Source organism: Microcoleus sp. B5-D4, assembly GCF_036705145.1.
GTDB lineage: Bacteria > Cyanobacteriota > Cyanobacteriia > Cyanobacteriales > Microcoleaceae > Microcoleus.
Genome location: NZ_JAUBTV010000007.1, coordinates 115,304 through 157,946, shown reverse-complemented (window position 1 = coordinate 157,946; position 42,643 = coordinate 115,304). Strand labels below are relative to the sequence as shown.

The window sequence follows — 42,643 nt, the reverse complement described above, 5'->3', positions numbered from 1 at the left end:
GGCCGGGGGGGGTCAATTCTCCCCCCCTTAGCAAGGGGGGGCCGGGGGGGGTCAATTCTCCCCCCCTTAGCAAGGGGGGGCCGGGGGGGGTTAAATCCCCAATTGCAATCGCCGGAATGGACAGCAGCGACGGTTTAGCTGATGCGATTATTCAAATTTGTCGGGCTAGCGGTGTTGGCGCAAAAGTCGATCGCACAAAAATACCAATTCCCGATATTTTCAGCGAAATAGTATCAACCGAAAAAGCTTTAGATTGGGCATTATACGGCGGCGAAGACTTCGAGTTAGTGCTGTTTTTGCCAATAACAAGCGCTCACTTATTGGTAGAAAAAATAGGAAATGGAGCCTCGATTGTGGGAATCACTACCGAGAGCACCGATATCTGGTTAACTGATAGCAGCGGTATTTATTCTGATATTGTATTAAAGCTCGATCGAGGATTTCAACACTTTTGAATTATCTCGCTTGTCCGCATAGGTGGACTTGGTTTGTGTAGAGGCGGTTTCAACCGCCTGGTTTTTGCCGTTACACATTTTCCGCCCGCGAACCGTTGACTCTTTTATTGTAGGCAGTAGCCAGATTATTTTGGGTTTGCGTCCATTGTTCACTACCGGGTTCGCGATTATTTAAAACTATTTGATAACCAGTAATCGCAATTTCAATATTATTCGCTCTATTTCCACTGGGAAAATCACTAATATGAATACTCAAATTTTCAATAAGACCGATAATTGAGCTAATTGTTTCTGAGTTTTCCCCAGTAATTAACTTCTGCGCCACTTGCTGTAAAGTCTCTGCAAAAGTGGCATTAAGGAGATGTTGTCGCTCTTCCAGCATGGGGTAAATTACTGCTATATCCCCGTTGCTATCTTGTTCTGCTTGCAATAATTCTAGGAAAAAATTTGCATACTCTTGGAATTTTTCACTATTCGAGTTATTGCTATCTCCGTCATCGTTCATATCGATGAGTTGCGCTAGGTAACTAGCTAGATGTCGAAGGAATTTAGCGCCATTTTCCCCTCCTTGTTCTGCTAAGGTTGATGCTACTAACTCGCAAGTTTCCAGAAATCCGCGATCGAGTAATTCTGAGTTATCCTGTAATATTTGCGGTTCGTCTCCTTTGGGGGCATTCAGCAGAGTGTGAATTAATTGCAAATAGGCTTGGGCGCGGGTTTCGTCCATTGTGGGGAGTTGTGAATAACACCGGGATTTATTTTACCATGATTTTACGATATTTTGTAGGGGGGTTCGCCAATTATATATAACAATTAGCAACCATCTATATAAGCCCTGCCACCACCTATAACCCACGTCAACCTAAAATTTGCCTCGCATCGCCAAAATGTAAATGATGATTGTTGGTTGGGTGGGGGCGGGTTTTTGAGATTGTTGATTTCAGACAATTATGGTTGGTGAACCCGCCCCTACAGGATGTATGAAAGATTATTTTGATTGTGCGCGGGTGGCCAGAAACCGGGTTTTTGGGAGATACTTCATTACAGTCGATAAAAATCGTAAACACCCGGTTAATTTGGAATTTTAACCGCAGATTTTCATGCTAACGTCTAGATAATGCTACCTTGGGCATTAATCTATCCAAAATTTGCTCGATCGCAATTACTGTCCAATCAATATCCGCTTCTGTGGTTTCCCGTCCCAAACTCAAGCGAATGCCGCCAACAGCCATAGTTTTACTATATCCCATTGCCAATAATATCGGACTCGGAGTTAGTTTGCCGCTGTTACAAGCAGAACCAGAACTAATGCCAATTCCGGCTAAGTTTAGCTGTCGCACTAAAGTCTTGCCTGTCACTTTCCCTGTGTCGCCGTCGGGAGAAACAATGCAAAAACTGACGTGGTGCGGCAGACGATAATATCGATCGCCAGTTGGTACTAAACTAGGTACGTGGGATAATCGGTCAAAAAGCCGATCGCGCAATGCAATTAACCTCGGCGTTTCCACATCTATTTCCTGCAATGCTAACTCCGCCGCCACCCCAAAACCGACGATTGCCGGCAGCGCTTGTGTCCCCGAACGCAGTTTCAATTCTTGGCCACCACCGCCCAACATTGGCACTAATTCTACTCCCGGACGCACGTAAAGCGCCCCTGCACCTTGTGGCCCGTAAAGTTTGTGACTGGAAACCGAAAGCAAGTCTACGGGAAGTTTCTGCACGTCAACTTGCAGCTTGCCGGCAACTTGAACTGCATCGGTATGAAACATGATATTGCGATCGCGCGCAATTTGTCCTAATGCCTCAATTGGTTGCAGCGTGCCAACTTCGCTTTGTCCGTAAATGATCGAAATTAACACTGTATTCGATCGCAGCGACTCTTGCAAATCCAAAGGGTGAATGCGCCCGAATTTATCCACCGGTAGCCGCGTCACTTCCCATCCCAACTGTTCGAGTTGTCGCGCCGGTTCTGCTACTGCGGAGTGCTCTACGCTGGAGATAATAATATGCTGCGGCTTTGTATAAAGACGGGCAATTCCCATTATTGCCAAATTGTCCGCTTCAGTGCCGCCGGAAGTAAAAATCATCGATTCCGGTAGCGCGTTAATCAAGCTAGCAACCTGCATTCTTGCTAATTCTAAAGCTGTGGCAGCCCTTTGTCCCCACTCGTGCAAACTGGAAGGATTTCCCCACTGCTGAGTCAGGGCTTTTTGCATGGCTTGAATCGCTTCTGGGCGTGCGGGTGTTGTGGCGCTATAGTCGAGGTAAATTTGCATGATTTTAAATAACTAATGACTAAGGACTAAGGACTAATGACTAATGACTAATGACTAATGACTGATAACTAACTTCCTGGTTTGCAGACGTTGTAGTCTTCGTGCGACAAAACTTTTTGGGGAGTTAAGAAAGTGCCGCAATCTTCACAAAGCATTCTGTAGTTGCGAGTTACAGGAATACTGATTATTAAACGGTTGTGACGCAGGCGTTTGCCGCCGAAATCTCTGTAATTCTTATTTTCGCCCAAAGCTGCTATAATTGCCCGGGCTTTAGTGACTACGTGGTCGGGCAGACCTCTGAGATCGATGATATCTCTAGCAAATGATGCTTCCCTCTCTTGTTTTTTGGTTTGTTTTTGTGTCAGCACTTCAACGTACTGCTGCTGCGCCACCAACTCTTGCGTGCAGCGATGGCACGCTTTACCATATCCTTTGTGACCGCACGGAAAAATTCTTTTTCTTTTAGCCATAAAGCAGCGGTATCGGGTTTGACCCACGCCCCTGAATGCTGCTACCCTACCAGTGATGCTTCCGGCATCGAGGCAGTTCTACAAGACGTAAAATCTATTCCCTTGCATAAATTGAATAGGTTGTAACTTTACTTGATCCAATAGCTTTGAACTCTGGGAAGGCTAATAACCTCTATATTTTTTAAAATTTTGTGACTGTATTGTATTATCATTTACTCGGTTTCTGTTGTGCTGGGCTGGTGGCGCTCAATCTGGCGGGCTGCGGACAAACAAAGCAAGACGTGCAGAATTTACCTCTCAGTCTGGCTCCATTGCCTCAAGACCCCTTGTTGCAAGTATACTTCAATCAGTCGATCGCTTCGAGTTATACAGAGCCTTACCGCCAGCAAACTAGACCTGGAGATGATTTAGAAAACTCGATCGCAGTGGCGATCGCTAGTGCTGGATCGACGGTAGATGTTGCGGTTCAGGAGTTTCGCTTGCCCGGTATTGCGAGGGTTTTGGCCGATCGACAGCGATCGGGAATTAAAGTGAGATTAATTGTCGAACATATGTATAGTCGCCCTTGGAGCGATTTTACAGCCCAGGAGTTGGCGAAATTACCGGAAAGAGAGCGCGATCGTTATAGCGAATTTGTGCAACTTGCCGATCGCAATAAAGACGGTAAATTAAGCGCCGAGGAAATCAAGCAAAATGATGCTTTGGTAATTGTCAAAGATGCGGGTATTCCTGTAATTGACGATACTGCTGACGGCAGTAAAGGCAGCGGTTTGATGCACCACAAATTTGTGGTAATTGATGGCAAAACCGTAATCGTCACTTCTGCTAATTTTACCACAAGCGATATACATGGCGATTTCAAGACAGCCGCAAGTCGCGGCAATGCGAACAATTTGCTGAAAATTGAAAATGCTCAATTAGCGCAACTGTTTACTCAAGAATTTAACATCATGTGGGGCGACGGGCCCAAAGGCAAACCGGACAGCAAGTTTGGCATCAAAAAGCCGTTTCGTCAAGTACAAAAAGTAAGAGTAGGGAATTCGACAGTTGCAGTGCAATTTTCACCGACTTCCCAGACTTTGCCTTGGGAAAAAAGCGTTAACAGTTTGATAAATGGAAATTTGGGTAGTGCGAAAAAGTCGGTTGATTTGGCATTGTTTGTATTTTCGGCTCAGCGGTTGTCAAATACTTTGGAAATGGAAGCTAGCCGGGGAGTTGCGGTGCGCGCTTTAATTGACTCTAATTTTATTTATCGCTCTTATAGTGAAGGGTTGGATATGATGGGGGCGACTTTGATGCAGGATTGCGGGTTAGAAACTGACAATCGCCCTTGGAGAAAGCCGCTGACTACGGTGGGAGTGCCGCTGTTACCAATGGGCGATCGCCTGCACCACAAATTCGGCGTTGTGGACGGCAAAACGGTGCTTACAGGTTCTCACAACTGGAGTGAGGCGGCAAATCACGGGAATGACGAGACGCTGCTGGCGATCGAGAGTCCCACAGTTGCGGCCCATTTTGAGCGGGAGTTCGATCGGCTTTACAAAGGTGCAACCTTGGGAATTCCCGCCCGCATCAAACAGAGAATTGATGCTAAGAAAAAAGAGTGCGATTCACTACAAGCAGCATCAAAATCTGCGAGTGCTAAACCTCAAATTGCTGCGGGAAAAAAGTTAGTTAATTTGAATGCCGCGACTCAGGAAGAATTAGAAACTTTGCCAGGGGTTGGCCCGAAGTTAGCCGAGAGAATTATTGCAGCGCGGCAACAGCAACCTTTTACCTCTTTGGAGGATGTGGCACGGGTACAGGGAGTTGGGGACAAGATTTTAGAGAGATGGCGCGATCGAGTAACTTGGTAGTTAAGTTCGTACTCCTGAAATGTTGCACCATTCTCAAGAACAGGCAAGATGCCTGTTCCACAAGAAAATTCACTCTTTGTGGAACGGGCCGGAGAGCCCGTTCATAAAAGGCTTATTGACAATAGTGCAACATCTCAGTAATGAGGGCTTCATTCCTGACTCTAAAAAGTTCACAGTCATAACTTCCGCCCTTCCTTTGGAAACTCAGCATCAAAGACTCAAGTTCTCACTATAAACCTATTCGATATACTTTGACAACACCTCACCTCTCAAGTTAAAATAACGCCTAAACAAAATGCTATCTATTCACCTGAGAGGTAGAGAGAGATGGAACAGGCCAGATTTGTTACGGGGAGGCCACAAATCAAATTTCTAGCTATTTTTCTGGGGGCAATTTTTTTGACGCTAGCAGCTTTCACAGTTAGCGCCCAGCAGAGTAGCGAAGCACAATTTAGGGTCAAAAACGAAAACGCTTTTAATATTAATTTAATTCAATTTAAGCGCACTGAATATGTAGGGCCGTGTGCCGGTACTGTCTTCTCCCCTGATTCGCAAAGCGCTCGATTTGTCTCCAGCAAAACTCCTCCCGGCCCTAACAGAAGGGTAATGATTAAAAATGTGACTGATGGCATGGAAACTAACCCCTATCCTTACACAGACCGAGGTTACAATAAAGGTGAGTTCTCCGAGGATTTTGGATTTAAGTTGGGTAACAGTCACAAAACAAGAACTTTTTCGGTTTTAGAGGGAGAAAATAAGTTTCTCTATGAAATTAAAGAAAATGACCAAGTTATAGAACAGGGTTCGCTGACGGCTGAAGTTTCTATACAAAACTTAGGTACTTTTCCCCGTCAGCAAATTTGTCAAGATCAGGTAGAATGTCGGGATACTTCTGATTGTCGCGACCGTAAAGGCAGAAAAAGAAGTTGCAGACGAGAGTGTTTTCCTGTTCAACAGTGTCGCTGTCCGTAATTACTTTCTCTCCTAAAATTATTTTCTTAATTAACGGCAGAAGACAAAGAGGAATAACCAACCAGAAACAAGATAAGTTATTACTCGTTACCAGGCAGAGCCTGGTAACGCAGATCCGGAGGCTCTGCCTCCAATTTTCCTGAAAAAAAACGAGGCAGAGCCTCGCTTACATCGGTTCCCAGGCACAGCCTAGGAACCAGTTAAGAAAATTGAGTTTTTGTGGAACAGGCATCTTGCCTGTCCCACGAGAAATCAAGTAATCGGGTGAAAGTAAAATGCGGCTCCTAAAACGGTGTATGTTGCTAAAAGCAGCACTCCTTCGAGCCAATTCGATCGCCCGTCAAGACTAATTAGATTAGCAATTGTCACGGCAATGGCAACTGCAACTACTTCAAACGGATTGAAGTTTAAATCCATCGGCTGATGAATTATTAATCCGATAATTACTAACACCGGCGCTACCAGCAAAGCAACTAGCAAACTCGAACCCATTGCGACAGAAACTGACAAATCCATATTGTTTTTCATGGCAACTCCCACCGCAGTTACATACTCGGCCGCGCCGCCAACAATCGGCAACAGAATTACCCCTGTAAACAGTGGCGTCAATCCCAATCCTTTGGTAGTTTCTTCGACAACACCCACGAAAATTTCTGATTCAAAAGCAACGGCAACAGTTGAGGCAACTAGCACTCCTATCCACAGCCACAAATTCGGTTTGTGCGTAGTAGATTCCTCTTTGGTATTTTGAGAATTTTCTGACTCTAGTTCTAGTAAGCCGACTTCGTAAAGATAGCTGTGAGTTTTTAAGGAAAATAGCAGAGTTAGAGCGTAAACTGCAATTAGGACGATCGCAGTTATTAAGGAAAGATTCTGAATGGCTGCGGGTTCGACTCCATTGGAGGTGTAAATTACCATTGTCGGCAGCAGGATGGCAATCACTGCTAGAGTCATTGTGGAACCGTTCACCCGCGCGATTATTGGCTTAAATTCCTGTTCTTTGTAGCGGATTCCTCCTAACAGCATGGAAAATCCCATTACTAAGAGCAAGTTGCTGATAATTGTACCGGTTATGCTGGCTTTCACAATGTCAATTAAGCCAGCTTTCAGGGCAACTATGGCAATAATTAATTCCGTAGCATTGCCAAAGACTGCATTTAATAAGCCGCCTATGGAGGGGCCTGTAACGATCGCCACTTCTTCTGTTGCTGTGCTCAACCAAATCGCCAGAGGTATAATGCCTAAAGCGGATGTGATGAAAACTGCGAGGGAGCCCCAGTGCAAATACTCAGCGGCGATGGAAATGGGGATAAAAATTAACAGAGCTATGGAAAGAATCTTTTTGATTGACATAGGAACTCGGATGGTGTAAGGAAGGGTGAGGTCGAGTTGTCGGGGCGATCGCAAAGTTGATTTTACACTATTCAACTATTCTCTGACAATTCTGCTGGCGAGTGCGATCGATAAATTGGGAATATTTAACCGCAAATGCACCCAGATCGAGGCAGATTGAATATAATAGAATTATATCGACATCGGTGAAAAGATATGTCTCAATCTGTAGTGCCAGTTGTTGAATCAAAGCAAATTGATACTTCACCCACCTTGACCTTTGAAGAATACCGATTTTATCAAACTGATTCCGATCTACAATATGAACTGTACAAAGGCAAATTAATTCCGATGCCAACCGCAACAGTTTTACATATCAAAATTTGCGAATACTTAGTTTACAAATTGCAGCGTTACCTAGCTGAACACAATCTTGACTTAGTAGCAAAAACAGGTCTGGGAGTAAGAACAGAAGAAGATACCTCTCGGATTCCTGATGTAGTTGTTTGCACTCAAAGTCTTTTGGAACAAGCTGCTGCTAGACCAGGTTCTGGTATCCTCGATTTTGAGGAAAAGCCCCTGTTAGTCATAGAAGTAGTGAGTCAAAATCGGCGCGCCGATTATGTGATTAAACGAGCTGAGTACGAACTAGCTAACGTACCTGAATATGTAATTGTTGACCCTACACCTAACAAAGAACTGGTGCGAGTTTTAGCTTTTCCTGAAGGTGAAGACATCTATACACAAACCGATTTTGTGCCGGGGCAACAAATGGTATCTGTAGTATTTCCCAATCTGACATTATCAGTGAATGAAATACTGTCTCCGCCATTAGTTGAAGGGTTGATTAAAGCAGAACAAGCTCGGTTCCAGGAACTTGAGCAGCAAGCTGCGGTGGAGCGCCAACGGGCTGATGAGCAGGGCCAACGGGCGGAAAGATTGGCGGCCAGGTTGCGAGAATTAGGAGTAGATGCCGATCGCATTTAGGAGCTTTCTGTCTGGAGCATCTCAATGAAAGCAGCCAATCTAGAAATTGGAAGGAGCCAGGAGTCAGGAGTCAGGAAGAAAGAGGAAGAAGGAAGCAGGAAGAAGAAGTGTTTTTACAAATATGAGATGCTCCCTTTCTGTCAGATCCCCGAATTCTTAAAAAAGTCGGAGATCAGGGTATTCTGTTGTTTGAGGTGGGCTTGGTACTGTGCAACTATTCAACCCAACGCACCCGCACAAAATGAGCTTCGCGTCCCCAGAAGTCGTGACTTACAGTAATATCAACAACACTCAAATTAAACGGAATAGCAGTTGTGACGTACCGCTGAGCTAGAGATCCTACATCTGGAGCTAATTGAGCCGCCGCCGCCGCCGCTGCACCCAAACCTAAAAGTTGCAGAATGGGCCCGCGAGGCAGGGCTAAATTAATGCCAACAGCAAGTCCAGCAGTCAGCAGCATTGCCACCGACAAATTCGTGCCACAGCGGGGATGTACAGCTAAATCCCACTCTCCGCTGGCAATCCGCTGCAAAGCCTCGCGCACTGCCTGACGCAACTGTGCAATGTTAACGTGACCATAAAGATAAAACCCTTGGTCTGTGGACATTCCGCCCAATAACTCATTATCGGTTCTTGCTGTCGTCGCACCAAACGATTGACTTAGTACCCAAACAGTAGCGTGTTCCAAAGCATGAACTTGTCGCAAAGTCAAAACTTCCTTCAAACCGGGCACAAAATTGAGTTGTCGCAACAAATCAGCATCTTGAGTCCGCTGCGGGGCAAAGTCGAAGGGAAACTGGCCGGTGCGGCTGGAAGCAGAAGCAGTAGTTGTCATATCAAAACGCCTCCATTAACTCCATTAAGTGGATATTTAAGATTAGCAATTCGGTTGAGAAAAAGCCGATCATACATTATCAATAGTTTTGACTTTAAAACCTAGCAAGGGCAGGTTTTGTGCAAAAAATATTAGCCCTCAACCTGCCCTTACTAATAGTTCGCACTTATTCCCAGTTTATCGTTCGAGCCGCTGGCCGTCGCGGAACACTCCCGGAAACCGCCGGCCACTGGTATCGATAATTGTGCCTTTGCCGTGAGGCAATCCCTTGCGGAACTCTCCCTGATAGCGGATACCGTTAGAAAACGCGCAGCTACCCCTAGCATCAAGTTCTTCATTAAAGAACTGTCCCGAACACCGGGTACCGTCCGCGCGGGTGAAGACTCCCGCACCTAAAGGCTTGCCCCCTAAAAATTGACCGACAAAGCGATCGCCGTTAGCAAAAATGAATTGCCCCTGTCCAGTCGGCGTACCCACTTTCCAATCCAGAGAAAACGGCCCTATATAGCGATCGCCATTAGTAAAAATAGCTGTCCCGGAACTCACTTTGCCATCTCGGAATATGCCCTCGACGCGGGCGTCGTCGTTAAATATAAATTGTCCTCGACCGTTTGGCTGACCGAGACGGAACTGCCCCTCATAGCGATCGCCGTTGGCATATACGTATACCCCCGTGCCACTGGGCAAACCGTTAACGAACTGTCCGATGTAGCTATCGCCATCGTCGTAATCGCACCTAACTCTACCTGTAGGGATAGCTGGCACGCAGCGACCAGTTTTAGCTCCTGTTCCTTGCGCCATTGATGGCAAGGGATAAGTCGCGTAACTACCAATTCCCAACACTGATGTAACTAATAGAGCGATTCCACTGGTTTTAAAACGGGAAATCATTAACAAAGTCTCTCCTATACGCTTCTGGATATTATTTTCCTTCGTCATTTGTCTTTTGTCCGATTTCTTGTCAACAGTGGCCTGAAAAACTGAATTTATCCTTTAGGAAACTCCGGGTTTGCCGTTGCGAAATACCCCCGGAAAGCGCCTGCCGCTAGCATCGATCATCGTCCCGACACCGTGAGGCAGTCCCTTTCGCAATTCTCCTTCATAGCGCGTACCGTTGGGGAAAGTGCAGGTGACACTAGCATCTAGTTCTTGATTAAAAAATCTGCCGGAACAGCGAGTGCCGTCTTTGCGTACTAATACCCCTGGGCCAAAGGGCGAACCTGCAAAGAATTGTCCTTCGTAGCGATCGCCATTCTCGTAAAAAAATTGACCCCGCCCTGCTGGTTGGCTGCTAATAACATCAGTCTGAACGTTCCTGACGACTGCGAACTCTCCGACGTAGCGCTCGCCGTTGGGAAAAACCACCGTCCCAGACCTCATCGTGCCGTCTTGGAACACGCCTGTGTAGCGGGCATCATCTTTAAAAATGAAAGTCCCTCTACCATCCGGCACTCCATTCCGAAATTGTCCTTCGTAGCGATCGCCATTAGCGTACACGTAGACTCCACTGCCATCGGGGAGGCCGTTGACGAAATTTCCCTCGTAGTTATCGCCTCCCTCGTAATTGCATTTCACTCTTCCCGTAGGAAGGCTGCCTTGGCAGAAGGGAGAGCGTTTTTCTTCATCTGGTTTTTTTGGATCAGGTGTTGGCTGAGCCATTAATGGCTGGGGATTCAAGAGATTAGTGGCGCTGCCGATACAAGAAGCAACTAATATCACCATCCCTAATTTTTGAATTGAACCGAGCATGAGAAATCTCCTTTGACTTCCATTACTAATAGGGATTTTATAGAAGCTAAGACTCGCTGAAAAGTCTTCTATTTTTTAATCCCTAATGTTTCTTCCCAGAAGCGACTAACTCACTCTATATTAATTTTACCTTCAGATTCGAGATCAGCCATAAACGCTAAGGGCAAAAATTAGAGTTTTTGCCCTTAGCATTTTTCATGCTTTAATGTCAATTTTCAGCGCCGCGTTGAGCTATTCGGATTTGGCCGACGGCTAATAACTGTATTGGCGGGTTGTTGGCGAGTGGCGGGTTTTTCGCCAACACCTTTGGCTACCTCAACGCCGTTTTCCTCTAGAATCACGACTGGATCGGCTCCGGGCTTGATATCCACCCGCTTCACCAAAACTTGCCCGTTAGACAACCGCTGGCCGACTTTGACATATCGGCTGGTTGGTTCATTCGGTACTTTGACAATCACTTGCGTCTCGTTCCCGACTTTTACCACGCCACTGACTTCAGTGCCTGTAGCGAGGTCAGTAGAAGGCGGTGGCGGCGGTGGCGCAACTGTTGGTATCTGCGGAGGAGGTGGGGGATTGGGGTCTCTCCACTGGGGCGGGCGCTTGTCTACTGGCAGTTCCGGCAGATCCGGTACTCCTATGGGTCTAGCTGCAATTGGCTGGGGCGGGCGCGGGGGTGCTGGACGGCGCGGATTCCTACCGGTAGTTGGTGTTGAAATTGGGCGGCTGCCCACTTGAGGCGTATTCAGCCCCGGAACTTGGCGCGGTAAGCCAATTTGTGCTCCATCGCCTCCCGGCAGGCCTGGCTGTCCGGGGCGACTGCCCAATTGAGGCGTATTCAGCCCCGGAACTTGGCGCGGCGAGCCTATTTGCGCGCCTTCGCCTCCGGGAAAACCCGGCTGTCCGGGGCGACTGCCCAATTGAGGCGCATTGAGTCCCGGAACTTGGCGCGGGGAGCCAACTTGCGCGCCTTCGCCTCCCGGCAGAGAAGGATCTCCGGGGCCCGCTGCTATGAACGGAGCTCCCGCTGGGCGACGCCCTACTGGCGGGGGGTTTAGCCCAGGCACTTCTGGCAACGAAGCTAATTGCCGACCCAGGGCCGTCTCGCCTGGTGGCTGACGATTTGTCGGGCTTGCCGATAGAACTGGCAGAAGAGGCGCTTTTGCGATAGTTCGCGCCTCATAGTCTTGATCGCGGAGGGCTGCATCAAGTCTGTTCTTGCCCTGCCGCCAAACTGCTTGCAGCAAATTTGCTCGCGTCACACAGGAAAGTTCCCCCCTTCTTACTGTCGGCGGTCGATATACCTCAATTGCCTCGGCAATTTCGGGAACGATGGAACACCGGAGAGCATCAGCAGGCGATTGATCTCCGTAAAGATCCCACAAGTTTGAGGCTGTCACATATTCACCCAGGGCCTTTTCTATTCTTCTGAAGAATGGTCGGTTAGTTAGTAGTAACTCTCGTCTGGTAACACCAAAATTCCTTCCTGGTACTCCGTAAATAGTCTCGACTAATTTACGCACATCAGTACCGTACTCAGAGTTTTGTGTGGTGTCATCGAGCAAAGCCTGAAGCGTCCTAAATTCGCTGACAACGCCTCTTGCTGTGGGGCTGAGATTGATTTGGGGAGCGGCAGGGCCTCTGAGCTTAGTTCCTCCAATTTGGACTGGGCGGGATAGTTCTGGCAGTTTAGGTATCATGGCCACCTGTCGCTGCGGCAGTTTGGGCAAGGGATTGGCTGTCATCGGCCCTGCTGGGACTCCGCCCGGGACATCGCCAACTCCGGGAGGGTTTTGAACTGTGATCGGTGGCAGCGGCCCAAAGGGGTCTAGCTGAGAAGGATTGGCTGTCACAGGGCCTTGTGGCACCGGCTCAAGGGGAAGCGTTGGATTCCTGTTTTTGTTGTCGCCGATTCCTGTTTGAGCCTGTCTTGCTCGTTCGTCTGGGTTGGTCGATCGAATTAACCCTGGAGGTTGGGCGGCTACTATTGGAGACGGGAAAGTCTGAGTTGCTGGGGTGGGGCTGGCAGAGGCTGTCGGAGATGGAGAGGCTGCACTAGGGCTGGGGCTGGGGCTGGCTGTGTTGCTGGCCTCGTCGCCACCGCATCCTCCGATCGAGAAAGCTAGTAGTCCTATAGTTGCAAAATATAAAAGTTTGTGCATTGCCGATCGCCCCTAAATGCTTAATTTCAAGATATCCAACAAGGCTCTGCAATTACAGCCTGTTGCCGTTTATCAGTTTATCTGTGTTCGATGTTATGCGATCGCTTGAAAATTGCCAAGTTTTCCTGATGATCTGATCGGGCGATCGGGCGATTGGTTTTTGGGAGCGGGTTAGGATATCAGTGGCGGTCGTTGTTCGACATCATTGAATCAATTAAGGTATTTAGATCATGGCAAAAGTGATTCTCAAGCGGATTTGGCGATCGGGCTTGGTTTGTGCGAGCGTTGTGGTTGGTCTGGGATCTGTGGGGGGTGGCGAGGTGCATTCTCATTCACATCAGCCAGAAACTCAGGTGATGACATTGGTGCCCGATGTTAGTTCCCAGCAGCACGCGCGGCGGAGCTATCCCGTTCCCCGTAGGGGTTCCCGAAGGGTAGGGAATCGCACTATAACGGGATCGGGATTCACAACTGGCAAATTGTACTCTCAGTTTTGGAACCCGTCAAATCGTGGTGCCAAACCCCCAGCAAATCAACCGGCTAAGCCACCGGGGAATCCACAGGTATTTCAAGCTAAAATCAAGCGTCGCGCTGGTGGGACGCCGGTGATTGATGTGGTATTTAACGGCAACAAGACTTTTGAAATGATTCTCGATACCGGGGCGAGTGGCACTTTGATTTCTCAGCGGATGGCTACTGCACTGGGAGTGAGGCCGGTGCGTACAATCAGAGCGGGGATCGCTGACGGTAGCGTTGTCGAGTTCCCGATCGGTCTAGTGCGATCGATTCGGGTTGGCGGTGCTGTGAGCCAAAATGTCGAAGTGGCGATCGCCAAACAAATGCCAATAGGTCTGCTCGGTCACGATTTCTTTGGCAATTACGATGTCAAAATTAAAAAAGATGTTGTAGAATTTTATGTCCGCTGAAAGTGAGCCGATTCGGAAACGGATTTTTGCTCAACTCGTTTAAAGTTATTCGCAGCCCAGTCAAAGCTGTTTAATCTCTTCCTTGAGGCAGTAGTAAAAGTGCGCCATCTGTGGTATTCTTCTTAGTGTTTCAATAGCAACCTACCGTTGAACAATTGGTGAAAATGCGGCGGCAAAAGCAGGGTCGCTGTTGGTGAGATCGGTAACTGTCTCCGACTGTGCATTTACAGTACAGGGCAAGGCAATCAATTAAACAATTCCCAAAGCAGGTCGAAATTAGTTCCCACAATGCTGTGGCTAAGGGAAATTTGGTGGGCTGTGTTCAGCCGGAGCCTAGAAAATATGTAAACTGATGAGCGGAAGATGTTCCGCAAAATCGGAAATCATGACGATCGAGAAATTAATTATTGTAAATAAGGTATTCACATGGCACAAGCGTCTGTATCTCCTGTAGTGCTGATTATTCTAGACGGCTGGGGTTATCGTGAAGAACAAGACGGAAATGCGATCGCCGCTGCGAAAACACCCGTGATGGACAGTCTCTGGGCCGCTTATCCCAGAACTCTGATTAAAACATCGGGCCGGGCGGTAGGGCTGCCAGACGGGCAAATGGGTAACTCAGAGGTTGGTCACTTGAATCTGGGCGCGGGCCGCGTGGTTCCTCAAGAGTTGGTGCGGATCTCGGATGCCGTGGAAGATGGTTCTTTGCTGGACAACCGCGCGCTGGTTGGGCTTTGCGAGAAAGTCCGGGCCACGGGCGGCAAGTTGCACCTGACTGGTCTTTGTTCTGAAGGTGGGGTTCATTCCCATCTCAGTCATATTAAGGGTTTGCTGCAATTAGCAAAGGCACAGGGAATTTCTGAGGTTTGCATTCACGCGATTACAGACGGCCGTGATACAACTCCGAAAGAGGGTGTCGAAGCTCTAGGCAAGATTGAAAGTTATATCGCAGAGGTAGGGGTCGGTCGGATTGCGACCATCAGCGGCCGCTACTACGCTATGGACAGGGACAAGCGCTGGGATCGGGTGCAGCGCGCTTACGAGGTGATGACGACTGAGGGCGCGCCTGACGGTCGATCGGCTGTTGATGTGTTGCAGGCCTCCTATTCTGAAGGAGTGACCGACGAGTTTGCAGTTCCGACTCGAATTGCGCGGGGAGCCGTGGCATCCGGGGATGGGCTAATTTTCTTCAATTTTCGCCCGGACAGGGCTAGAGAATTGACTCAGGCTTTTGTATCTCCCGATTTTAAGGGGTTTGAACGGCAGTTAATTGAGCCGCTGACGTTTGCGAGTTTTACTCAGTACGACCCGAAGTTGTCCTCGGTAATGGTGGCTTTTGAACCGCAGAATTTGAACAATATTCTGGGCGAGGTGATTTCTAAGCACGGTTTGCAGCAGTTGCGGACGGCGGAAACTGAAAAGTACGCTCATGTGACTTATTTTTTTAATGGGGGTCTGGAAGAGCCTTTTATCGGGGAACACCGGGAGTTGGTGCAGAGTCCGATGGTGGGGACTTACGATGAGGCACCCCAGATGTCGGCGGAGTTGGTGACGGATGGGGTGGTGACGGCTTTGGAAAGAGGCATCTATTCGTTTATGGTGATTAACTACGCTAACCCGGATATGGTTGGTCATACGGGGATGATGGATGCGACGATAGTTGCGATCGAAACTGTGGATAAATGTTTGGGGCGGCTGTTGAGCGCTATTAGTAAAGCTGGAGGTACGGCAATTATTATTGCTGACCACGGAAATGCTGAGCAGATGTTTGACGAGGACGGGAATCCCTGGACGGCTCACACTACTAACCCGGTGCCGTTTATTCTGGTAGAAGGTGAAGGTCGGAAGATTCCGGGTCACGGAACGGATGTTCCTCTGAGGGCGGATGGTTGTTTGGCGGATATTGCGCCGACGATTCTGGAGCTGTTGAGGTTGCCTCAGCCCCCGGAGATGACGGGACGCTCTATGATACGATCGGCTGAGTTTGAAGTTCGTGCCAATCGCACTCCGGTGCGAGTCCGATTGTAGTAGGGCTCGGTGAAATCTCGCTAAAGGTGGGGACACGGCGCCGTGTCCCTAACCGAGTTTGTGTGCGATCGACTGAATTTGATATGATAATAAATTACCGATTACTAATTACCCATTACCCCACATTATGAATATTGTTTCTGTGTTACAAGTTATCTGGTCTTTGTCTGCTTTAGGACTGGTGATTTTTGTGTTGCTGCACAGTCCTAAAGGCGATGGTATTGGAGGGATTGGCGGACAAGCTCAATTGTTTACCAGCGCCAAGAGTGCAGAAACAAGTCTGAACCGGATTACTTGGGGTCTGTCTATTGTTTTTATGGGTTTGACTGTGATTTTGAGTGCTGGTTGGTTGGCGCCTAAGTTATAAGATTTGGATTTTTAACCACATTAGTTCACGGGCGAGACGCCCGTGCCACATGAGTTCACGGGCGAGACGCCCGTGCCACATTAGCTCACGGGCGAGACGCCCGTGCCACATTAGCTCACGGGCGAGACGCCCGTGCCACATTAGCTCACGGGCGAGACGCCCGTGCCACATAATTGACACTCCCTAGCCTAAAGGCGTAGGGATTCTTAATTCATCGACTGACCTTTAAGCGCTATGTCCTTTCGGCAATCTTTAAACTTTTCAACCGTGCAATTACACCAATTGACGAGCCTAATTCACAGCAACCCCAGAGGGTCTATCTCCAAAAGCGTACTAGGATACGAACCTAGAGTTCGGGTATGCCCTACCCTACTTAACAAATGAACTAAATTATTTTTTTTCTGGTAAAGAGAATGCGTCGATCCTCTAGCTGTTTTAAGAGTTTTCGCTGCTCTCGGTCCAACAATTTATGCCTAAAAGTGTGTCTCCGTTTCACTTCGGGCAAAGGAGTTTAACCTTGACTGTTCTAGTCTAGCACAAATACAAGAAATTTATGGATTTTTAGGAATGGATTTAAGAAATTAAAGCCGTCCTAGAAGGACGGGGTTTTAAACCCAATTTTCTGATAAATTATTGTGGGGAGTAGGGGTTGGGCTTCTAGCCCGCCCTAAAAATGAAATTTAAGTGCAGTCAGAAAAATGCGGTTGGGGAAAGTGACAGTAAAACCTCGATTACTGGCTGGTTTGGGATTGGCTTTATGTTGTTTTAGCCTGATAATTTTTAGTCAGGTTAATACTCCGGCGGCGACTGTTTCTTCTCTCCCTAATAGTTTGCCGAATCCACAGGTTCATCCTTTGCCACCAACGCTGGCCAATTGGCAAGATTCCACGGATAGTGGTGATTATTTTGACCAGGTTAAGCAACCGCAATTCGGTCATTTGTTGTGGTCTAAGTTTCCGATTCAGGTTTATGTTGAGCGTCCAGTTGATGCTAATAAGTCTGAAGCATGGGTGGCGGCTGTGTTGGATGTGGTACGGGAATGGGGGGTGTATTTGCCTTTGGAAGTGGTGGATAGTTCGGAGGTGGCTGATATTAGGATTTTACGTCGGGCTCCGCCTTTGCGTCAAGGGGTTTTGCGATCGCGCTCTGGAGAGGCTACCTATGAGTTATACGCCCGTCGGGATGGGGATAAAACTGTGTTATCTCATCGGTTTTCGGTTTATTTGAATCCGAATCAAGTGGGGAAGTATATTCCGGCGACGGCGCGGCACGAGTTGGGCCACGCTTTGGGAATTTGGGGCCACAGTTTGATGGAAACTGATGTGCTTTATTTTTCTCAGGTGAGAAATCCGCCGCCTATTTCCGCGAGGGATGTTAATACTTTGAAGCGGGTTTATGAACAGCAGACTCGCTTGGGGTGGGAATTTTAGTTGAAACCACAAATTCCCGGCGATTGGAAATCGCGTCTACACAAACAAAGTCCGCCTTCGCGAGACTATAAGAACACGATAATTAATAGGAAATATCAGAAACATGAAAGATGAATGTTTTGGGATTGTGCCGATTTTTGGCAAGGAAGCTGATGCTTTGTTTTTGTTGATTCAACATCAAGCGGGACATTGGGCGTTTCCGAAAGGTCACGCGAATCCGGGGGAATCTCCAGCGGAAACGGCAAGACGGGAATTTGAGGAGGAAACTGGTATATCGGATTTTGAAATGCTGGATGAGCCGAGTTTTACGGAACACTATTCTTTTGTTAAGGATGGGGAGCCCATTGAAAAGACTGTGACTTATTTTTTAGGTTTTGTCAATTCGATGGAAGTTGTTTTGCAAGAGGAGGAAGTTCAAAATTCTGCTTGGCTTTCTTTTGAGGAGGCTGTTAAACGGATTACTTTTGATGCAAACCGCCTAATGTTTGGGGAAGTTAAGGCATATTTGGATGGCAGAAAGTTATACTAATTATCGCCTCGTCTTGCAACAATAATGAGTGTGGGTTTGTTTGCTGAAATATTGTGTAAGGTGCGTCGCTCAAAGATTGTGGATATTATTTAAGATTTTTGAGGGCGACGCACCCTACAGATACTGTTGCATGAGTTTTGAGAGTTGGTATTAAAAATCTGCTGTTGAAACCGCTACTAGACAAACGAACTCTCTCTGTAAGAGACTACTAAAATTTAAGACGGATTTGGTATAATTTTTGATAGAAAAACCCGGTAACTTTTGCGATACCGGGTTTATTAAGTGTCAGATTTTATGGGCGAATCCTGCCGCCAATCTGAGGTTATTTGTGGATTTTCTGAGCTTCGGCGTGGTGTTGCAAGCGAGAGAAAACGTTGTAGGCATCGGGGCCAGGAGTATCGTGTTCGACAGCGCCGTCCACGGGGCCGTCGATGGCTTTCCAAGCAGGAATTCCGCCTTTTAGTTCGGCTACTTTTTGAAAGCCTGCTGCGCGGAGAAGATTGGCTGCTTCGGCGGTTTGTTGGTCGTTTTCGCCGTAGATGTAGATATCGCGGATGGGTTCTAAACTCGATTGTGCTCTACCGACTAATTCGTCCATTGGCATCATTACGGCGCCGGTAATGTGGCTTTTGGTGAAGCTTTCAAAGTCACGGGCGTCGATGATTGTGAGTCCGGGTTCGCCCCAATCTAAACGGGCTTTGAGGTCGTGGCTAGATGCTTGAGCTTTTAAACCAGGAGGGGTGGGAGTAAGGTCGGGAAGTTTTTCTTTGATGTCGGAAATTTGGTCGGGAATATTTTTCATGGGTAAAATCTTGTTCAATGTTTTGATTGCCATTGCAATGTAACAAGATGTTTAGGTTGAATTCGTCTTTCTAAAGGCTGAATCCAGCATTGAACTAAAGTCGCAGTTACGCTGGTTTGCTGGTTGTTAGCTGCGGTTGGGATCGCTACATTTGTTGAGGTTGCTAGAGTGTAGCGGGCTGTGCTTAAAATGGTTTCGATCGCATTTACTGCGGAAAATTTGAAGTGCGATCGCTCGTTTGATTCGCTATTTTATCAAAGGATCGCATTTTAGTCAATCCGAATTATTTTTAAATGAAATTTGCATAAGTTGTGTCCAGCGTCGGTAGGGATTGTGCGGAAAAGTTTAAATGTTTCCCAGCAAGGTTTCTGGTAAAATTTGAGAGTAAAAACAAGTATTTAAAGGTATAGATATGTCTGAGAAAGATGAAATTGCGGTGCCTAACACTTTGACACCGGAAGAGCAAGCGGTGTGGGATGCGAAGGCGAAAGTGCGGGTACTGCTGAATTTGTGGGATTTGAGCGGCGGGAAGATGAAGGTGAAAAAGGGGGAGTTGACTAAGCGGATTGTGCGGACTAATGAGACGAGTCAGAGATATCTGGGAGTGCTCGGTGAGTTGCAGGCAACCGGGGCGATCGAGTATTCGCTAGTAAATCGGGTGACGCTGGTGGAATTGACGGCGAAAGGGAAAGAAGTTTTAGCGCAGGGGCTGAAAAGTCGGGATTCTTTGTTTGAGTTTGATGGTTCTCAAATTGGTACTCGGCTGGGAAATTCTTTGTTGAAGTGGATTCGCCATCAGGATGGTGCGGCGAGTGTTGGGGTTGAGAAGGGGAAGGCGGATGTAGGGACGATCGCATCCTATGACGATTTTAAGGCTGTGGCGATCGATGTATATGACAGCTTGAACCGGGATTATAACTTAGACGATTTAGTGCCGATTTATCGGATGCGTCGGGCGATCGGGGAAAGGGTAGGGCGATCGGAGTTCAATGAGTGGCTGTTGGAAATGCAGGCTAATGATATTTTTCAGCTTATAGGTGGTGAGATGACAGACATCACGCTCGATAAGACAGAAGATTCTATCAAGACTAAACTTGGCGGAATGCGCTACTACGCCAAACGCACAAGTTCCGCAAATTGACTTCAATACTTTTTTAGTTCTTTACCTCACACACATTACCATGACTAACTCTCCTGTTTCCTCACTTGAAGAAATTCATGCTGCTCTCCTCGATCTAAACCCATTTGCTAAACATCCTTATCTTAATGCTGGTGATGTTTGGGGCAAAGAATTCTTTGATGTTGAATCTATAAATTCCCATGCTTCTGATGCAGTATTTCAAGCATTAGAGTGCATTCATAAACGTCAATACTCAACAACTTCTATTGCTATAACAGCTCAAGACGGAACAGGTAAAACCCACATTATTAGTCGCATTCGCCATCGATTGCAATCTCAAGGCGGAGGATTGTTTGTGTACGCCAACAAATATGGCGATCTGCGACTAATCAAGCAAGAATTTCAGCGAATTTTAGCTGAAAGTTTGGGAAAGATTGGCTGGCAAGGCGTGACACAGTGGCAAGAACTAGCTACAGCAATGGTTAATCATGGCTTAAAAGCTGCTAAAGCAGAGGCTAAAGTTTTTTCTTCTCAAGAGCTAGTAAAAAAATTTGAAAAAGGTAGTTCAAAACAAGTCAATAAATGGGTAAAAGATCTGACAAAAGCATTTATAAAAGCTAAAAAAGTTAGCGACCCTGATATTGTCAAAGCAATATTTTGGACCCTATCAGATGAGGAATCACTTTATGCAATAAAATGGTTAGAAGGTCAAGAATTAGCTAACTACAAATCCAATGAACTGGAATTACCCAGCCAGCGACAATCTTTTGATGCAGTTTTGCAAATGTTAGATTTGATTAGCGAGTATAACCAGCTTGTCATTTGTTTTGATGAGTTAGACGCGAGTGAGGCATACGATGATATTAGCGGTTTGCATATCAGCCAAATCGTTGCTGGACTCATAAAAGATTTATTGCAAAATCTCAGTCGGGGTGTGATTCTGAGCGTCATGATGCCCGATTCATGGAGCAATAAAATTAAGCAGCTACCCGGTGGGGTGTACAATAAGGTTTCGACTCATGGAAATCCAATTGACTTAAAGTACATGAATCGGGAATCTATTATTGATTTAGTTGGTTGTTGGTTAAAAAAGTATTACGAACTGCGAAATTTAGTTCCTCCTACTCCTGTGTATCCATTTACAGAAAGCCAACTCAGCGAGATTGGTGAGGGAAGAGAAACTATCCGACAGGTTTTGAAATGGTGTCAAGATAACTGTCATCCTCCTATTCTGACTGAGAGGGAAGAGTCAAAGGAAAAAGAACTTTTAGATCCCGTTGAAATTGCTTTTACCAAAGAGTTAGATGAAGACCTTGGAGATTATTTAGAACAGACCTACCTGCTTGCTGATGCTCTTTTATTCGGCTTCCAGACCTTGATTGGCCAAATAGTGGAAAGGGTAAGCGTTCAACAAGTTACAGAGAAAGTCACGCGAAAAGGAGGCAAAAATGATTACATCAATTTTAAGGTTATTGGGAAGGAAAACGGCAAAGATATCAGTATCGGAGTGGCAGTGCTTCAGTATGCTGGTGGCAAAGCCTTGGGCGCTGGATTAAAAAGATTAAATGACTATGAAACCTTTGGTATGACTCGCGGTTGCTTGGTTCGTTCCACCACCAAAAAAATTAGTACATACTTAGAGACAACCTATCTTGAACCGCTAATTAGACAAAAAGGCGGTGAATTTGTGCCACTGAAAGAAGAGGAAATCAGACCGCTGATAGCTATTCGGGCTGTTCATAAGAAGCGGGAAGTAGACTATAGGGTGAGTGAAGAGGAAATTTTCCAATTTATTGCCCAGAAAGGTGCCGATAAAATGCTGGGAGTTAGCAACCCGTTAATTAAAGAGATTCTTAGCGATCCCTCTTATGAGGTTCCGGTCGATATGATTGAAGATGAACCTGTAACTGCAGAAGAATTTATGTTTTCTGATTTATCAGAAGAAGAAGAAACAGATGAGGCGATTGACAATTTGCTAACTGAGTTTAATTAACACTGCAAAAACTATTTACTTCATATTGGCACAAATACTCTCATGTCGCTAGTCAACCTTGACAGGGCTATCCGTTTGCCGGCCCCAGATTTAACGGGTTTAATCCAAGGGCGAACTATCGCAGCCCTAGTTTGGCGAATGTTTAATCCGGGAGAACAATATGCACTTTATCCTGGTATTATTTCAGGTAATCTGCCTTGCGATCAATATTATCGATCGCATTTTTTACCCGTTGCTCAAAAGGCACTTGCTCAGTTAAATTCAAATAAAGTTTCGATCAAAGCTTGGGCTAAGTGCGAATTGTGCCAAATGGTGAATGAGCCGGAATCCTTAGAGGATTTGTCGCGGTTAACAGTCTGGAAAACAGAGGCCTTACAGCAAATTCTCCAGCAGCGTCCTTTTATTTTTGTAGCTTACCTGCGGGTTTATTTGCTACCTCAGCCGCTGGAAATGCCAGTGCATCCCAGCGGCAATTTTGTACCTTTGCCAAAATCCCTAACTGTTACTGATTCAACGCCAGTGTTGAGCGACTCTATCTTTGCCAAACGCCGTCAAAAGCTGGAAAAACTAGAGCCTCCCGAACATCCAGAATTGGAAGAGTTGCAAAGTGCATTAGTGCATTTATCTACCACCAATCCAAAAGCCAAACAACTAGACGCAGAAATCAAAATGTTTCTAGGTTGGAGTAGCGATAAGCCTGTAAAACCAATCAAACCGGATTTAGCTTGGATAAATACCATAGCAGCTTTGGGAAATCGGGCAAAAGAACTAGATACCAACAAAAGCAACTATGAAGCAGGAACCGACTTTGAAATTGTAGTGCGCGATAGCCTTGAGTTTTTGGGATTTACCATAGATTATGCTCACAAAGGTGGTGCTGGCGGCTTAGATTTATTATGCTCCAAACCTTACCCCTTAGTTGGCGAGTGCAAAGCTGGTAAAAAAATCCCTAATGATACAGCAGTTCAATTGCTGAATTTAGGAACGCTACGGCTCCAAGATAAAGAAACACTCGCAAAAGCAACTAAGTTGATTATTGGGCCTGGCGTTCCAACTACTCAACTTATGGATGCAGCAAAAAAACACGGTATGGCAATTATGAACCCTGAGACGCTTGAAAAACTGGTTAAACTTCAAAGCAACTATCCTAACTCGGTGGACTTATTTAAACTTAAAGAATACTTGAAACCGGGACAATCTGATGATGAAGTTGCTAAATATATTGAGCAAGTTGAACAAGAAATTAAAGTGCGATCTGATGTTCTGCATAGTTTGAAAAAGTATCAGGAAAAGAGTGGTTTTGAACGAGCAAGTGTCGAGGCTGTTAGTGGTGCTTATTCAATGTCTAATGCACTTAGACCGTTATCACCCAAAGACTTGCACGAAATTCTCGTTGAGCTTTCCTCTCCTTTGACAAATTATGTGGGGCGAATTAAAGGAGACAATTGGCAAAGCGATCGCTTTTATTTTCTGCGCGACTTGCCGCTAGATGATTGAGATACATCAAGGGCGATTCCCTACGGGATAGCTTCGCCGCGCGTACTCGATCCAATTTCCTACACAGCATCAGGATCTACGCCCAATTCCCGTAACTTCGCCGCCAATCTTTCAGCTTTCTGCAATTGAGCTTGTTCTGCCTTAATTAACCCTTCCACCAATGGCGGATCTAAAATTTCATTGACTGATAATCTCAGATTGGGAAATACTACCGATTCCATTTCCTCACCAGGCAAGAAATCTGTACCCGTGTAACCATCTTCACCTTCAATCAATGCAAAAAGCCGAAGTTTTTGCTTGCCCATTTTAGGGTCAACAATGCAATATTCTGGCACATTCGCTAATTCGTACTCTCCGCGTTTAATCACGTAATCTTCGCGGCGATTTTCGCTGACCACTTCTACCACTAACAACGGTTTTTCATCAAATTCGAGGATGCCTGCACCGGGTCTAGCAGCAGCTTGTTCCAAAAGACTTTGAGAGCAGACAACTACATCGGGAATCCGAGATTTATCTTCATCGGTTCTCACTCCCAAGCCAGTTTTTACTACTAAGTCGAGATTGTGTTCAGCCAGGTAACGCTGCAATTGGTAAACTAAATATTCGCAAATTTTGATATGTAAAATTGTTGCTGTTGGCACCGCAATTAAATTGCCTTTGTACAGTTCATATTTTACATCACATTCTCCTTGATAAATTCGGTATTCTTCAAAGGTTAAAGTTGGGGAAGTATCAATTTGCTTGTCTGCTAAAACTGGGGCGATCGATTGAGACATAGGTTTTGGTATGAGTTTGCCTTGATACAGTTCCTATTGTAGATCGGATCACCATTTGGGCGATCGCCTCAACAACGCTGTAGCTGCCTCACTGTCGAGAGGTTTAGAGAAAAAGTACCCCTGACCGTACTCGCAGCCGATCGCCCGCATTTGAGCCAATTGGACAGCGGTTTCGACACCTTCTGCCACTACCTCCATCCCCAAACTGCGGGCCAGCATGACAATCGCCCGCACGATTTCCAAATTTTCGCCCATTTCCCCGATGCGACTGACAAAAGAGCGATCGACCTTCAAAATATTAATCGGGAACTTGTGCAAATAACTCAGAGACGAATAACCAGTGCCGAAATCATCAATGCACAAATCAATCCCCAAGTCTCTCAACTGCGAAAGCATCGCCGCCGCCGCTTCCCCATCTTCCATCACCACACTCTCAGTAATCTCCAACTTCAAACAGCGAGTGTCAACACCCGTTTCCTGCAAAACTTGCTTAATTTGCTCGATCGATTCCGGTTCCGCAAACTGCCTCCCGGAAAGATTTACTGCTACAGTCAGCCGCGAATTTCCCAAAGGTAAATTCAAACTCTGCCACTTAATAATTTGGCGGCAGCTTTCGTTCAAAACCCACAAACCCAAAGGCATAATTAACCCAGTTTCCTCCGCCATCGCAATAAATTCCATCGGGGAAACTAAACCCCGTTCCGGGTGCAGCCAGCGCACCAGCGCCTCAAATCCGATAACTGAACCCGTTTTCAAACTAACGATCGGCTGATAATAAACAGTAAAAGGACATTCCAATTTTAAAGTAGTCACTTGCGACTTCGGACGCTCCAATCTCCGATCAATTTCACTCATCGGCGAGTTTTCCGCCGCCGTCCCACAGGCGAAATCCACTATCGAATATTTCAAATTTAGTTCTTCAACCGACTCCCGCAAATCGTTTTCCAAGTGCATCAAAGCAACAGCCCGAGCGTGCATCGCACTGGTAAAAACTTCGTAGCGAGCTTTACCGAGAGCTTTTGCCCGGTACATCGCAATATCAGCATCGCGCAAAATATCTCCCGGCCACTGATATTTGTCGGTATTCAAAGCAATGCCGATGCTAGCAGTAATTAAAACTTTATTACCTTCCAAATTCAGCGGTCGTTCGATCGTTTTGAGAATTGCCTTTGCTTGGGCGATCGCCTCATCAACACCGTGAATTTCTTCCAGCAAAATCACAAACTCATCTCCCCCCAGACGAGCCACCGTATCGCCCGGCCGCAAACAAGTCAAGAGACGGCGAGCCACAGCCACCAACAGCCGATCGCCCGTGCGGTGTCCCTGACTGTCATTAATCACCTTAAACCTGTCCAAATCCAGAAACAACACCGCAAACTGATAGCTCGGATGCCGTTGGGCGCGGGCAAAAGCTTGCCCCAACCTGTCAGTCAACAAAGCACGGTTGGGCAACTCCGTCAGCGCATCGTGCAAAGCATCGTGCAACAATTGTTCTTCAGCCAGCTTGCGCTCAGTCACGTCGTGACAGTTGACCACAATTCCCCGCACCGAAGGTTCGTTGAGCAAATTAGTCGCCACCGCTTCCAACACGCACCAGGAACCATCCTTGTGTTGCACTCGGTATTCCGCCATTCCCAGGCTAACTTTCGGCATTTGCATGACACCTTTGAACACTTGATCCACTATCAGCAATTCGTCAGGGTGAATCAAGTCAAATATAGATCTGCCGAGCACTTCCGCCGTCGGGTAGCCCAAAATCCGCTCTAGGGAAGGAGAGACATAGCGGCAAAAGCCTTTCTCGTCGAGAATTACAATAATGTCTCTAGCATTTTCAATCAACGATCGAAAGCGCTTTTCGCTTTGCCGCAGCTCTTGTTCCGTGCGCTTTCGATCGGTAATATCGGTATTCATGTAAATCTGACCGACAATTTTCCCTGTAGTGTCTTTAATAGCATCGGCCCGCAGCAACACTTGCAAAGTTTCACCGCTTTTAGTGCAGTTGGTAATTTCACCAAACCAAGAATAACCTTGGGCGATCGTGTCGAGTACCTCCCTGGCAACTGCGGGGTCAGCAAAAACTGCCGATATACCTCCGGCTAGTTTAAATTCTTCTGCGGTGTCCCACTCAAATAGCTGAGAAAACGCTTGATTTTGATAGATGTGAGTGCCGTTCGCATCGCTGATGCCGATCGCGTCACTCGAACTTTCCACCGCCTTGCGAGTCAGCACCAGAGCTTCTTCTGCCCGCTTGCGCTCGGTAATGTCAATCCCCACCAGACAAGCAGCTTTGCCCTCATCGTACTTTTGAGCCACAATCAAATAGTATCCCTCCGACTCTCCCCCATCGGTTTGTACCTTAACGTTGAGTTCTTTAACCGCTTCCGTAGCGTCGTCGGCAAAAAACTCCACCACAAAAGAGTTAAAATCCGAGCTAGCAGCCAGAAAACCAATATCTTGACCGACAAAAGCCGACGGCGGCAAACCATGCAGTTTGGCTAAGTGCTGGTTAACCCCCAAATAGCGCAAATCCGAGCTAATCCAAGATACCGTTCCCGGAACTGCTTCCAAAATCGTTTGCAGTTGGTCGTTCGCTTGCTGCAATGCTTGCTGCACTTCACATATTGGTTCCGACAAATCATACTGAACTCCTACAAAGTGAGTCAAATTAGCGTTGTCGTCTCGCACGGGAGATAGCGATAATTTGCTCCAAAAAGGAGTGCCGTCTTTGCGGTAATTTTTGATTGGTGTCTGGATTGCTCGACCTTGGCGCAAGGCGTCGCGGATTTTAGCTACAGTAGTTCGATCGGTATCGGGCCCTTGCAAAAATCGGCAATTGCGCCCCAAGATTTCACTGGCGCAGTAACCTGTCATCCGTTCAAAAGCCGGATTGCAATAAATTATGGGACAATCGGGTGCCTTGGCGTCAGCAATGACAATGCCACTGCTAGTAGCTGCCAAGGCTCGATCGCGTAGCCACAGGGCTTCTGACGCACTATGGCGATCGGCGGCACTCCCCACTTCACCTAAATTAGAAATTGACTGGTTCTCCCGATCTCCCATCAGCCGAACTTTCAAGCAAACCTTTACAATTTCCGAGTTGTTTCTTACTCTAACGTTTTTCAGGACTCGCGCAACGTAAATTGTATCTTGGTATTTAAGTAAGCGGGATTTAACTCAGATGTTGCACCATTCTCAATTACTTGTTTAGGAACAGGCATCTTGCCTGTTCCACAAGAAAACTCATTCTTTGTGGAACGGGCCGGAGAGCCCGTTCTTGACAATGGTGCAACATCTGAGATTCAACCTTAGTTGTTAGTTGTATTTTATACGCTTGCTGTTCGGCATTTAAAAAAGCACATCTTCACTTCCGCAGTGACGAACCCTCTATTCTTCCCCCCTCAGACTCTCTCCCCCTCTCCCCTTCTCCCCCCGCCCAGGCAATCACGATCTGCCGCAGCTTATTTAGCAGGAGTTGCAGGTTGAGAAGTCGGCGGCGCAATATTAATTAATGGCAAAGTTCCGCCTCCTCCCATTACTGTCGGAAACTGGCCGTTCCATTTTTCAATAGCTTGCTGCTGCAAAATTTCGGCTGTTAATGTTTGCCGCTGCAAGCGTTGAGCTTCGGCTTTACCTTTAGCGCGGTTAATTTCAGCTTTAGCATCTTGGGTTGCTTTTTGAACAGTAAATTCTGCTTGTTTAGCTTCTTGTTCGGCTATTTGTTTGGATTCGATGGCTTTACTAAATTCTGGAGAAAAGCCAAAATTTATTAAAGAAACATCTCTGACAATGACGCCGTAAGGTTCCAAACGCTTTTTAAGGCTGTTGTCGATTTCTGTTTTGAGTTCCGTGCGCTTAGTGATAATTTCTTCTGCGGTTTTTTTAGAAGTTGCTGCTTTGAGAACTTCCGAAATAGCCGGACTCAGAATGCTGGTAACAATTTGTTCTTCGTCTCCTATTTGTTGGTAAATTTGATTTACTTTTGCGGGGTCAACATTCCAGTTGACTGCCAAATCTGTCGTAATGCTTTGCAAATCTTTGGATGCTGCATCTGCTTTCAAATCAGTTTTTTGTACCCTCACGCTGAGAGTTTTTACAGAGGTGACGATCGGGAAAATCGGGTGAATGCCTTCATCTAAAATCGCGTCTTGAACTTTCCCGAAGCGCATCATAACGCCGCGTTCCCCTGGGCCGACGAGGGCAAAAGGTCTTAAAATTAAGGCGGCGATGATGAAGACGATGCCACCGACGATGTAGAGAGCTAGGTTGTACCGAACACTTTGCACGGTTTTCATATGTTAATTCAGCTAAGTTGTTTTACTGGATGTTAGTTTTTTCTTCGATATTATCTAAGATTATAACTTCATGTTAAGGGTGCAACAACTCATAAATTCATTGATTTTTTTTCATAAAAGTCATATAGTTGCGAGGGTCTGGGAACCTCTTAGCTCGATGAGCGGGGATGAACAATGGCACTTGTAGCTGGGTGAGATTATTGATTAATAAATGTTTCAATCATCTTGACAAAGCGGAGTTTATTAGATAATGCAGAAGTAAATAGATAGCTCGATCGCTCTGGGACAATGGATAAAAGGGCGATCGGAGAAAGAAAGCTTTCTAGAAAGCGAAAAAATCAGAATTGAACAGCTAATTTTTGGGTAAATTTTAATGGTAAATGGCAGGTGCGTCCCGCTAAAACCTTTGCGGGTTGCTGCAAGCCAGGAAAGATAGAATTTCCATCTGCGACGTACAGACTCTATTTGTAGAATTGGCATCGGCCCGCCTTGCTCAACCCTCCTGAGTAGAAAAAAGACTGCTTGGGCAAGTTGGGAATTTATAGCTACAAACGATAAAAATCCGAGTTTAAAAATGCCCGAAAATAAGTTAAGCTTAGATGAGAACGGTTGAAGAGAAATCAAGATGTTGCAGCGACACCCTTGGCCGCAGACAGTTGAAGAGGCGATCGCCATTCAAGAACAGCTTCGGTCAGAGGTAATTACCGAAAATCAACTGGACACAGTTCGGTACGTCGCCGGTGTAGATGTCGGCTACGACAGTGCAAACGACGTATCGCGGGCCGCTGTAACAGTTCTGAGCTTTCCAGACTTGCAATTGCAGCAGCAAGCTGTGGTTCGCAGTCCTACAACTTTTCCTTACCTTCCGGGTTTCCTGTCTTTTCGAGAAGTGCCTGCAGTTCTCGAAGCTTTAGAAAATATCAGTTTGAGGCCAGACTTGATATTGTGCGACGGTCAAGGACTAGCCCATCCCCGCAGATTCGGTCTTGCCTGCCATTTGGGGGTGTTAACCGGGATTCCCACGATCGGAGTTGCCAAAAATCGATTTATTGGAGAACATTCAGAAGTCGGACTCGATCGGGGCAGTTGGCAACCCTTGCTGCTAGAGGGATCAACGGTAGGCGCAGCGCTAAGGACGCAAACAGGGGTAAAGCCGATGTATGTTTCGATAGGTCATAAGGTAAACTTGATAAGTGCGATCGAGTACGTCCTGCGCTGCGCCCCAAAATATCGCTTACCAGAAACAACTCGATCGGCAGACCAACTAACATAGGGATAACAGGCCAGCGCGGAATGCCTCAAAAAAAAAGTAAAAAGACCAAAAAAGCATCCCCCTTTGGACTTTGAATTTTTGAGGTGGCCCGGTTAAGTCGAAAAATCCTCTGAGTCTACTGCCAATCAGCTTTCGGTTCCATCCTTCCAGCGAACTAAAGAATGACTATACCTGAGAAAGAGGTATAAAAGTTGGGGGGGTTTATAGAATGATTGAAAGACAGTAACCAGCTTAAAACATTGTCGGCTCTAACTATAGTGCCCGGGCGTGAACTATTTTTAGTTCACATTTGTAAATTATGAAAGAGTCATCCTGCGAGTTAAACCAAAAGCTTAGATTCGTCTGATGAGGTTTCATAATTTACCGTCGGATATCTCACCACTGACTGGGAGTAACCATGACAGTGGGAGGCGAAGGCGCGATCGAGCTAAAAAATCAGAAAAAAACAAGGAGACAGTCATGGCTGAGAAAAGCAAACGCGGATTCGCTTCTATGGATGCAGAAAAACAGCGCGCAATTGCTAGCAAAGGCGGAAAAGCTGCACACGAGAAAGGAACTGCACACGAATTCACCTCTGAAGAAGCCAGACAAGCTGGTCAAAAAGGTGGCGAAGCTGTCAGCAGAAATCGTGAACATATGGCTCAAATTGGTCGCGAAGGCGGTCGGAAAAGCCGCAAGAGCGAAGCTTAAGTCTTTCAAGGCTGGCCCTGTAATGAAAGATTGCACAGTTGCAGCGTGAGAGATAGCACTAGGACAGTAAACGTTTGAGGAGGTTGGGCGATCGAAGTTACCAAGGTAGTTCGATCGCCCAACCTCCAAAATTCGTAACTAGCGCACCAAAGCTTGGCAAATTTGAAAACCCCACAGCAATTAGTTTTTAGCAATCGCTGGCAAATCTTTAACGGCAATTTTTTAACAAAGCTGCACTGGGGTCAATAATTTTGCGGGAAAGAAAAGCTGGTAAGCGCGAGTCAGTCTCTCAAAAAAAGCCAATACGAGCACTAAAAGCCCCGAACTCAGGGCTTTTTTGTTTAGCTGCACATAATAATATTTTTAGAAGTGCGATCGAGCCTGCCTCAATAAGCCTCAATAATTATAATTAAGTTTTTTGGTGAGGAAGTCCGTCCTCAAAATAAATCAGTTAATATTTTTTTATATTTTTGAGCAGCAAACTATACAATCATGACCAACCAGCTCACTTTAGCATGGACAGAAGCTGGGGTGCGCCAAACTCAGACAATTCAAAACGGACAGCCGAGCAAAAATCCGGGAACCGTGAGGCTAGGGCGCGATCCGGCGAAGTGCGATATAGTATTTTCGCATCCCAGCGTATCGGGTCTGCACGTTGAAATATTTTTTAATCAGGAATTGCAGGAGTATGCAGTGCGGAATTTGCGCGAAAGTAATCCGCCGCTGGTAGATGGAAAAATTCTCGCCCAAGGCGAAGCAAAATTGAAATTGGGAAGCCACATCCATTTAGGCCAAGTGGAAATTGAGGTGCTGAAGGTGACGGAGGTGCAGGTAGCCGCGCCCCAGACAGTTTTGCTGTCGGGGCCTCCCGCACCTGGTAACTTTCACCCGACGGGGCCTTCACAATATGGTTTGCAGTGTCCCAAATGCAGCCGAATTTCGCCTTACGCGCAGTTGAATGCGGGGTGTCCGTGGTGCGGTACTTCTTTGGCGGCGGCGGCGAGTGTGATGCTGTCTCCGTGAAAGTTGGAAAAACTGAGATGTTGCACCATTCTCAATTACTTGTTTAGGAACAGGCTTTTCGGCCTGTTCCACAAGAAAATTCATCTATTGTGGAATGGGCATCTTGCCCGTTCTTGACAATGGTGCAAGATTTAAGAAAAAGGGAAAATCACGGTATCCGCTAAACACTCTCAACTTCAAAAATCTTTTTTTGCAGAAAGCTCAAAGCCGACGGCTGATGTTTAAAAAATAATCATGAATTCTCAACCCTTGCGCCTGCGACTGACTTGGACAGATACAGCTACGGGGGATTGTCGATCCCCGATACTCGACTTACCCATCGCTTTGGGACGAATTTTTGAAGCTATGCCCGCCACTATCAACGGGAAACGAGTTTCTCGAATTGCCCTCAGCAGCAGTCAAGTTTCTCGGTTCCATGCAGTGATAGGCACCGAAGGTAACAGTATTTTACTTACTGACACGGGTAGCCGCAACGGTACTTTTGTCAACGGCGTTCGCCAAACCCGTTGCGTGCTGGCAAACGGGGATATGCTGCAAGTTGGGCCCTACGCGATCGGCATTTCTTTTGCTGTTAATTCCCCAGAAACGCCGTCGGTCAATTCTCACATTTTCTTTAACCCGCAGACCAATGGGCCAGACCCCGCGTTGGGCCAGCCAATAATGTTGCAGCTTCCTCAAACAAGTAGTAGGGGAGAATTTCCGCCGATTGCATTTTTGCAAGCTTCTCAAGTGTCAATGCGATCGCTCGAATCTAGGGGACTTCCTGTAGCAGAAGTTGATTGGGCGGCCGTTGGCGGCGGTTTGGGCAGCTTTATTTGGGTGGATGTGCTGAGAATTTGCGGCGTGAAAATCGATCGAATTGCGGTTTTGGGCATGGAAAACCAGCCTTACGCCCGCTATCTGCGTCTGTGCCTGAATTCTCAAATTCCGCTGCGGGAACGCCTAAGATCGAATTCTGACTCTTGTCCAGACAACATTTGGGGGTGGCCTCCCTATGCTTTGCGGGAAGCTTGGCAGGAATTGCTCAAAGGGCGTTTGGGAGTATCACTGATGTTGATGTGGCAGGTGTTTGCTGAACCGACTTTTGCCGAAACTTATACGCCTCGCGCGGGGAATGTGTTTGATTCTATTGACAGGGAAGTCGATCGAATTGGGTGGAATCAAATGTTTCGCTACGGTAGAGTGCGGGGAATTCGCAAAACAGATGACGGCAGGTACGCGATCGCTTATTCTCGATCGGATGCGGATCACCGCGACCACGCTTTTTTAATCGCCAAATACGTACACTTAGCCACCGGCTATCCCGCCATTCAATTTCTGCCGGACTTGCAAGCTTATCGCGAAAAAACCCAGGATTTTGAGTCGGTTGTCAACGCTTATGAAAGCCACGACGGCGTTTACGAAAAATTGGAGGCCAGCGGCGGCAGCGTGTTAATTAGAGGCCGGGGAATTGTGGCTTCGCGGGTGGTGCAGCGAATTTACGAAGCGCGACAGCGGAACAGTAATATTCAAGTATTGCATTTGATGCGATCGCCCAAACCTCAAGGTAACAAATTTAAACTCGCTGAGCGAAGAGTCGAAAATCACTACGAATTTCAACCTTTCAACTGGCCGAAAGCTTGCTGGGGCGGGGAACTCCGCGTACTTTTGGAAAAAGCCGCCCCCGAATTGCGACCGCAGTTGCTCACAGACTGGGGCGGAACTACCACAGCCCAGCGCAGCGACTGGCGGCGGATTGTCAAAGAAGGTTTAAGTCAAGGATGGTATCAAATTACCTTCGGGGAAGTCGAGCGAGTCGAGCGCGACAGTCAAAACCGCACAGTGACGTACATTCAGGAGAAGGAACTCAAGGGGCAAATTAAGTTAGAAGCTGATTTTATTATTGATGCTACGGGTTTGGACGCTAAGGTAAAAACCAGTCCCCTGTTAAACGATTTGGTAGCTCAATATAATATTCCCCTCAACGGTTTGGGTCGGCTGAGTGTTAACAACGATTTTGAAGTGCCCGAATTGCGGAATTCTTCTGCTAGCAACACAGAAGGCCGGGTATATGCAGCCGGCGCGATTACTTTGGGGGGGCCTTACGCGCCGGTAGACAGCTTTTTGGGCTTGCAATACGCCGCCTTGCGTTCGGTTGAAAGTCTGGCCGCCAACCGAGTTCCGGGTGTACGGAAATTGAGCGTTTGGCGATCGTTCGTGCAGTGGTTGAAGTGGATTTTAAATAAATCTCCCGACTAACTGGAAAGAGGAAGTTCGGCAACAAGCAATGTACAGAATTTAATGGATTTAACTGAGATATTGCACCATTTTCAATAGGTTTTTTACGGGCAGGTTTTTTACGGGCGGGCTCTCCTGCCCAACCCCTACTCCCCACAAGAAAACTCACTCTTTGTGGAACAGGCATCTTGCCTGTTCTTGAAAATGGTAAAAGATGTGAGATTTAACTGATTAAAACTAACTTCGCCTTCAATCTAAAATCTAAAATCTAAAATCGAACAACCTTCCCATTCAATCTAAAATCTAAAATCTAAAATCTAAAATCGCATGACTCCCACCTTATTCGGTCGCTGGCAAACTCGGTTACTGTTATTTGCAACCGTAGGCGTTTTAGTAACGCTGCCCTTTTGTCTGGGTTTAATTACCTCCCAATCAGGCTCTATCTTTTTCTGGATTTTAGGGTATGTAGCGATTTTTGGCCTCGGCTGGGATGCTTTATATATATACATCCAGCAGTTTCGCTGGGATCGAGATTGGCCCGGCGCGTTTCAATTGCTGGCAGGGATTTGGGAAGCACTTTTTGTGTTATTTTTAATCAAAGTTATCGGTTTACCGGGGATACCTGCACAAGATTTTGACTTGGGAGCTTTTGCTTTGCATTATAGTTTAGTGTGGCTGGCTATTTATCTGGCATCCCAAACACTGATGCGGATTTTGTTTCCCCACTGGCGTTTCCGAGGCGGGCAATGGTTGTAATTATACCTGTAGGGGCAGTTTTTACCAACAAGAATCGCCTCAAATCCATAATCTAATAAACCCGCCCCGGCTATTCTACCAATTCCCAATTCCCAATTCCCCATGCCCCATTCCCCATGCCCAATTCCCAATTCCCCATCCCCTGTATTTTCTCATTTTTTTCGGGTTCTGGCTTGCTCGATCTGGGCTTTGAGTCGATCGGCTTTAATGTAGCGTATGTCAATGAAATTTTCCCACCTTTCATGCAAGCATACCGCTATTCTCGGCAGTGCCTGAATTTACCACAGCCAGAATACGGATATTGGGAAGGAGAGGAAGCAGATGTAACTCGACTTGTAGGGGGAGAACCAGCTTTTCGCCTGCGGGAATTGATGCAGGATGCCCGCAAGCATCACGATATTGTAGGATTTATCGCGGGGCCGCCTTGTCCTGACTTTTCTATTGGTGGCAAAAACCGGGGTGGGGAAGGAGATAAAGGTCAACTTTCAGCTTCCTACATTGAATTGATTTGTCAGCAGCAGCCAGATTTCTTTTTATTTGAAAATGTCAAAGGTTTGTGGAGAACCAAAAAACATAAAGCTTTTTACGACGCACTCAAAAATCAGTTGGCTGATTCGGGATACGTTTTTGCCGAACGTTTAATTAATGCGATAGAATACGGTGTCCCGCAAGATAGGGATAGAATTATTTTGATTGGGCTTAGAAAAAACCTTGTCAAAAATCTGGGCATTTCCCTAGAGGAAAAAAGCCAAATGTTATCCGAAAGTTTATTTCCTTGGCAAAGTCAAATATTATATCCCAAATCAGAAACTTTTTCTCATCCTTGGCCTGATAGAAATGCCTTTGCAGGTGATGGTTTCTTGCCTTGTCCTGATGGCATTCCCCAAGATTTAACGGTAGAATTTTGGTTCCAAAAAAATGACGTTCTCAACCATCCCAATGCCAAACACTATTTTCAACCCAAAGCAGGCATTAAGCGGTTTGCTTCCGTTGATGAAGGAGATGATTCAAAAAAATCTTTCAAGCGATTGCACCGATGGCGTTATTCGCCAACAGCTTGTTACGGCAATAACGAAGTTCACTTGCACCCTTACAAACTTCGCCGGCTTTCTGTTGCAGAAACACTGGCTATTCAGTCACTACCAAAAGATTTTGCACTGCCGCCCAAGATGACGTTGACTAATATGTTTAAAACTGTTGGCAATGGGGTTCCTTATTTGGCGGCACAAGGTATTGCCAAAACAATTTTACAGTTTTTATCTCACTAAAAAAACAGAATAGCCAGATACCCGACTTCGCAGATTTTGTCGGTATCTAAAAATATTTGTAGCGATAAGGGGCGCATTGCACACCCTATAATTATTAAAATTCCCAATTACCAGACGTATGTCATTTAACACAGAAGTGTTATAATAAAGTGTTAAGGTTGAAAACCTATATTTTTTATTTGCCTGCAATTCGCCATGACCGTTAAACCCCGCCGCTATCACATCACTACTTTCGGATGCCAGATGAATAAAGCCGACTCGGAACGGATGGCCGGCATTCTGGAAAATATGGGCTTTGAGTTCTCGGAAGACCCGAACGAAGCTAGCTTGATTCTCTACAATACTTGCACGATTCGCGACAATGCCGAACAAAGAGTTTATTCTAACCTAGGAAGGCAAGCTCATCGCAAGCGCCAAGAACCGGGTTTAACTTTAATTGTAGCTGGATGCGTGGCGCAGCAGGAAGGTGAAGCGCTGCTGCGGAGAGTGCCGGAATTAGACTTAGTAATGGGGCCGCAACACGCTAACCGACTTGAAGATTTACTCGAACAAGTTTTTGAGGGCAATCAAGTTGTGGCGACTGAAGCTGTGGAAATTATGGAGGATATTACTAAGCCGCGCCGCGATAGTAAGGTGACTGCTTGGGTGAATGTAATTTACGGCTGCAATGAACGCTGCACTTATTGTGTTGTCCCGAATGTTCGCGGGGTTGAACAGTCGCGAATGCCGGAGGCTATTCGCGCGGAAATGGAGGATTTGGGCCGTCAAGGTTACAAGGAAGTAACTTTGTTGGGGCAAAATATTGATGCTTACGGGCGCGATTTGCCGGGGACAAAACCGGACGGCAGCAACCAGCATACTTTGACGGATTTGCTTTATTTTTTGCAGGATGTGCCTGGTGTCGATCGCCTCAGATTTGCTACTAGCCACCCGCGCTATTTTACGGAAAGATTGATTAAGGCTTGTGCTGAATTACCGCAGGTTTGCGAACATTTTCACATTCCTTTTCAGTCGGGAGATAATGATATTTTGAAGGCGATGTCGCGGGGTTATACTCAGGAAAAATACCGCCGGATCATTGATACAATTCGCCGTTATATGCCGGATGCTTCGATTACTGCGGACGCGATTGTCGGTTTTCCTGGGGAGACGGAAGCACAGTTTGAGAAGACTTTGAAGTTGATCGAAGAGGTTGGTTTCGATTTGGTGAATACTGCGGCTTATTCGCCTCGCCCTGGGACGCCTGCGGCTTTGTGGGAAAATCAGTTGAGTGAGGAGGTGAAAGCCGATCGCCTGCAACGAATCAATCATGTGGTGACAACAACGGCGATGGAACGATCGCAGCGCTATTTCGGACGCACTGAAGAGGTTTTGGTGGAAGTCCAGAATCTCAAAGATCCAACTCAGGTGATGGGGCGAACTCGCGGCAATCGTCTCACATTTTTTAAGGGCGATATTGCTGAATTGGCGGGTAAAATTGTGCGGGTTAAAATTACAGATATTCGCGCTTTTAGTTTGACGGGAGAAATGCTTTAAATAGCACCGGAATGAGATAGGGACGGCTTACTGGTGAACTCTTCTAAGAAGATGTAATTTTTTTTACCGCAGAGAGCGCAGAGGACACAGAGGAAGAGTGGAAGGGAGGAGATAAGTAGTCTTAAAGCGGTTCGTATGTGCCTTAGTTGCGCTCTCTGCGTGTATATTTGTCGAAAAGTCCTAGGAGTAGTGGAAAATGACAATGATGCGGATCGGGCTATTGTTCGGGGGGCGATCGGGCGAACACGAAGTCTCAATTAGTTCGGCGCGGGCGATCGCCCGTGCCCTCGCTGCTGACGAAAATGCCTCTAAATACGAAGTTCTGCCCTTTTACATCCAAAAAAACGGCCGCTGGCTGTCGGGAACATTACCTCAAGAAGTCTTAGCCACCGGAAAACCTCTGGAAATAGAGGAACAAACAGCACAAAACGACTCTCCCGCTGGACAGTTTCCTAATTTTAATGCCGTAGATGTTTGGTTCCCTGTTTTGCACGGCCCAAACGGTGAAGATGGTACGGTGCAAGGGTTGCTGAAATTAATGCAAGTTCCTTTTGTCGGTTCGGGGGTTTTAGGTTCGGCGCTGGGAATGGATAAAATTGCCATGAAAATGGCTTTTGCTCAAGCTGGTTTGCCACAGGTAAAATACATCGCTGTCAACCGTTCCGAAATCTGGTCTAATCCTTGCGTTTTCCCTAAACTCTGTGATAAAATTGAAGCAGCTTTGGGCTATCCTTGCTTTGTGAAACCGGCCAATTTGGGCTCGTCTGTGGGAATTTCTAAAGCTCGATCGCGCGCTGAGTTAGAAGCAGCCCTCGACAGCGCCGCTAGCTACGATCGGCGGATAATTGTCGAAGCGGGTGTGGTTGCTAGAGAATTAGAATGTGCAGTTTTAGGTAACGATAATCCCCAAGCTTCAACCGTGGGAGAAATTACTTTTCAAAGCGATTTCTACGACTACGAAACTAAATATACCCAGGGACAAGCCGACTGCTCAATCCCGGCAAAAGTCAGCGGTGCGATCGTCTCGCAAATCCAAGAAATGGCAGTACAAGCATTTTTGGCTATAGACGCGGCAGGTTTAGCGCGAGTAGACTTTTTCTACATTGAATCAACCGGAGAAGTTTTGATTAACGAAATCAACACTTTTCCCGGCTTTACAGCTACCAGTATGTATCCGCAAATGTGGGCCGCAGACGGCATTTCTTTCCCTGAATTAGTAGACCGTTTAATTCAATTAGCTCTCGAACGGTACGGGGAAAAAGGTTGAATCGTGCGCTGCAAACTGCTGCCCGGTCAACAGCAACAAATATTTGTTTCGCAGGTGATATATCCATAGCAGCGGAAACGATATAACATGGTTGTGGCAGGCAGTGCCTGCCAGCAACCCAATTTCCGCTGGGGGTCGAGCTACTGCGAATTTTCAGCAGTCGGGTATAAATTAAATGCACCCTAAAATGTTTAAGCGAGAACGGCAAATAGCAGCGTCAATCTCACATCTTGCATCTCAAATTTTAACTCGGTTAACTTAGATGAGACGTTTCACTCAACTGCCGCAGTGGTGGACTTACGGACTGGTATTTCCCCTAGCGGTACTCAACTGCTGGTTAGCCCTCCTAGTCTTTGAATATTTTCGCGCCCTGATTACAGTTTTGGTAGTGGCTACAGTGCTGTCTTTTTTGCTAGATTATCCAGTGCGCTTTCTGCACAGATACGGCTTGAAGCGCGATCGAGCAGTTTTGTCGGTATTGTTTTTGACTTTACTGCTATTGGTGGTTTTAGGTCTGACTCTAGCCCCCATTCTGCTAAACCAAATTACTGAACTTGCCACCCGACTGCCGACTTGGATAGTTTCTGGCACAGAACAGATTGAAGCATTCCACAATTGGGCCGAAAATCGCAATCTCCGCATTGATGTTAGCGGTTTGACTACCCAATTGAGCGATCGACTTTCATCTCAATTGCAGTCTCTCACTGGCGAAATTCTCAAATTTGGCTTGGGTGCTGCAGACAGTCTGTTGAATTTCCTCCTCACAATAGTCGTGACATTCTACTTGCTCTTGCACGGCGATCGCGTATGGGAAGGATTGTTTAAATGGTTTCCCTCCAAGCATAGCCTTCAATTGCGAGAGTTGCTGGCGCGAAGCTTCCACAACTACTTCGTCGGGCAAGCAACTTTGGCGGGCTTGATGGGATTGTCTATCACTGTTGCTTTTTTAATTATGCGAGTTCCCTTCGGACTTCTGTTTGGTTTGGGTGTCGGTGTAATGACTATGATTCCCTTCGGAGCACCTTTCAGTATTTGCATTGTCAGTTTGCTGATCACATTAAACAACTTTTGGCTCGGCGTCACAGTTTTAGCTGTCGCTACAGTAATTGAGCAAATAATTGAAAGCGGGGTTGCTCCTCGGTTATTAGGCGGTTTTATAGGTCTCAATCCTGTGTGGATTTTAGTGGCGCTGCTGGTGGGGGTTAAGGTGGCAGGAATAGCAGGTTTGTTAGTTGCTGTGCCGATGGCTGGTTTTATTAAGAATACTGTTGATGTTTTGGAAAGTTCGAGGAACAAGTCGAGGGAAATTGATTCGGTTAGTTCCATTGAACCTATGGAGCAATAAAATTCCTCCATAGGTTCAAATTTTAGATTTCAAAAGAGTTTTTGCAGGCTATTGTGACCGAAAGCATCCAGGATACAAGCCCCCGAACTTATCTCGCGCAAGTCAATGCTTCAATTCTAAAATCTAAAATCTAAAATCTAAAATCGATTGACTTAGGTTTAATTGGTACTTTAGCTTGAGGCTTTATATCAAATCCGGTAGCATCGGAATTATTCCTCTCTGTATTCTCTCCCTCTGCGTTCTCTGCGCCCTCTGCGGTTAAATCATTCCGATACAACCGAAAACGATATTACAGGTTTTTTACTTCCTGCTTTAGGGTGAGGCTTTCCGGTGCTTTAGCTGCGATCCTTCCTGGATACAGGCGCGGTCAAAAACTTCGTTTCTACGTTAACGTCGATCGCTCCCAACAAAGATTTTGCGTAGAAACCTGGTTTTGTTGAGTCCAGGATTATTTTTGACCAAGAATTTATTGATGGTACTCGCCACGTGATTTATCCGTGGAATCAATCCAAAATCTAAAATCTAAAATCCTCAAGCCCCCGAATTTATCGGTGTGGTCAATCCAAAATCTAAAATCTAAAATCTAAAATCGAATGACTTCGGATATCAATCCTGTGAAAAGTTCGCGGGAAATACGGAATATGCGAGCTGGCTACCGTAGTTTATATTATCGCACTCAGACAGCAATTCGCCAGTGCCGACCCAGTTCGATCGCACTCAAAAGCTCGAATCCACAAACAATTTGCCTACGACTGTCCGGTTTCTACCCCAGCTTGTAGGGTAAACCCCACCAGTCAAGCAGAACTCATAAATGCTTGAATTAAAATTAAAGAACCTTTAGTTCTAATTTAATTACAGTAGGTGCTAAAAATGCAAAATCCTAATTATAACTCTCCCTCTAACTCCCACCAACTCAATACTATGTCAACTAAAAATATGCCTGCTACAACTGTGCGTTCTCGCCGTTCTTCTTTGCCGAAAAAACTGGCTTTTTTATCCCTCATTTTGCTCGGCTCCACCGCAACTGTTGGGTGCAACGCCCTAACTTCTGGAGTTCCTGGAAGTTCTAACGCCATTCAAGCTGAACCTTCAACTACAGCGCCAATCTCAGCATTGCCTGCGAATATACTGCCTTCTCAAGACTCTAATTTTGTTACTAAAGTTGTGCAGGAAGTCGGCCCGGCGGTAGTGCGGATTAATTCTTCTCGCACCGTGACGAACCAAGTTCCAGATGAGATACCTGAGCAATTCCGCCGCTTCTTCGGTTCCGAATCTCCGATTGCACCGGGAAATCGAGTAGAACGGGGTTCTGGTTCGGGTTTTATTTTTGGTTCCGACGGTCGCATTTTGACTAACGCTCACGTCGTTGACCGGGCAGATACGGTGACGGTAAAACTGAAGGATGGCCGTGAATTTGTCGGCAAAGTTTTAGGCGTAGATACAGTTACTGATGTGGCTGTTGTTAAAATTGAAGCTACCAATTTGCCTGTGGTGAGTTTGGGCAAATCTGAAGAATTAGAGCCGGGAGAATGGGCGATCGCGATCGGCAATCCCCTCGGTTTGGATAATACTGTGACTGTGGGAATTATTAGCGCTACAGGCCGTTCTAGCGCCGATGTCGGTGTTCCTGACAAGCGCGTCAGCTTTATTCAAACCGACGCTGCGATCAATCCTGGTAATTCTGGTGGCCCGCTGCTGAACCAGCGCGGTCAAGTTATCGGCATGAATACGGCGATTATTCAAGGCGCTCAAGGATTGGGTTTTGCTATTCCGATCGATCGAGCACAACAAATTGCCGAGCAATTAGTAACAGCAGGAAAAGCCGAACATCCTTATCTCGGCGTTCGGATGTTGAGCATTACTCCCGAAATCAAGAAAGAATTTAATCAAAATCCCAACACCAAATTGAGGCTGACTGAAGATAAAGGTGTGTTAGTTTTGGGAGTTGCGAAAAATTCTCCGGCGGCACAAGCTGGAGTTCGCGTTGCCGATGTGATCAAGAAAATCAATGGTGCAGAAGTAACTGATGCTGGCAGCGTACAGCAAATTGTCGAGAAAAGTACAGTGGGCAGCGATCTGCAGCTTGAATTGAGCCGCGGCGGACAACCTGTTACTGTGGCGGTGAAAGCGGGTGCTTTTCCAGCGGATCAGGAGCGGTAGAATTGTTGATTGAAACTTAGATCTTGCACCATTCTCAATTAGCATTTTAGGAACAGGCAAGATGCCTGTTCCACAAGAAAATCTACTCTTTGTGGAACGGGCCGGAGAGCCCGTTCTTGAGATTGGTGTAAGATGTGAGTTTTAGCTTAGATATTGCACCATTCTCAATTAGGATTTTATGAACAGGCAAGATGCCTGTTCCACAAGAAAATTTATCTCTTGTGGAACGGGCCGGAGAGCCCGTTCTTGAGATTGGT

General features: G+C 46.5%; 36 protein-coding genes. 23 read left to right on the top strand and 13 right to left on the bottom strand.

The genetic code is table 11. The features are described 5' to 3' along the window. On the top strand, positions 1-455 hold a 455-nt coding region (locus QUB10_RS05545; protein ID WP_445300824.1), incomplete at its 5' end, for a thiamine-phosphate kinase. Between the two features lie 70 nt (positions 456-525). Here QUB10_RS05545 and QUB10_RS05540 read toward each other — a convergent pair. From QUB10_RS05540 to QUB10_RS05530, 3 genes are all read right to left on the bottom strand, one after another. Beyond that, a complete protein-coding gene (locus QUB10_RS05540) occupies positions 526-1,182 on the bottom strand; it encodes a hypothetical protein (RefSeq protein ID WP_333200283.1) in 657 nt (218 codons plus the stop codon). 376 nt (positions 1,183-1,558) lie between these two features. After that, positions 1,559-2,731, bottom strand: a complete 1,173-nt coding sequence (locus tag QUB10_RS05535; RefSeq protein ID WP_333200282.1) for a cysteine desulfurase family protein — start codon at positions 2,729-2,731, stop codon at positions 1,559-1,561. A 68-nt stretch (positions 2,732-2,799) separates the two neighbouring features. After that, positions 2,800-3,201, bottom strand: coding sequence for a DUF7682 family zinc-binding protein (locus QUB10_RS05530; RefSeq protein ID WP_333143337.1), 402 nt, complete (start codon positions 3,199-3,201; stop codon positions 2,800-2,802). 191 nt (positions 3,202-3,392) lie between these two features. Here QUB10_RS05530 and QUB10_RS05525 point away from each other — a divergent pair, with 191 nt between their 5' ends. Next, a complete protein-coding gene (locus QUB10_RS05525) occupies positions 3,393-5,057 on the top strand; it encodes a DUF655 domain-containing protein (RefSeq protein WP_333200280.1) in 1,665 nt (554 codons plus the stop codon). Positions 5,058-5,384: 327 nt separating this feature from the next. After that, a complete protein-coding gene (locus QUB10_RS05520; protein WP_333200278.1) occupies positions 5,385-6,029 on the top strand; it encodes a hypothetical protein in 645 nt (214 codons plus the stop codon). A gap of 252 nt (positions 6,030-6,281) precedes the next feature. On the opposite strand, the gene cax is transcribed toward QUB10_RS05520, so the two are convergent. After that, a complete protein-coding gene (gene cax, locus QUB10_RS05515; protein ID WP_333200289.1) occupies positions 6,282-7,382 on the bottom strand; it encodes a calcium/proton exchanger in 1,101 nt (366 codons plus the stop codon). A 195-nt stretch (positions 7,383-7,577) separates the two neighbouring features. Between cax and QUB10_RS05510 the strand changes: the two genes are divergently transcribed. Next, positions 7,578-8,348 carry a Uma2 family endonuclease gene (locus QUB10_RS05510; protein WP_333200276.1) on the top strand — a complete coding sequence of 257 codons (771 nt, stop codon included), beginning with the start codon at positions 7,578-7,580 and terminating at the stop codon, positions 8,346-8,348. 214 nt (positions 8,349-8,562) lie between these two features. Here the strand turns inward: QUB10_RS05510 and QUB10_RS05505 are convergent, their stop codons facing one another. From QUB10_RS05505 to QUB10_RS05490, 4 genes are all read right to left on the bottom strand, one after another. Beyond that, entirely contained in the window at positions 8,563-9,183 is a 621-nt protein-coding gene (locus QUB10_RS05505) for a DUF6391 domain-containing protein (RefSeq protein WP_333200274.1), read from the bottom strand. Between the two features lie 177 nt (positions 9,184-9,360). Then, a complete protein-coding gene (locus QUB10_RS05500; protein WP_333200287.1) occupies positions 9,361-10,074 on the bottom strand; it encodes an MORN motif-containing protein in 714 nt (237 codons plus the stop codon). 102 nt (positions 10,075-10,176) lie between these two features. Beyond that, positions 10,177-10,932 carry an MORN motif-containing protein gene (locus tag QUB10_RS05495; RefSeq protein ID WP_333200272.1) on the bottom strand — a complete coding sequence of 252 codons (756 nt, stop codon included), beginning with the start codon at positions 10,930-10,932 and terminating at the stop codon, positions 10,177-10,179. Between the two features lie 215 nt (positions 10,933-11,147). After that, on the bottom strand, positions 11,148-13,091 hold the full coding sequence (locus QUB10_RS05490) for a hypothetical protein (protein ID WP_333200270.1): 1,944 nt from the start codon (positions 13,089-13,091) through the stop codon (positions 11,148-11,150). Between the two features lie 230 nt (positions 13,092-13,321). On the opposite strand from QUB10_RS05490, the gene QUB10_RS05485 reads away from it, so the two are divergent. From QUB10_RS05485 to secG, 3 genes are all read left to right on the top strand, one after another. Further along, complete coding sequence (locus tag QUB10_RS05485) at positions 13,322-14,017, top strand: retropepsin-like aspartic protease (RefSeq protein ID WP_333200268.1); 696 nt, start codon at positions 13,322-13,324, stop codon at positions 14,015-14,017. A 426-nt stretch (positions 14,018-14,443) separates the two neighbouring features. After that, on the top strand, positions 14,444-16,045 hold the full coding sequence (gene gpmI / locus QUB10_RS05480) for a 2,3-bisphosphoglycerate-independent phosphoglycerate mutase (protein WP_333200266.1): 1,602 nt from the start codon (positions 14,444-14,446) through the stop codon (positions 16,043-16,045). A 127-nt stretch (positions 16,046-16,172) separates the two neighbouring features. Further along, positions 16,173-16,412, top strand: coding sequence for a preprotein translocase subunit SecG (gene secG / locus QUB10_RS05475; RefSeq protein WP_190659521.1), 240 nt, complete (start codon positions 16,173-16,175; stop codon positions 16,410-16,412). Here secG and QUB10_RS05470 read toward each other — a convergent pair. Then, a complete protein-coding gene (locus QUB10_RS05470) occupies positions 16,407-16,583 on the bottom strand; it encodes a hypothetical protein (RefSeq protein ID WP_333200264.1) in 177 nt (58 codons plus the stop codon). The two genes, secG and QUB10_RS05470, sit on opposite strands and share 6 nt — an antisense overlap. 527 nt (positions 16,584-17,110) lie before the next feature. Between QUB10_RS05470 and QUB10_RS05465 the strand changes: the two genes are divergently transcribed. Continuing rightward, complete coding sequence (locus QUB10_RS05465) at positions 17,111-17,842, top strand: peptidase (RefSeq protein WP_333200262.1); 732 nt, start codon at positions 17,111-17,113, stop codon at positions 17,840-17,842. A 103-nt stretch (positions 17,843-17,945) separates the two neighbouring features. After that, entirely contained in the window at positions 17,946-18,371 is a 426-nt protein-coding gene (locus QUB10_RS05460; protein ID WP_333200260.1) for an NUDIX domain-containing protein, read from the top strand. A gap of 322 nt (positions 18,372-18,693) precedes the next feature. Here QUB10_RS05460 and QUB10_RS05455 read toward each other — a convergent pair whose 3' ends face one another. Continuing rightward, entirely contained in the window at positions 18,694-19,206 is a 513-nt protein-coding gene (locus QUB10_RS05455; RefSeq protein WP_333200258.1) for a rhodanese-like domain-containing protein, read from the bottom strand. Between the two features lie 379 nt (positions 19,207-19,585). Here QUB10_RS05455 and QUB10_RS05450 point away from each other — a divergent pair, with 379 nt between their 5' ends. From QUB10_RS05450 to QUB10_RS05440, 3 genes are read left to right on the top strand one after another with little or no spacing between them, the layout of a single operon-like run. Continuing rightward, positions 19,586-20,314 (top strand): hypothetical protein, encoded by a 729-nt coding sequence (locus tag QUB10_RS05450; protein WP_333200256.1) that lies wholly within the window; start codon positions 19,586-19,588, stop codon positions 20,312-20,314. A 40-nt stretch (positions 20,315-20,354) separates the two neighbouring features. Beyond that, complete coding sequence (locus QUB10_RS05445; RefSeq protein WP_333200254.1) at positions 20,355-22,286, top strand: ATP-binding protein; 1,932 nt, start codon at positions 20,355-20,357, stop codon at positions 22,284-22,286. 42 nt (positions 22,287-22,328) lie between these two features. Next, complete coding sequence (locus QUB10_RS05440) at positions 22,329-23,783, top strand: DUF1802 family protein (protein WP_333200252.1); 1,455 nt, start codon at positions 22,329-22,331, stop codon at positions 23,781-23,783. Positions 23,784-23,842: 59 nt separating this feature from the next. Here the strand turns inward: QUB10_RS05440 and QUB10_RS05435 are convergent, their stop codons facing one another. The 3 genes from QUB10_RS05435 to QUB10_RS05425 form a co-directional block, all read right to left on the bottom strand. Further along, on the bottom strand, positions 23,843-24,559 hold the full coding sequence (locus QUB10_RS05435) for a Uma2 family endonuclease (RefSeq protein WP_333200250.1): 717 nt from the start codon (positions 24,557-24,559) through the stop codon (positions 23,843-23,845). Positions 24,560-24,607: 48 nt separating this feature from the next. Further along, positions 24,608-27,619: an EAL domain-containing protein gene (locus QUB10_RS05430; protein WP_333200285.1), complete on the bottom strand. Its 3,012-nt coding sequence runs from the start codon at positions 27,617-27,619 to the stop codon at positions 24,608-24,610. Between the two features lie 398 nt (positions 27,620-28,017). After that, positions 28,018-28,851, bottom strand: a complete 834-nt coding sequence (locus tag QUB10_RS05425; protein WP_333200247.1) for a prohibitin family protein — start codon at positions 28,849-28,851, stop codon at positions 28,018-28,020. A 625-nt stretch (positions 28,852-29,476) separates the two neighbouring features. On the opposite strand from QUB10_RS05425, the gene nfi reads away from it, so the two are divergent. The 11 genes from nfi to QUB10_RS05370 all read left to right on the top strand — a co-directional run bounded on the left by nfi (position 29,477) and on the right by QUB10_RS05370 (position 42,386). Further along, complete coding sequence (gene nfi / locus QUB10_RS05420) at positions 29,477-30,124, top strand: deoxyribonuclease V (RefSeq protein WP_333200245.1); 648 nt, start codon at positions 29,477-29,479, stop codon at positions 30,122-30,124. A gap of 459 nt (positions 30,125-30,583) precedes the next feature. Continuing rightward, entirely contained in the window at positions 30,584-30,814 is a 231-nt protein-coding gene (locus QUB10_RS05415; protein WP_333083789.1) for a KGG domain-containing protein, read from the top strand. A gap of 492 nt (positions 30,815-31,306) precedes the next feature. After that, positions 31,307-31,837 carry an FHA domain-containing protein gene (locus QUB10_RS05410; RefSeq protein ID WP_333200243.1) on the top strand — a complete coding sequence of 177 codons (531 nt, stop codon included), beginning with the start codon at positions 31,307-31,309 and terminating at the stop codon, positions 31,835-31,837. A gap of 234 nt (positions 31,838-32,071) precedes the next feature. Continuing rightward, positions 32,072-34,075 carry an FHA domain-containing protein gene (locus QUB10_RS05405; protein WP_333200241.1) on the top strand — a complete coding sequence of 668 codons (2,004 nt, stop codon included), beginning with the start codon at positions 32,072-32,074 and terminating at the stop codon, positions 34,073-34,075. Between the two features lie 306 nt (positions 34,076-34,381). Continuing rightward, positions 34,382-34,810, top strand: a complete 429-nt coding sequence (locus QUB10_RS05400) for a hypothetical protein (RefSeq protein ID WP_333200239.1) — start codon at positions 34,382-34,384, stop codon at positions 34,808-34,810. Between the two features lie 116 nt (positions 34,811-34,926). Then, complete coding sequence (locus tag QUB10_RS05395; protein WP_333200237.1) at positions 34,927-36,078, top strand: DNA cytosine methyltransferase; 1,152 nt, start codon at positions 34,927-34,929, stop codon at positions 36,076-36,078. 195 nt (positions 36,079-36,273) lie between these two features. Continuing rightward, the gene (gene miaB / locus QUB10_RS05390) at positions 36,274-37,614 is read left to right on the top strand and encodes a tRNA (N6-isopentenyl adenosine(37)-C2)-methylthiotransferase MiaB (RefSeq protein ID WP_333200235.1); all 1,341 of its coding nucleotides are present in this window, start codon (positions 36,274-36,276) and stop codon (positions 37,612-37,614) included. Positions 37,615-37,810: 196 nt separating this feature from the next. Next, the gene (locus tag QUB10_RS05385; protein ID WP_333200233.1) at positions 37,811-38,881 is read left to right on the top strand and encodes a D-alanine--D-alanine ligase family protein; all 1,071 of its coding nucleotides are present in this window, start codon (positions 37,811-37,813) and stop codon (positions 38,879-38,881) included. A gap of 262 nt (positions 38,882-39,143) precedes the next feature. Beyond that, complete coding sequence (locus QUB10_RS05380) at positions 39,144-40,226, top strand: AI-2E family transporter (RefSeq protein WP_333200231.1); 1,083 nt, start codon at positions 39,144-39,146, stop codon at positions 40,224-40,226. Positions 40,227-40,819: 593 nt separating this feature from the next. After that, on the top strand, positions 40,820-41,005 hold the full coding sequence (locus QUB10_RS05375) for a hypothetical protein (RefSeq protein WP_333200229.1): 186 nt from the start codon (positions 40,820-40,822) through the stop codon (positions 41,003-41,005). 91 nt (positions 41,006-41,096) lie between these two features. Beyond that, positions 41,097-42,386, top strand: a complete 1,290-nt coding sequence (locus QUB10_RS05370) for an HhoA/HhoB/HtrA family serine endopeptidase (RefSeq protein WP_333200227.1) — start codon at positions 41,097-41,099, stop codon at positions 42,384-42,386. Positions 42,387-42,643: the final 257 nt, after the last annotated feature.

Bases quoted from the DNA above. Each gene is read 5' to 3' on its own strand.
- QUB10_RS05400 (WP_333200239.1), top strand. From the start codon at position 34,382: ATGACTCCCACCTTATTCGGTCGCTGGCAAACTCGGTTACTGTTATTT.
- QUB10_RS05410 (WP_333200243.1), top strand. From the start codon at position 31,307: ATGACCAACCAGCTCACTTTAGCATGGACAGAAGCTGGGGTGCGCCAA.
- QUB10_RS05510 (WP_333200276.1), top strand. From the start codon at position 7,578: ATGTCTCAATCTGTAGTGCCAGTTGTTGAATCAAAGCAAATTGATACT.
- nfi (WP_333200245.1), top strand. From the start codon at position 29,477: ATGTTGCAGCGACACCCTTGGCCGCAGACAGTTGAAGAGGCGATCGCC.
- QUB10_RS05395 (WP_333200237.1), top strand. From the start codon at position 34,927: ATGCCCAATTCCCAATTCCCCATCCCCTGTATTTTCTCATTTTTTTCG.
- QUB10_RS05505 (WP_333200274.1), bottom strand. From the start codon at position 9,183: ATGACAACTACTGCTTCTGCTTCCAGCCGCACCGGCCAGTTTCCCTTC.
- QUB10_RS05485 (WP_333200268.1), top strand. From the start codon at position 13,322: ATGGCAAAAGTGATTCTCAAGCGGATTTGGCGATCGGGCTTGGTTTGT.
- QUB10_RS05440 (WP_333200252.1), top strand. From the start codon at position 22,329: ATGTCGCTAGTCAACCTTGACAGGGCTATCCGTTTGCCGGCCCCAGAT.
- QUB10_RS05465 (WP_333200262.1), top strand. From the start codon at position 17,111: ATGCGGTTGGGGAAAGTGACAGTAAAACCTCGATTACTGGCTGGTTTG.
- QUB10_RS05405 (WP_333200241.1), top strand. From the start codon at position 32,072: ATGAATTCTCAACCCTTGCGCCTGCGACTGACTTGGACAGATACAGCT.
- QUB10_RS05380 (WP_333200231.1), top strand. From the start codon at position 39,144: ATGAGACGTTTCACTCAACTGCCGCAGTGGTGGACTTACGGACTGGTA.
- QUB10_RS05415 (WP_333083789.1), top strand. From the start codon at position 30,584: ATGGCTGAGAAAAGCAAACGCGGATTCGCTTCTATGGATGCAGAAAAA.
- QUB10_RS05530 (WP_333143337.1), bottom strand. From the start codon at position 3,201: ATGGCTAAAAGAAAAAGAATTTTTCCGTGCGGTCACAAAGGATATGGT.
- QUB10_RS05430 (WP_333200285.1), bottom strand. From the start codon at position 27,619: ATGGGAGATCGGGAGAACCAGTCAATTTCTAATTTAGGTGAAGTGGGG.
- QUB10_RS05500 (WP_333200287.1), bottom strand. From the start codon at position 10,074: ATGATTTCCCGTTTTAAAACCAGTGGAATCGCTCTATTAGTTACATCA.
- QUB10_RS05455 (WP_333200258.1), bottom strand. From the start codon at position 19,206: ATGGCAATCAAAACATTGAACAAGATTTTACCCATGAAAAATATTCCC.
- QUB10_RS05450 (WP_333200256.1), top strand. From the start codon at position 19,586: ATGTCTGAGAAAGATGAAATTGCGGTGCCTAACACTTTGACACCGGAA.
- secG (WP_190659521.1), top strand. From the start codon at position 16,173: ATGAATATTGTTTCTGTGTTACAAGTTATCTGGTCTTTGTCTGCTTTA.
- QUB10_RS05460 (WP_333200260.1), top strand. From the start codon at position 17,946: ATGAAAGATGAATGTTTTGGGATTGTGCCGATTTTTGGCAAGGAAGCT.
- QUB10_RS05540 (WP_333200283.1), bottom strand. From the start codon at position 1,182: ATGGACGAAACCCGCGCCCAAGCCTATTTGCAATTAATTCACACTCTG.
- QUB10_RS05370 (WP_333200227.1), top strand. From the start codon at position 41,097: ATGCAAAATCCTAATTATAACTCTCCCTCTAACTCCCACCAACTCAAT.
- QUB10_RS05490 (WP_333200270.1), bottom strand. From the start codon at position 13,091: ATGCACAAACTTTTATATTTTGCAACTATAGGACTACTAGCTTTCTCG.
- QUB10_RS05445 (WP_333200254.1), top strand. From the start codon at position 20,355: ATGACTAACTCTCCTGTTTCCTCACTTGAAGAAATTCATGCTGCTCTC.
- QUB10_RS05535 (WP_333200282.1), bottom strand. From the start codon at position 2,731: ATGCAAATTTACCTCGACTATAGCGCCACAACACCCGCACGCCCAGAA.
- QUB10_RS05385 (WP_333200233.1), top strand. From the start codon at position 37,811: ATGACAATGATGCGGATCGGGCTATTGTTCGGGGGGCGATCGGGCGAA.
- QUB10_RS05470 (WP_333200264.1), bottom strand. From the start codon at position 16,583: ATGTGGCACGGGCGTCTCGCCCGTGAGCTAATGTGGCACGGGCGTCTC.
- cax (WP_333200289.1), bottom strand. From the start codon at position 7,382: ATGTCAATCAAAAAGATTCTTTCCATAGCTCTGTTAATTTTTATCCCC.
- QUB10_RS05375 (WP_333200229.1), top strand. From the start codon at position 40,820: ATGACTTCGGATATCAATCCTGTGAAAAGTTCGCGGGAAATACGGAAT.
- QUB10_RS05425 (WP_333200247.1), bottom strand. From the start codon at position 28,851: ATGAAAACCGTGCAAAGTGTTCGGTACAACCTAGCTCTCTACATCGTC.
- miaB (WP_333200235.1), top strand. From the start codon at position 36,274: ATGACCGTTAAACCCCGCCGCTATCACATCACTACTTTCGGATGCCAG.
- QUB10_RS05495 (WP_333200272.1), bottom strand. From the start codon at position 10,932: ATGCTCGGTTCAATTCAAAAATTAGGGATGGTGATATTAGTTGCTTCT.
- QUB10_RS05435 (WP_333200250.1), bottom strand. From the start codon at position 24,559: ATGTCTCAATCGATCGCCCCAGTTTTAGCAGACAAGCAAATTGATACT.
- gpmI (WP_333200266.1), top strand. From the start codon at position 14,444: ATGGCACAAGCGTCTGTATCTCCTGTAGTGCTGATTATTCTAGACGGC.
- QUB10_RS05520 (WP_333200278.1), top strand. From the start codon at position 5,385: ATGGAACAGGCCAGATTTGTTACGGGGAGGCCACAAATCAAATTTCTA.